The organism is Microbacterium salitolerans, from assembly GCF_019720895.1.
GTDB lineage: Bacteria > Actinomycetota > Actinomycetes > Actinomycetales > Microbacteriaceae > Microbacterium.
This window is the reverse complement of the sequence record NZ_JAHKSH010000006.1, coordinates 108569-163444: the sequence shown is the minus strand read 5'-3', so window position 1 is coordinate 163444 and position 54876 is coordinate 108569. Positions and strand designations below refer to the sequence as shown.

Sequence of the window (54876 nt, the reverse complement as noted above, 5' to 3'; positions counted from 1 at the left end):
ATCTGCTCGTTGAGCTCCGCATCCGGATACCAGTAGAGCCATTCGTCGCTTGTGGGCAGCACCGTGACGACGTCGAGGGGAACCTTCCGCTGGTGCGCAACTCGTGCCGCTTCGAAGAGGACGCCCCTGCTCTGATCGGAGCCGTCGACCGCGACCGCGACCGCATCGGCATGTGCGTCTGAATCGGGTCGCTTTCCGACGACGATGGTCGGGCAGTGCGCGTGGACGGGCAGCGCGTTCGCGACGGAGCCCACAAGGTGACCCGAGAGCCCGCTGTGGCCGCGGGCGCCGAGGACGATGACCTGAGCGGCGACGCTGAGATCCTCGAGGGCTCCGAGCGGATGGCCGGGAACGGCGCGATATTCGACGCGGCCGGAATGACGGGCGAGCTGTGCGCGGGCGCCATCCAGGACGTTCTGTGCGGCGTGCTGCGCTGTGGCCTCGTCGGAGTGCGCAGGGATGGCCGCGAGGGTGGTGTAGACCCTGACCGGCACGGCGTACACGGCGACGACGGTGAGAATCGCGCCTCGGCGCGTGGCCTCCGCCGCCGCATAGTCGAGCGCGAGGTGCGCGTGCTCCGATCCGTCGAACCCGACGACGACCCCCAACTCGCGCTTCGGGGAATCGAACGGGATCGGATCGGTTGTCGAATGGGAAGAATCGGCCATGACATGCCTCTCACAGAGTCGCTCTGGCGTCGGCGAAGAGCGGCTGTGCTCCCGTCGCTCGCAGTCTAGGCAGGCTGGTCGCGCGACGGGAGGGGGAGGCGTCGGATGTTCGCGCTGAGCCCCCCCCGCACGTTCGGGCGAGTCAGTCGGCCGTGCCGTAGAGGCGGTCGCCGGCGTCGCCGAGACCGGGAACGATGTAGCCCTTCTCGTTGAGGCCCTCGTCCATGGCGCCGAGCACGAGGGTGACGTCGCGATCGCCGACGAGGTTCTCGATCGCCTGCACGCCCTCGGGTGTTCCCAGCAGGCAGACGGCCGTGACCTCGGTCGCCCCGCGGTCGAAGAGGTACTTGATCGCCGCGGCGAGGGATCCGCCCGTGGCGAGCATCGGGTCGAGCGCGAAGCACTGACGGTCGCTGAGGTCGTCGGGCAGACGCTCGGCGTACGTCGTGGGCTTGAGGGTCGTCTCGTCGCGCACGATGCCGAGGAAGCCCACCTCGGCCGTCGGGAGGAGCTTCGTCATGCCCTCGAGCATGCCGAGACCGGCGCGGAGGATCGGCACGACGAGCGGCTTCGGATCCGCGATCTTGACGCCCTTGGTCACCGTGACCGGCGTCTGGATCTCGCACTCCTCCACACGCACATTGCGCGTGGCCTCGTAGGCGAGGAGCGTCATCAGCTCCTCGGTCAGCTGGCGGAACACCGGCGACGACGTCGACGCGTCGCGCAGGACGGTCAGCTTGTGAGTGATGAGGGGGTGGTCGGCAATGTGCACGCGCATGGCACACACGTTACTGGGCGCGCCTGGCGGAGAGCCGGAGGCCTCCCCACGGTTCCCTGCTGTTCACAGGGCATGCACGAGTCAGCTGGGTGACGCCAGAGCGTGCGAGGAGGAGAATGGAGACACCTGTCGCCGACGCGGCGGCCGGTGGATGAGAGGAGATCCCCATGAAGGCTCTGCAGTACGTTGCGATCGGTCAGCCGCCCGAGGTGCGCGAAGTCCCCACGCCCGAGCCCGGGCCCGGCCAGGTGCGCGTCAAGGTCACGGCCGCCGGCGCGTGCCACTCCGACTCCTTCGTCATGGGGCTCCCCGAAGAGGACTACGCCGCGGGCTACCCGCTGCCGATGACCCTCGGTCACGAGGGCGCGGGCATCGTCGACGCACTCGGTGAGGGCGTCACCGAGGTGTCGGTGGGCGAATCCGTGGCGGTGTACGGACCCTGGGGCTGCGGGCGCTGCCGTCAGTGCGCCCAGGGCAAGGAGAACTACTGCGAGCGCGCCGCCGAGCTCGGCATCACGCCTCCCGGCCTCGGTCACGACGGATCCATGGCCGAGTACATGATCGTCGACTCGCCGCGCTTCCTCGTCCCGCTCGGCGACCTCGACCCGGTCGACAACGTCGCGCTCACCGATGCCGGCCTCACGCCGTACCACGCGATCAAGGGATCCCTGGCGAAGCTCGGCCCCGGATCCACGGCCGTCGTCATCGGCACGGGCGGGCTCGGGCACGTCGCGATCCAGATCCTCCGCGCCCTCACCCCGGCGACCGTCATCGCGCTCGACGTGAACGAGGAGAAGCTCGCCCTCGCGAAGGACGTCGGCGCGCACCACGCGTTCCTCTCGAACGAGGACGCCGTCGAGGCGATCACGCGGGCCACGGGCCGCGCAACGGTCACGGCTGTGTTCGACTTCGTCGCGATTCAGCCGACCGTCGACCTCGGCTCGGCGCTCAGCGGCGTCGAGACCGACCTCGTGCTGGTGGGCGTCGGAGCGACGAAGGCCGACGTCGGCATGCTCGCACGCCCCTTCGACGCGACGATCCGCTCGCCGTACTGGGGATCCCGCGCAGAGCTCATGGAGGTGCTCGACCTCGCCCGCGCCGGCCTCATCGACGTCGAGACCGAGTCCTTCTCTCTCGACGACGCCCCCGAGGCGTACCACCGCCTGCACGAGGGCACGCTGCGCGGGCGCGCCGTCATCACGCCGTAACCTCGAGGGCATGACACCCGACCCCTCCGACGTCGCCGCCATGCGCCGGGCGATCGCGCTCGCCGCAGACGCCGGCGCGGCGGGGGAGGTGCCCGTCGGCGCCGTCGTCGTGGACGGGGACGGGGCGATCATCGGCGAGGGGCGCAACCGGCGCGAAGAGACGCACGATCCCAGCGCCCATGCCGAGGTCGTCGCGATGCGCGAAGCGGCCGAGCGCAGCGGCTCGTGGAACCTCGACGGCTGCACCCTCGTCGTCACGCTCGAGCCGTGCGTCATGTGCGCCGGCACGCTCCTGCAGGCCCGCATCTCTCGGCTCGTCTTCGGCGCGTGGGACGACAAGGCCGGCGCCGCCGGCTCCCTCTACGACGTCGTGCGCGATCGCCGGCTGCCGTATCGCGCCGAGGTCGTCGGCGGCGTGCTCGAGGCCGAGACCCGCGCCCCGCTCGAGGAGTTCTTCCGCGCGCGTCGGTGAGGGGGCCGCGTCGCGCGCATGCCCGTGATGGCGCAGTCCCCCGGCTCGCAGAGCGAACCTCCCGCCAAACCCGATGCCAGCGCCATCACGGGCATACCCGCGCCGCTCCGCGCCGGGCCCCTGACGAATCATCGAGATCCGCTCGGATCCGTGGTCTTCGTCTGCGGCTCACGGCATCGTCAGCGTCCCAGGACGAGGATCCGCGCGTTCACGCCCCGCGCAGCTGCGGGAGGACCTCCTCGCCGATGAAGGCGACGTGATCGAGGTCGGTCATGTCGATCATCTGGAAGTAGATGCGGCTCGCGCCGTTCTCGATGAGGCGGCCGGCGCGGTCGACGATCTCGTCGGCGGACCCGCAGAACGTGTGGTCGTCGCGGAACGCCGAGACGTCGACACCCGTCGCGGCGGCGCGGCGCGCGACGTCGGCCTCGGTCGCACCGCCGAGCGTCGTCAGCGCGACCGTCAGCGACAGCGTTTCGGGGTCGCGGCCGATCTCCTCGCAGGCCGCGCGTGCGCGACCCCAGCGATCGAACACGACGTCCTCAGGCTGGAAGGGGATGTTGAACTCCGTCGCGTGGCGCGCGGCGAGCATCGGTGTGCGCTTGAGGCCCGCGCCGCCGACGATGACGGGAACGGTGCTCTGGACCGGCTTCGGGAGCGCCGGGGAGTCGGTCAGCTGATAGTGGGATCCGTCGAACGAGTACGTCTCACCCGCGGGCGTCGCCCACAGGCCGGTGACGATCTCGAGCTGCTCCTCGAGGAGATCGAAGCGCTTGGGCGGGAAGGGGATCCCGTACGCGGCGTGTTCGGCGCCGAACCAGCCGGTGCCGAGCCCGAGCTCGATGCGTCCTCCCGACATCTGATCGACCTGCGCGACCTGGATCGCGAGGATCCCCGGTGTGCGGTAGGTGACGGACGAGACGAGGGTGCCGAGGCGCAGCGTCGTCGTCTCGCGCGCGAGACCGGCGAGCGTCGTCCACGCGTCGGTCGGCCCCGGGGACCCGTCGAAGAAGTCGCCCATCTTCAGGTAGTGGTCGGAGCGGAAGAAGCCGTCGAACCCGCTCGTCTCCGCCTGCTGCGCGAAGGAGAGCTGGGTGTCGTAGGTGGCCCCCTGCTGAGGCTCGGTGAAGACGCAGAACTCGGTCATGCGCCCATCCTGGCACCGCTCGGGCGGTGTCAGATGCGCGTTCGGCCGATCAGTCGCTCGAGCGGACGACGAACGCCTCGGTCGGCGGCTCGGCCGTGTCGGGGTCGAGGTAGACCCGCGCGGTGAGGAACATCTCGGCGACCGACGGGACGGCCTGGCGCAGCCGGCCCTCGACGACGTCGATGTCGCGCGCGATGGACGAGAGCGGCTTGTCGAGAGGGACGGCGGCCTCGCCCGCGACGAGCAGCCTGCCGCCTTCGAGGGTGGTCACCGTGAGGCGCAGGAGCTTCTGCACCTCGGGACCGTTCTCGATCGCCTCGATGACCCGCGGGGCCTCGGCGTGGGCTGCGTCGTCGCTCACCAGTGCATCCATGGGCCCAGCGTATAGCGACCCCAGCTGTAGCGTGGAAGGCATGACTGAAGCTCTTCCCTCTGTCGCATTCATCGGTGCCGGTTCGATGGGAGGCGCGATCCTCCGCGGCCTCGTCGCGAGCGGGATCCCCGTCGACGGGGGCATCCACGTCACGAACCGCACCGCCGCCAAGGCCGACGCGCTGGCCGAGCTCGACGGCGTGACGAGCATCGCGCTCGAGAGCACCCCGGACGGCAACGTCCAGGCCGTGCAGGCCGCGCGCGTGATCCTCGTCGGCGTCAAGCCGTACATGATCTCGGACCTGCTCGACGCGATCGGACCGCACCTGCGCGAGGACGCGATCGTCGTGAGCCTCGCGGCGGGCATCACGCTCGCGCAGTTCGAGGAGAAGCTCGGATCGACATCGGTGATCCGCTCGATGCCGAACACGCCGTCGACGGTCGGCAAGGGCGTCACGGGGCTGGCCGCCGGAACGCACGCCTCCGAGGCCGACATGGCGATCGTGAAGCGCCTGTTCGAGACGGTGGGCGACGCCGTCGAGGTCGAGGGCGACGACGGCATCGACGCGATCTCGACGATCTCCGGATCCGGCCCCGCGTACGTCTTCCTGTTCATCGAGAAGCTGATCGAGGCCGCGAAGCACCAGGGCTTCGATGACGAGCGCGCCCGCCTCATCGCCGAGAAGACGTTCATCGGGGCGACGGCGTTCCTCGAGGCGTCCGGGCAGGATCCGGCCGACCTGCGTCGCGGTGTCACGAGCCCCAACGGCACGACGCACGAGGCGGTCGAGACATTCCAGGCCGCCGACCTCGACGCCCTCTTCAAGAAGGCGACCGACGCGGCCTATGCCCGCGCAAAGGAGCTCGCCGCCGAGGGCTGAGCCGCGCCCGGAGCCCACCGGAGGGCCCTCGTCCGCCGCCGCGGCCGGGGGCCCTTTCGCCGTCCGGACGCACCGACTTGCGCGCGCCCCGAAACGGCGTACTGTCATCGTTCGTGAGTCGCATCGTGCGGACCAGGCGCGGCAGGGCCCTTGCTCCCGCACAGGCCATCGTCCTCGGGTTCGGGCTGACGCTCGTCATCGGCACCGCGCTCCTCCTCCTGCCCCTCTCGACGGCGCCCGGCAGCCGCACGACCGTTGTCGACGCGCTGTTCACCGCGACGTCCGCCGTCAGCGTGACAGGGCTCGTGGTGGTCGACACGGGGAGCCACTGGAGCGGGTTCGGCCTGGCGGTGATCCTGCTCCTCATCCAGCTCGGCGGGCTCGGGATCATGGTGGTCGCCACCCTCGTCGGCATCGCGCTCGCGCGCCGGCTGTCGATGCGGGCGCGCATGGCGACGGTCGTCGAGACCAAGACGGCGGTGGCGCCGAACGTCCGTCGGATCGTCGGCGGCATCTTCGTGACGTCGATCTCGATCGAAGCCGTCGTCGCGCTGATCCTCTTCATCCGCATCCTCACGGGATACGGGTACGGCGTCGGCGAGGCCGCGTGGTTCTCGGTCTTCCACGCGGTCTCGGCATTCAACAACGCCGGGTTCGCGCTGCAGGCCGACAGCATGATGGGCTTCGCCTCGGACGGCTGGCTGCTGCTGCCGATGTGCGCCGCGATCATCATCGGCGGCATCGGCTTCCCGGTCCTGCGCGAGCTCCGGCGCGAGATCCGCCACCCGCTGCACTGGTCGATGAACACCCGCATCGTGCTCGCGGCGACGGCCGCGCTGCTCGCGCTCGGCACGATCGCCGTCACGGTCATGGAGTGGTCGAATCCCGCGACGCTCGGATCCGCGGATCCCGGCACACGGATCCTCGGCGGCTTCTTCCACGCCGTCCAGACCCGCACGGCCGGCTTCAACTCCGTCGATATCGGGGCGATGCACGACGAGACGTGGCTCGTCACCGACATCCTCATGTTCATCGGCGGCGGCCCCGCCGGCACGGCGGGCGGCATCAAGGTGACGACGTTCGCCGTGCTGTTCTTCATCCTCTGGACGGAGCTGCGGGGCGGGACGGCCGTCAACATCTTCGGCAAGCGACTCGCGCGCGGCGTCCACCGCCAGGCGATCTCGGTCGTGCTGCTGGCGATCGCCGCGATCGTCGTCGTGACGCTTGCGATCCTCGCGATGACAGACCTCGACCTCGATCAGGTCCTGTTCGAGGTGGTCTCCGCGTTCGGCACCGTCGGCCTGTCGACGGGGATCACCTCGGACCTGCCGGAGCCCGCGCGCGTGCTCATCGTGATGCTCATGTTCATGGGGAGGCTCGGGCCACTCACGCTCGGCACGGCACTGGCGCTGAAGGAGCGCCGCGCCGCGTACGAGCTTCCGAAGGAGCGCCCCGCCATCGGCTGATGGCGGGCGGAGAGGAAAGACCAGAATGGGTTCGTTTCTGTCGTTCGGGGAGACCTCGCGGCGCATCGCCGAGGCCGACTCCGTCGTGGTGATCGGGCTGGGACGCTTCGGCAGATCGCTCGCGCTCGAGCTGATGGAGTCCGGCACGGAGGTGCTCGGCATCGACTCGGACGGCGACGTCGTGCAGGAGCTGAACGGCCAGCTCACGCAGGTCGTCCGCGCCGACGTCACAAAGGACGAGGTGCTGCGGCAGCTCGCTGTCCGCGACTTCGACCGCGCCGTGATCGCGATCAGCGGCGACCTCAAGGCATCGATCCTCGCGGCGTCGATGCTGCTGCAGGAGGGCGGCCCAGCGATCTGGGCGAAGGCGATCGACGAGCAGCACGGTCGGATCCTCGAGCAGCTCGGCGTGCATCACGTCGTGTACCCCGAGCACGACATGGGGCGCCGCGTCGCCCACCTCGTACGCGGCGCGGCGAAGGACTACCTCGAGGTCGACGAGGGCTTCGCGATCGTGAAGGTGTCGCCACCCGAGGAACTCGACGGGATCCCGCTCGGCCAGACCAGGCTGCGCGAGCGCCACGGGGTCACGATCGCGGCGCGCAAGCCCGTCGGCGGAGTGTGGAAGCCGGCCGACGCCGAGACGATCCTGCGTCAGGACGACACCGTGCTCGCCTTCGGCCCGACGAAGCGTGTCGAGTCGTTCGCGCAGCTGCGCTGATCAGCGGTCGAGCGAGGCGAAGCGCTCGACGTCGGCGTTGGTGCCGGAGACGATGATGAGGTCGTGGTTCGTGACGACCGTGTTGGCCTCGGCGTAGCGGAACGGCTTGCCGGGAGCCTTCACACCCACGACCGTGATGTTGTACTTGCTGCGTACCCCTGTGTCGGCGAGAGTCGCGCCGCGGATGAGCTTCGGGGGGAACATCTTCGCGAGGACGAAGTCGTCGTCGAAGCGGATGAAGTCGAGCATGCGCCCGCTCACGAGGTGGGCGACGCGCTCGCCGGCCTCGCGCTCGGGGTAGATGACGTGGTTCGCGCCGACGCGCGAGAGGATCTTGCCGTGCGACTGGCTCGTCGCCTTCGCCCAGATCTGCGGCACCTTGAGATCGACGAGGTTGGCCGTGATGAGCACGGACGCCTCGATCGAGGAGCCGGTCGCGACGACGGCGACCTGGAAGTCCTGCGCGCCGATCTGCTTCAGGGCCTCGAGGTTGCGGGCGTCGGCCTGGACCGTGTGGGTGACGCGCTCCGACCACTTCTGCACGAGCCCGAGGTCTGCGTCGATCGCGAGGACGTCGCGGTCGAGGCGGTCGAGCTCGCCGGCGCAGGCGGCGCCGAATCGGCCCAGGCCGATGACGAGCACGGGCGCGTCGGTGCGGATCTGCTCAACCAACGATGGGCCTTTCGACGGGCAGCGAGTAGTGCTGCGACTTCGAGGTCGCGGCGACGGCCGCGGCGAGTGTGACTGTACCAACGCGCCCCATGAAGATGGCCACCGCCATGACGTAGAGAGCGTGGTCGGGGAGGGACTCGGTGAGACCCGTCGACAGGCCGACCGTGCCGAAGGCCGAGATCACGTCGAAGAGGACCTCGGCGATCGGCGCGTGCGTGATCTGGGCGATGATGATCGTCGCGAGCGCGCAGATCGTCGCGCCCCACGCGAGGACGGCGACGGCGACGCGCTGGACGTCGGAGGGGATGCGGCGTCCGAAGGCCTCGACGGACGTGCGCCCCTTCGCCTCCGACCAGACCGCGAGGGCGAGCACCGCGAGGGTGGTGACCTTGATGCCGCCGGCCGTGGACGCGGATCCGCCGCCGACGAACATGAGCATCGAGCCGACGACCATGCTGGATCCGTAGAGCTCGCCGATGTCGACGACGCTGAAGCCGCCCGAGCGCGCCATCACCGAGACGAAGAATGATTGGAAGATCGTGTCGCCGGCGCTCATGGAGCCGAACGTTCCGGGGTTGCCGTACTCCAGAGCGAGGAAGGACCCCGCGCCGCCGAACAGGAGGATCGTCGTCGTGATGAGCGTGAGCTTGACGTGCAGCGACCAGGTCGAGGGACGGAACAGCTGCGCCTTGTAGGGGTTCAGGATATGCCGCGACAGCGCGTAGATGACGGGGAAGCCGAAGCTGCCGATGAACACGCTGATCATGATCACGGTCATGAAGTAGTAGTCGTGCTCGAACACCCCGATGCCGCCGTCGTTGAGCGTGAAGCCGGTGTTCGTGAAGGACATCGCCGCGTAGACGGGCGAGATCCAGAGCGCGTCGAGCCAGTCGTACTTCACGACGACCGACGGGTAGATGAGCAGCGCGACGGCGAGCTCGATGATGACGGTCGAGAGCGCGACCGTGCGCAGGAGCTGACCGACTTCGCCCAGGCGCACCGCCTGCGACTCGCTGACGGAGCCGCCGTGCGCGCGCAGGGGGTTCGTGTCGCCGGCCGCGATGAGCTTGGCGCGCAGGCCCATGCGCTTCGAGATGATGAGGCCCATCATCGACGCGATCGTGAGGGCGCCCATCCCGCCGATGTTCACGCCGACGAAGATGACGATGTCGCCGAACACGGACCAGTGGGAGGCCATGTCGACGCTCACCAATCCCGTCACGCAGATCGTCGACATCGCCGTGAACAGTGCGTCGGCCAGCGGTGTCGCGCTGTCGTTCGTCGACGCGATCGGCAGGGACAGCAGCGCGGTGAAGACGAGGACGAGGCTCGCGAAGACGAGCAGCGCGAAGCGCGCGGGGGAGTGCGTCGTGATGACGCGGAACCAGTGCCATACGGCGTGTGAGAGACGTCCGAGCACAGACTCGTGCGACGCAGCCCGGCTCCCTGGCATTGACTGATCGCCCCTCGTCTGCGGAATGGTCAGCGGCCATCGTACTCCGGCGCACCCGGTCGCCGTGTCGAATATTCCCGTCATGCCATACGCTGTGCCCTATGGCCGACATCTTCGACGTGATCGCCGACGGCACCCGGCGCGAGATCCTTCAGCTTCTCCTCCGCCGCGACCAGGAATCAGATGGCGGCACGAGCGTGTCGCAGATCGTCAGCGAGCTGAGCGTCAGCCAGCCGACCGTCTCGAAGCACCTCAAGGTCCTGCGCGAGGCGGGCATCGTGACCGTGCGCGAAGAGGGACAGCACCGCTACTACCGCCTCGAGACCGAGCCTCTCGAAGAGGTCGACGACTGGCTCGTTCCGTTCTTCGTCGACGAGGGCGAGCTCGCGGCCGAGGCCGCCCACTCCGTCTATGCTCCTCTGTCCGAGCCCGCGACGAAGTTCGCCGAGTCGCTCGGCCGCACCGCGGCCGTGGTGCAGACCGCGCTCAAGCGCCTCGGCGCATAAGCTGGCACGCCTCACCTGGCCGACCCCGCGGAGGTCGAACGGCGGCACGTGACAACTGTCATGCCGGATCCGTGACACATCGGTCTCGGCGTCGCACACGCCGGCCGCGACACTCGGAGCATGACCACACAGGAGCTCGCGGTATCCCTGACGCGCGTCGTGAAGGAGTTCCGCACCGGCGGATCCTCCTTCCGTGCCGTCGACGGCATCGATCTCGACATCGCCCGCGGTGAGATCGTCGCGCTGCTCGGGCCGAACGGCGCGGGCAAGACGACGCTGCTCGACATGGTGCTCGGCCTGACGAACCCGACGGACGGCGACGTCGCGGTGTTCGGGCGCCCGCCGCGCCAGGCGGTGAGGGACGGGCACGTCTCGGCGGTGCTGCAGTCGGGCGGTCTCCTGCGCGACCTCACGGTGCGCGAGACCGTGCGCCTCATCGCGTCGACGTTCCCGCACGCGCTGCCCGCCGACGACGTGATCGAGCGGGCGGGCATCGCCGAGATCGCGCATCGAAGCGTCTCGAAGTGCTCCGGCGGGGAGCAGCAGCGCCTGCGGTTCGCGCTCGCGCTGCTGTCGGATCCGGATCTCCTCATCCTCGACGAGCCGACGGCCGGAATGGACGTCACGGCGCGCAGCGACTTCTGGGCGACGATGCGGGAGGACGCCCGCGCGGGTCGCACCGTCGTCTTCGCGACGCACTATCTCGAGGAGGCCGACGCGTTCGCTCAGCGGATCGTCATGGTGGCCCGTGGCCGGGTCGTCGCCGACGGCACGACCGCCGAGATCCGCGCGACGGTGTCGGGCCGCCGCCTCCAGGCCTTCGTGGACCCGGCACGCGGAGACGAGGTTGCGCGCACCGTCGCGACGCTCCCGGGCGTGACGGGTGTCTCGCACGACGCGGGTCGCCTGAGCATCCGGGCGACGGACTCGGATGCCGTGGCCCGCACCCTCCTCACGGACCTCGGGGCGCATGACCTCGAGATCACCGCGGGGAGCCTCGACGACGCTTTCCGCACGATCACACAGGAGGAGCGCGCATGAACGCGACCTATCTCGGCATCGAGCTCGTCCGCACGCTGCGCGATCTCGTGTCGATGTTCTTCGTGGCGATCCTGCCGGCGCTCCTCTACATCATCTTCGGCGCGACGCAGGAGTACGGCGACGTCGACCTCGGGGGCGGTAACGTCTCGGCGTACATCATGATCGGCATGGCGGCATACGGCGCCGTGACCGCGACCGTCGGCGTCGGCGGCATGGCGGCTGTCGAGCAGATGCAGGGCTGGGGCCGCCAGCTCGGCCTGACGCCCATGAGCGACGCGCAGCGCGTCGTCACGAAGGCGATGGTGGGGTTCGTCATCGCGATCATCCCCGTCGGGCTCATCTACCTGCTCGGCTGGCTCACCGGTGCCGAGGCGGAGCCGCGCGTCTGGATCCTGAGCGCGATCGTCGTCCTGATCGGCGCGGCCGTGTTCTCCTTCTTCGGCCTCCTCGCGGGCCTCCTGTTCCGCAGCGAAGGCGCGGTCGGCGCGGCGAGCGGATCCCTCGTGATCTTCGGCTTCCTCGGCAATCTCTTCTTCCCGCTGTCGGGCGTGCTGCTCGACATCGCGCGGTTCACGCCGCTGTACGGGTTCGTCGCGCTCGCGCGCTACCCGCTCACGGACGGCGACGCCGTGGCGATGGGGTCGGAGCCGTCGGCCGCGCACGACCCGCTGTGGCTGCCGATCCTCAATCTGAGCGTCTGGGCCGTCGTCTTCGTCGTCGCGACGATCCTCGTCGCGCGGCGCGGACGATCGAGGCAGTGACGAGCGCCGCGCCGCCTGCCACGATGGGGAGCGTGACGACGGGTGAGCAGGGCGAGCCGGCGAGGGATCCGTGGCAGCGCTTCGGGTGGCTCATGGGCGTCGTCTGGATCGTCTTCCTATTCTTCCCGATCTCGTCGGTGATCGAGTCCGAGGCGTCGGCCGGAGCGAAGGTCGCCGCGGTCGCGCTGCTCGCCGCATTCGGCGTCGTCTACATCGCCGGATTCGTCGCGCGACCGAACTTCGACAGCTGGGAGGAGTCGCGCGCGCGAGGGCTCATCACGATCGGCATCCTGCTCGCGCTCATGATCTCTGCGGCGCTGCTGACCGACGTCGGAGCGCTCGGCGCGACCGCGTTCGTGGTCGCGACGGCCATGTTCTCCGGTTCGCTGCGATTCGCGCTGGCGCTCGCGCTGACGCTCACGGCGGCCCTCGTGGTCGTGCTCGTGATCACGGGCGACATCTCGCGCGGCCTGTGGCTGATCCTCCCGCCCCTCATCGTCATCGTGACGACGGGCGTCACGCGGGCGCTGATCGAAGCCGGCGTGCGGCACGACGAGATGGATCGCCAGCTCGGACTCGTCGCGGAGCGCGAGCGCGTCGCCCGCGACGTGCACGACACGCTCGGCCACAGCCTCACGATCGTGACCGTCAAGGCCGAGCTCGCCGAGCGGCTCATCGACCGTGACCCGGATGCCGCCCGGCGCGAGATCGCGCAGATCCGCAGCCTCTCGCGCGAGGCGCTCGCCGAAGTGCGCGCGACCGTCTCGGGACTGCGCGTGGCCCGCCTCGGCGACGAGATCGACTCGGCATGCCGGGCGCTCGAGGGTGCGGGCATCGCGCACGAGGTGCGCGGTGCGGCGGACGACGTCGATCCGCGATACCGGATCATCGTGGCCTGGACGCTGCGCGAGGCGATCACGAACGTCGTCCGTCATGCGCGCGCCCGCCGGTGCACTGTCACGCTCACCGCCGACGGGCTCGTCGTCGAGGACGACGGGGTGGGCATCGCCGACGCGGACGCGGTCGCGGGGCTGCGCGGTGTGCGCGAGCGCGCGGCGGGCGCGGGCGCGACGCTGACGGTGGGCCGCGCCGATCGTGACCAGGGGACGCGCGTGGAGGTGCGCTGGTGATCCGGATCCTGCTGGCAGACGATCAGGCCCTCGTGCGCGGCGCCCTCGCGGCGCTTCTGTCGCTCGAAGAGGACATCGAGGTCGTGGCCGAGGTGGGGAGAGGAGACGAGGTCGTCTCCGCCGCCCGGGCCGCGGACGTCGACGTCTGCCTGCTCGACATCGAGATGCCCGGCATCGACGGCATCGACGCGGCCGGGCAGGTGCGTGCCGAGCTCCCCGGCGTGAGGTCGATCATCGTCACGACGTTCGGGCGACCGGGGTACGTGCGCCGCGCGCTCGAGGCCGGTGCGAGCGGATTCGTGGTCAAGGACACCCCCGCGTCCGAGCTCGCCGAGGCGGTGCGCGCCGTTCACGCGGGCCGCCGGATCGTGGATCCGTCCCTCGCCGCTGACTCGCTGGTGGGCGGCGCGAACCCCCTGACGCCCCGCGAGCGCGAGATCCTGCGAGAGTGCCTCGACGGCGCCCCCGTGCAGGCGGTCGCGGCCCGCGTGCACCTGTCCGGCGGCACCGTGCGCAACTACCTGAGCAGCGCGATCGCCAAGACGGCGACGTCCAACCGGGTCGAGGCCGCGCGCGCCGCTCAGTCCCACGGCTGGCTGTAGGGCGCGTCTCCCGGGGCTCGCAAGACGCGCCCCCGCTCACCGCCGGCGCCGGCGACCGAAGAGCCAGGCGCCCCAGGCGACGGCGACGGCGAGGATCCCCGCGCACCAGCCGAGCGCCCACAGCGGCTCCGTGTCGATGTCGGTTCCGAGCAGCAGGGCGCGGATCGTCTCGACCACGGGGGTGACGGGCTGGTACTCGGCGATCGGCTGCAGCCAGCCGGGCATCGTGTCGATCGGCACGAAGGCACTCGACAGGTAGGGGAGGAACAGCAGGATGAAGCCGTATCCGCTGGCCGCCTCGGCGGACCCCGCGGCCAGTCCGATCGCCGCGAACAGGTACGTGATCGCGAGAATCCAGATGGCGATGACGGCGATCGCGGCGACCCAGTCGACCGCACTCGCGTCGGGGCGGAAACCGATGGCGATCGCGACGGCGATCACGGCGCCCGTCGCGACGAGATTGCGCGCGAGGCTCGCGACCACGTGCCCCGTGAGCACCGCCCCGGCGCGGAGCGGCATCGTGCGGAACCGGTCGATGGACCCGTTCTTCATGTCGTTCGCGACGAACGTCGCCGTGGTCGCGGCGCCGAACCCGGCGCAGGTGAGGATCGTGCCCGGCACGACGTAGTCGACGTAGCCGCCGGTCGGATCGATGGCGCCGCCGAACACCCAGGTGAACATCAGCATGAGCATGACGGGCAGGGCGATCGCCATGAGGAGCGATTCGGCGTCGCGCATCGAGGAGCGCAGGGAGCGGGTGATGAAGACGCGCTCCGCGGTCAGGGCGGTCATGCGGACTCCTTCTGTCGGGCCTCGCCGGTCAGGGCGAGGAAGACGTCGTCGAGGGTGGGGCGCCGCAGCGTGACGGTGCCCGTGTCCTGGAGATCGGCCAGCACGTCGCGCAGGCCGTCGACGGATCCGTCGGTCGGAACCTCGCGGATCACGGAACCGTCGTCGCCGTGGACCTCGAGGGTCGCGCCGCCGACGCGGGCCTTGAGCTCGGACGGCGTGCCGAGGGCGACGATGCGGCCGTCGTGCAGAACGGCGACGCGGTCGGCGAGCTGGTCGGCCTCCTCGAGGTACTGGGTGGTGAGGAAGACGGTCGTCCCCGCGGTCGCGAGCGCGGTGATCTCCTCCCACAGTTCACGGCGGCTGCGAGTGTCGAGACCCGTCGTGGGCTCGTCGAGGAACAGCACCTCGGGGCGCACGACGACGCTCAGGGAGAGATCGAGGCGTCGGCGCATGCCGCCCGAGAACGTGGCGACGCGGCGACCTCCGGCCTCCGTGAGCCCGAACTGCGCCAGCAGCTCGACGGCCCGCTCGTGCGCGGCGCGGGATCCGAGCCCCCACAGGCGCGCGAACATCACGATGTTCTCGCGCGCGGTGAGCGCGTCATCGACCGTCGCGGACTGCCCCGTGAGGCTGATGCGCTGCTGCACGGCGCGGGGCGCGCGCGTGACGTCGTATCCGGCGACCTCGGCCGTGCCGCCGTCAGGCCGCGACAGGGTCGTGAGGATCTCGACGATCGTCGTCTTGCCGGCGCCGTTGGGGCCGAGGAGTGCGAAGATCTCGCCGGGCGCGACCGACAGATCGAGGCCGTCGAGCACGGTGTGGCTGCCGAACCGCTTGCGCAGCCCCCGCACCTGGATGGCGTGGGACATGGGGATCCTTTCTGTGTACGACGGAAACTGTTTATGACGGTAACACACTGTTTATGATGTAAACAGGCCTACGCTGGAGCCTGTGACAGATGACGAGCAGATCGAGCTCCCCCGAGGGATCGCCCTCGCCTGGGGCGTCGCGGCGAACCCCCAGCGCGGGCCCAAGCGCGAGATGAGCGTCGAGCGCATCGTCGAGACCGCCGTCGAGCTCGCCGACGCGGAGGGGATCGGGGCGGTCTCGATGTCGGCGGTCGCCAAGCGCCTCGGCTTCACGCCGATGTCGCTCTACCGCTACGTCACGGCGAAGGACGACCTCCTGCTCCTCATGCAGGAGGAGGCGACCGGAGTGCCGACGACGGCCTATCGCGAGCGGGAGGGGTGGCGCGCGAAGCTGCTCGTGCTCTTCCGTGAGCAGCTCGAGGTCTATGTGCGGCACCCGTGGATCCTGTCCCTCCCCATCAGCGGATCGCCCATCACTCCGAACAGCTCGGAGTGGATGGAAGCGAGTCTCGAAGCGCTCGACGAGACGCCGCTCGACGCCGATGAGCGCATCGCCGTGGTGCTCGCCGTCACGGGGCACGCCCGCTGGAACGGCACGGTGCTCGCTGGGTACACCGAGGAGGCGCGATCGTCCGGGCGCACGGACGACGAGGTCGCAGCCGACGAGAGCGCGCTCTACGACGCCGTCATCTCGGCCGACGCGTACCCGCGGCTGCGCGAGATGATCGACGCCGGTGTGTTCGTCTCGACGCAGGATCCGTTCCGGTTCGGCATCGAGCGCACGCTCGACGGCGTCGCCGCGCATATCGCGTCGCGCGAGAGCGGCGAGGCGCCGGTCGAGACCGTGCTCGCAGGCGTGCTCGACGATGCCGACGTGGCCGACGACAAGCGCTATCGGGCCGCCGCACGCGCGACGCGCGACGCCGAGAAGGCGCTGCGGCAGGCCGAGAAGGTCGTGCGGCAGGCGCGCCGGGCGCAGGGGCAGGTTCTGAAGGAGGCGCGGGCCCGCCGAGACGCGTGATCACACGAGTCACACGGGTTTACACGCGGATCCGCCAGCACCTAGAGTGAACACCAGCCGAACACCGGGGGAGAGTTCAACATGGCCGAGATGCCTGATATGCGGTTCCTGACCGTCGCAGAGGTCGCCGACATCATGCGCGTCTCGAAGATGACGGTCTATCGCCTCGTGCACTCCGGAGAGCTCCCCGCCGTCCGCTTCGGCCGCAGCTATCGCGTTCCCGAGAGCGCTGTCACCCAGGTCGTGCAGCTGCCCGACGAGGGGCAGGCGCAGGCCGGCTGACGCCACGATTTTCCAGACGACGGCGCCCGATCCATCGGATCGGGCGCCGTCGTCTGCGTCGGGTCACCGGCTGACGGGGTCCTCGGCACCGCCCCGGCGCAGCCAGGCGATGTCTGCGGCCGTCGGCGCCGACTCCCAGTCGCCCTCGCCGAGGCACGCGAACGCGCCGCACGCGACGGCCGCGTCGAGTCGGGCGTCGGCGTCGCCGCCGCGCGCCAGCTCGGTCAGCCAGCCCGCGACGAACGCGTCGCCCGCGCCGACGGTGTCGACGGTGTCGACGCGGTGCGCGGCGCGCGTGGTGCGCCGGCCCTCGTCGTCCAGGGCGGTCGCGCCCCGGTCGCCGAGCTTGACGATCGCGTGCGCGGCCCCGAGGGCGCGGATCGCGTCGAGCTGGCGCGTCGCGTCCGTCTCGGACGTCAGCATCTCCGCCTCATCATCCCCCGCGAAGACGATGTCCGCGCGCGCGGCGAGCCCGCGGTACGCCGCACGCGCGTCGGCCTCGTCCGACCAGAGCGCGCGGCGGTGGTTGACATCGAACGACACGAGCGCGCCCGTGGCGCGCGCGTGGTCGATCGCGGCGTGCGCGGCCGCGAGGGGGCTCTCGCCGAGTCCCGCCGAGATGCCCGTGATGTGCAGGATCCGCGCACGTGCGACGACGTCGGGCGAGATGTCGTCGGGGGCGAGGCGGCTGCCCGCCTGGCCCGTCCGGTAGTACGTGATGCGGCTCGTGCCGGGCAGCGGACGCTCCTTCAGCATGAGCGCGGTCGCGGCGTCCTCATCGACGACCGGGTGGGTCTCGACGCCCTCCGCGCGGAGCTCGCGCACGATGAGTTCGCCGATGCCGTCGCCTCCGACCCGTCCGATCCACGCGGCCGCGCCGTCGAGTCGGGAGACCCCGATCGCGACGTTGCCCTCTGCGCCGCCGAAGCCCAGGCGCATTCCGCCGACGTGCGCGAGCCTGCCGGGCCGGTCGGCGACCAGCAGCCCGAGGCTCTCGCCGACGACGAGCACGTCGATGTCGCGGTCGCTCACGAGGCGCTCCGGGCGACCTCGAGCGCGCGGCGCGCGGCCGTGGCGACGGCCTCGGCGCCGTCGCTCGCGTGCTTCGTGATCCAGCTGCCGCTCGCGGCGAACACGAGGGGATGAGCGAGCGTCTCGGCGAGCGTGTCGAGAGAGACGCCGCCCGAGGGCATGAAGCGCACCCCGCGGTAGATGTCGGCGTAGGCGGTCAGGAGATCGAGGCCTCCGACGACGCTCGCGGGGAACAGCTTGAGGCGGTCGAGTCCTGCGCGCAGCGCCTGCTGCACCTCGGTGGGGGTGACGACGCCGGGCACGATCGGCATTCCCGCGGCGCGGACGAGGTCGACCACCTCGCCGTCGAAGCCCGGCGTCACGACGAACTGCGCGCCCGCGTCGATCGCGCGCCGCGCCTGCGCGGGATCCAGCACGGTCCCGGCGCCGACGAGGAGGTCGCCGCGGGCTGCGAGGCGCTCGATCGCGGGCAGGCCGTGCTCGGTGCGCAGGCCGACCTCGACGACGGGCAGGCCGCCCGCGACCAGGCCGTCGCCGATCGCCTCGATGTGATCCGCGCTCTTCACCGACGCGAGCGGGATGACGGGGTGATCGAACAGCGCGTGGCTCATCGACCCATCCAGCCGCCGTCGACGGGAATCGTCACGCCCGAGACGTAGTCCGACGCGCGGCTGGCGAGGAAGACGGCGGCGCCGCCGAGGTCGCTGGCCTGGCCCCAGCGTCCTGCCGGGATCCGCTCCAGGATCGATCGCGAGCGGTCGGCGTCTTCACGCAGGGCCTGCGTGTTGTCGGTCGCGATGTAGCCGGGCGCGATCGCGTTCACGTTCACGCCGCGTCCCGCCCACTCGTTCGCGAGGGCCTTCGTCAGGCCGCCGATCGCCGACTTCGACGACGTGTACCCGGGCACGTTGATGCCGCCCTGGAACGTGAGCAGGCTGGCGGTGAAGATGATCTTCCCGCCGCCGCGCTCGAGCATCGCCGCGCCGACCTTCTGCGACAGGGCGAACTGGCTGCTGAGGTTGACATCGATGACCTCGTCCCACCACTCGAGCGGGTGCTCGGCGGCGGGCGCGCGGCGGATGGTGCCGGCATTGTTCACGAGGATGTCGGCGCGGCCGGCGACCGCGTCTCCGAACGCGACCACCGCGTCGCGGTCGCGGAAGTCGACGGCGTGTCCCTCGAACGAGCGGCCGAGGTCGCGCACGCGGCGGCCGATCTCGCCGCCGTCGGCCTCCTGGCTCGAGGATGCCGCGATGATGTCGGCGCCGGCGGCTGCAAGGGCCTCAGCCATCGCGAAGCCGATGCCGCGGCGCGCTCCCGTGACGACGGCGGTGCGGCCGGTGAGGTCGAAGAGGTCGGTGGTCATAGTCATCTCCTGTGTCAGTTCTGCACGTCGACGAGCACCTTGAGGGCGCGGGCGTCGGCGAGGCGTTCGAAGGCGTCGGCCGTGCGATCCAGCGGCACGACGTCGCTGATGATCTCGTCGCAGGGGAGCGAACCCGAGGCGACGAGGTCGACGGCGCGGTCGAAGTCCTCGCGCTCGTACACGCGGGCGCCGAGAAGCTCGAGCTCGCGCCAGAAGACGCGGTGCAGGTCGATCGGCACGGGCTTCGGGTGGATCGCGACCATGACGAGGCGGCCGCGGGTGCGCGCGTGGTTCGTCGCGTCGAGCGCCGTCGCCGCGAGACCGGCGACCTCGAACACGACGTCGGCACCGGCGCCGCCCGTGCGCTCCTGCACGATCTGCGCGAGATCCTCGTTCAGCGGGTCGACGACGATCGCGCCCTGTCGTGCCGCGAAGGCGCGGCGCTCGGCGTTCGGCTCGGCGACGATCACGTGCGCGCCGGTGCGGGCGGCGACGAGCGCGATCAGCTGGCCGATCGGGCCGCCGCCGATGACGAGGGCCGTCTCGCCCGGCGTCAGGCGAGACCGTCGCACGTCGTGTGCGGCGACCGCGAGGGGCTCGACGAGGGCCGCGTGCGTGAGCGGGGTGCCCTCGGGCAGCGGCACGACGATGGACTCGGGAACGGTCCACAGCTGCTGCATCGCGCCCGTGGTCTCGATGCCGACGAAGTCGAGGTTCTGGCAGATGTGCTGCGTGCCGGACGTGCACGCGGGGCAGTCGCCGCACCAGTCGAGGGGCATGACGGTGACGGGCGCGCCGACCGCGATGCTCTCCACGCCCGCGCCGACAGCCTCGACGGTGCCGCTCATTTCGTGGCCGATCGGCTGCGGCGTGCGAACGCGGTGATCCATCGCGCCGTGGAGGATGTGCAGGTCGGTGCCGCAGATGCCGCAGTAGGCCACGCGGATCTGCACCTGACCCGGACCCGGCGCGGCGGCGGGCGCCTCGGTCATCTCGATCGTTCCATGGCCGGCGTAGGAGGCCTGGCGGCCTCCTCCGGCGTACTGGCTGCGTGCCACAGCGGGCTCCTCTCTGAGCGAGTGGTCGCTCCGGACGGAGAGACATGGAACACAATTCCATAGAAAGGTCCGGCTGGCGAAACTGAGTTCTATCCGGTTACAGTAGGCCCGGTCCCCGACCGGCGCAACGATGACCGGACGGACTCGATGAGGAGGAACACCCATGAATGCTCGACGCATCATCGCCACGTCCGCCGTGGCGGCTCTCGGTCTCGGCCTCGCCGCATGCTCCGGCAGTGCGGCCGGCGGCGGGGAAGGCGGCCAGGCCACGGTCGCGAACCTCGCGTTCAACCAGGGCATCACCCACCCGCAGGCGCAGACGATGACGGAGCTGTCCGACGCGCTCGACGAGGAGACCGACGGCGCTCTGACGCTCGAGATCTTCCCCGACGAGACCCTGGGCGACCAGGCGGCCACGATCGAGCAGGTCCAGTCGGGCGCGCTCCCGTTCGCGATCGTCGCGGGCTCGCTGCTCGAGAACTTCTCGAGCGACTTCTCGGTCGTCAACCTGCCGTACCTCTACGACAGCGCCGAGCAGCAGGTCGAGGTCCTCAACGACGACGAGGTCATGGGCGACCTGTACGACTCGCTGCTCGACAGCGACATCCAGGTGCTCACGGCCTACTACGGCGGCGTGCGCAACGTCTACACGAGCCAGGGGCCGGTCGAGACCCCCGACGATCTCGCCGGGCAGAAGATCCGTGTGATCCCCTCCGACACCAACGTCGAGATGATGGAGCGCATGGGCGGCGTCGGCACGCCGATGGCGCAGGGCGAGGTCTACACCGCGATCCAGTCGGGCGTCATCGACGGCGGCGAGAACAACGCGACGATCTACGCGAACCTCTCGCACGACGAGATCGCGCCCTACTACTCGTACACCGAGCACCTCATGATGCCCGACTACCTCATCGTGAACCCCGACTTCTGGGCCGGCCTCGACGAGGACGTGCGCGCGACGTTCGAGCAGCTCCTCGATGAGAGCCTGCCGCGCGAGGTCGAGCTGTTCCAGGAGGCCGTCGACGCCGCCACCGCCGAGGCCGAAGACGCCGGCGCGCAGTTCAACGAGGTCGACCTCGACGCGTTCCGCGACGCCGTGCGCCCGATGCACGAGGACCTCCTGACCAGCGACGTGCAGCAGAAGGTCTACGACGCCATCCTCGCTGCCGGAGAGTGACCCGACGATGAAGAAGGCCATGACCGCGTTCAGCCGCGGCCTGCACGGCGCGCTGCGGGTGATCTGCGTCGCGCTGTTCGCCCTGCTCGTCGTGCTCGTCGTCTGGCAGGTGTTCACGCGCCTCGTGCTGAACGACCCCGCTCCGTGGACCGAGGAGAGTGCGCGCTTCGCGTTCGTCTGGGTGAGCCTCATCGGCATCGCGATCGCGGTGGGGGAGAAGGCTGACGTGGTCATGGACTTCCTCGTCGCGAAGCTGCCGCGCTCGCTGCAGCGTGGGGCCGACCTCGTCGCTTATCTCGCGTCGATCGCCTTCATCCTCTACGTCCTCGTGTACGGCGGGCTCCAGCAGTCCGAGCGCGCGTGGGCGCAGACGAATCCCGTGCTCCCCTTCACGCAGGGGCAGCTCTACCTCGCGCTCCCGGTGTCGGGGATCCTGCTCACGCTGTTCCTCGTGATGCACATCGTGCGCCTGTTCGGGCGCGACTACACGGGCCACACCCACGACGACACGATGGACGAAGAGGCGGCTGGTATCTGATGGTCGACCCCGGACTCATCGTCGCGATCCTCCTCGGCGGTCTCGTCGCCCTGCTCGCGATCGGCGCACCCGTGTCGATCAGCCTCGGACTCCCGTCGGCGATCTGCATGTTCCTCGCCCTCGGGTTCGACAACGGCGCCGCCACGGCGGCCCAGCAGATGTTCCGCGGGGCGAACTCGTTCGCGCTGCTGGCCATCCCGTTCTTCGTCCTGGCCGGCGTCATCATGAACAACGGCGGCATCGCCGAGCGCCTCATCAACCTCGCCCGCGTGCTCGTCGGCCGCATGCCGGCGCCTTTGACGCAGACGAACGTCATCGCGAACGCGATCTTCGGAGCCGTCTCGGGGTCCGCGGTCGCCACCGCCGCCGCGGTCGGATCGACGATGTCGCCCATGCAGAAGAAGGCGGGCTACGACCCCGCGTTCAGCGCGGCCGCCAACGTCGCCTCGGCACCCGCCGGAATGCTCATCCCGCCGAGCAACACGCTCATCGTGTACTCGCTCGCGGCGGGCGGCACATCGGTCGGCGCGCTGTTCATGGCGGGCTACGTGCCCGGCATCCTGTGGGCGCTCGTGTGCGTGATCATCATCATGTTCCTCGCCCGGGGACGCGCCGAGCTGAAGGCCGACGCGCGCCCGTCACTCGCGACGGTCGCGAAGACGCTGCTGCAGGCGGTGCCGTCGCTGGGTCTCATCATCGTCGCGATCGGCGGCATCGTCGCCGGCTTCTTCACGCCCACCGAGGGATCCGCGATCGCGGTCGTGTACGCGCTGCTGCTGTCGTTCGTCTACCGCACCGTGAAGGCCCGTGACCTCCCGCGGATCCTGTTCGACGCGTGCCGCACGAGTTCGATCGTCATCTTCCTCATCGCGGTGTCGACGATCATGGGCTTCATCATGAGCTACGCGCGCATCCCGCAGCTCATCTCGGACACGCTGTTCGGGTGGACGGACTCGAAGGTCGTCGTCCTGCTCATCATGATGGTCGTGCTGCTGCTGATCGGCATCCCGCTCGATCCCGTGCCCGCGATCCTGATCTTCACGCCGATCTTCCTGCCGATCGCGCAGTCGTTCGGCATCGATCCCGTGCACTTCGGCATCATGATGACCTTCAACCTGTCCCTCGGCGTGATCTCGCCGCCCGCGGCGCCCGTGCTGTTCGTCGGGTCGCAGGTCGCCGGCGTGCGCATCGAGTCGGTCATCGCCCGCATCTGGCCCCTCATGCTCGGCCTCATCGCCCTGCTGTTCGTCATCGTGTTCGTCCCCGATCTGTCGCTCGCACTGCCGCGACTGCTCGGCCTCATCTGATCCGACCTCAACGAAGGAGAGACCATGACTTCCTCCATGCGCGGCCCCGTCGCCGCCGAGCAGATCCCCGCTTTCACCCAGCAGGATCTTCGCGACCGCTTCCTCGTCGAGGACCTCCTCGTCCCGGGCGCCGTGCGGGCCATCCCGACGCACTACGACCGCGTCGTCGCCGTGGGCGCCGTCCCGACCGACGCGCCCCTGGCGCTCGAGGCGATCCCCGAGATCCGCTCAGAGTTCTTCCTCGAGCACCGTGAGATCGGCATCGTCAACGTCGGCGCTGCGGGCACGATCACCGCCGACGGCGTCGAGTACGAGATGCTCCCCGAGGCGGTCCTGTACCTGGGCCGCGGGACGCACGAGGTGACCTTCGCGTCCGTCGACGCCACGGATCCAGCCGCGTTCTACGGCTTCTCGGCGCCGGCGCACACGTCGTTCCCGAACACGCTGGGGACCCCCGACGACGGGACCATCCGGGAGCTCGGCGACCAGGAGACCGCGAACCGTCGCACGCTCCGACAGGTCATCCACGAGAACGGGATCCGCAGCTGCCAGGTCGTCATGGGCGTCACGCGCCTGCACCCCGGCAGCATGTGGAACACGATGCCCGCGCACACGCACGAGCGCCGCACCGAGTTCTACCTCTACTTCGACGTCGCCGAGGACGCGCGCGTCCTGCACCTGATGGGCGAGCCGACCGAGACGCGCCACATCGTCGCGGCCGACCGCGACCTCATCATGTCGCCGTCGTGGTCGATCCATTCGGGCGTCGCGACGAAGGCCTACGCGTTCGTCTGGGCGATGGCGGGCGAGAACCAGTCATTCGACGACATGGACCACGTGCAGGTCACGGAGATGGTGTGATATTTCCATGACGATGGAAACCGAGTCCGGGGCGCCCGGGCGGATCGCGGCCAAGCATGCGCCCGCGGCCGGCGCGAGTCAGAAGACGCTGCGCGTGCTCGAGGCGGCGCTGCTCGAGGAGCGATTCACTGACATCGTCGACCGCGCGCAGCTGCCGAAGTCGACCGTGCACCGGATCCTCGGCTCTCTCGTCGACGAGGGCTTCGTCTCGGGAGATGCGGAGTACGGCTACCGAGCGGGCGAGAGGTTCATGACGCTCGCCGGTCGGGCGCTGTCCCGCGTCGACATCACGGCGATCGCGCAGCCCGTGGTCGACCGGCTCGTGGCGGCCGTCGACTGCACCGTGCACGTCGGGGTCGTCACGGGCGACGAGGTCGTGTACATCATCCGCACCGACTCGTCGAAGCCGTATCGCATGCGCTCCCGCGTCGGGCTCGCCTTCCCCCTGCATTCGACGGGCATGGGCAAGGCCGCGATGGCCTCCTGGACGCCCGACGAGATCGCGCGGTATGCGCAGCGGACAGGGCTCCCGTCGCGCACGGAGGAGACGCTCACCGACGTCGAGGCGCTGCAGGCGGCGCTCGACGGCGTGCACGCGGCGGGCTACGCGCTCGATCTCGGTGAGAACGAGGTCGGCACCCGCTGCGTCGCCGCGCCGATCCGCGACTACAACGGCCGCGTCACGCACTGCCTCTCGATCTCGTCGATCGCCCTCGAGCACCCCGACCGCACGATCGAGCAGCTGGCCCCGCAGGCGGTCGCCGCGGCCGACGAGATCTCGCGGCTGCTCGGCGGGCATCCCGGCACCTGAGAATGCCCGGCCCGGTGATGCGATAAGATTCTCTGAGGCACTTTTTCTGCCGTCCCGTTTCCGGACGCCGGCACCCGTACGTGCCCGGCTTCCGACCCCGAGACATGAGTGAGGTTCCCATGGGATCTGTCATCAAGAAGCGCCGCAAGCGCATGGCGAAGAAGAAGCACCGCAAGCTGCTTCGCAAGACTCGCCACCAGCGCCGCAACAAGAAGTAAGCGGCCACACCACAAACGCCGGCTCCGAATTCTCGGGCCGGCGTTTTGGCGTGTGAGGGAGGCGGCGCAGGGCGGGTCGCGGGGTCAGCGCTCCGCGGGCAGCGCGAGCGTGACGACGAATCCGTCGTCGAGGTTGTCGGCGCCGACCTCCCCGCCGTGCGCCTCGACGATTCCGCGGACGATCGCGAGGCCGAGCCCGGCCCCGGCGTCCTCGGTGTCGCGGGATCCGGATGCGCGCCAGCCGACGTCGAAGATCCGCCCGAGATCCTCGCTGGCGACGCCGGATCCGTGATCCATCACGCTGATGACGAGGCTGTCGCTCACGCCCGCGGAGGGTCGCTGGCGGCTCGGCTCCGAGACGGGCAGCGGATCCGCGGTCTCAGGAGTCGGCTCGCGGCTCGCGGCGTCGATCACGATCTCGGTGTCGGCCGGCGCGTGTCGCACGGCGTTCGCGAGCAGGTTGCCGATCGCGCGGCTGAGCTCGCGCGGGTCCGCCCACAGCATGTGCCCATCGATCCCTGCCGGCACGATGCGGATCCGGCGCGAGGTCGCGATCTCCTGGACGTCGGCGACGGCGTCGGAGACGACATCGAGCAGGGGCACGAGCTCGGGGCGCAGGGTGAGCGTCCCGGTCTCGAGCTTCGACAGGCGGAAGAGGTCGTCGACCATGCGGTCGAGGGTGTCGACCCGGCCGCGGATCAGCTCCGCCGTCGCCGCGGGCTCGGTCGCGAAGCCGTCCTCCCAGGCATCGGCGAGGGCGCGGATCCCGGCGAGCGGCGTGCGCAGGTCGTGCGAGATCCAGGCGAGGAACTGGCGTCGCGCGCCGTCGAGCTTCGCGATCTCATCGCGAGCCGCCGCGAGCTTCTCGCTCGTCTCGGCGAGCTGCGCGGAGACGTCGTCGAATTCGCGCCATCCCGGCCGATCGGCCTCGACGACGGCCCCTTCTCCGACCTGCTGCGCCGAGGCGATGAGCGCGTCGGTGGACGTGCGTGTCATGCGCCGGATGATGAGCCAGGCGGCCGAGAGGCTGACGAGAGCCGAGACGCCCACGACCCAGAGGAACACGGAGAGGTCGTGCGGCGAGACGTACATCTCGACCATGACGGCCGCTGTGGCCGCCACGATCGACAGCACGGCCCCCGCGACGACCAAGGCGAACTGCGATGCGATCGAGCGGCGCCTGTTCCTCCGCAGGGCCAACAGCGTGAGCCCCATCACGAGCGCCGTCGCCAGGAGCGTCGTCGCGACGATGAGCGCGATGTCGAGCGCCCCGAGCATCATGATGTCCATCAGGACCCCTCCGGCGTGAAGCGGTAGCCGCGCCCCCACTCCGTGCGCAGATAGATCGGGAACCGCGGGTCCGGCTCGATCTTCTCGCGCAGGCGGCGCACGTGAACTGTCACGGTGGATCCGTCGCCGACGTCCCACCCCCAGACGGCGCGCAGCAGATCGTCGCGCGTGAGCTCCTCGTCGGGGTGGCGGGCCAGGTGCAGGAGCAGCTCGTATTCGCGCGTCGTCAGCGCGATCTCACGCCCCTCGATCCATGCGCGGCGGTGAGCGGGATCGACGCGGAACCGCCCCGCTTGGAACACGGCCACGGGATCCGCCGCCTGCCGCCGCCGGAGGAGCGCCTGCGCACGCAGCTGCAGCTCGCGCATCGCGAACGGCTTCGGCAGGTAGTCGTCGGCGCCGTGTTCGAGGCCCTCGATGCGCTGCTCCACGGATCCGAGCGCCGTGAGCATGAGGATCGGGATGTCGGATGCGGCCCGCACCGCGCGGCAGAGGTCGTCGCCGCTGACGCCGGGGAGCATGCGGTCGACGACGAGCAGATCGGGGAAGGCCTCGTCGAGCGCCTTCTGCGCCGCGAGCCCGTCGCCGTAGAGCGAGACCGCGAGCCCCGCCGCGCGCAGGTAGTCGCCGACCACCGTGCGCACGGTCGCGTCGTCTTCGACGACCATCACCCGCGGTGCGCTGTCCATGGCTCGACGATAGGCGCACGGCGGGCGGCAGAGGGGATCCCTTACGGACCTGAAAGAAGTGGGGTGCGCGCCGCGCTCGGGTGATTGCGTCGAAGACACGTCGCGAGAGCCGCGACAGGAGAGGACATCATGACCCGCACAGCAGCACTCTCAGCCTCCGCCTTCGTCGGGCTCGCCCTCGTTCTCGCGGGATGCGGGACGGGAGCGGGAGCCGGTGACGACATGGAGGAGCCGGTGGAGACCCCCATGGAGCAGATGACGGAGGAGCCCATGGAGGAGGACATGTCCGAGGACCCGATGGAGTGCCCGTCGGAGGAGGCGATGGCGTCCGAGGAGCCCATGGACTCGGAGGATTCGATGGAGTCCGACGACATGGAATCCGAGGGCATGGACGACGAGAGCATGGACGACGAGATGTCCGAGGAGCCGATGGATGACGAGGCCAAGGCTGACGACTGCGAGATGTGAGCCTCCAACACGATGCAGTCGATTCGTCGGTCGGACGCGTCGGGGCCGCGGGATTCCGCGCGTCCGGTGGCGTCGGCGGCGCGAATCGACTGCGTTGTGTTGCGCTGGGTCGTTGCTGAGCGGCGGTGCTGCGAGATGTGCCGCTCCCACACAATGCAGTCGATGTGGGCGGCAGGGTGGACCGGATCCGCGTGGTTCCCTGGGCCAGCGGCGTCGGGCGGGGCGGATTGACTGCGTTGTGTCGGTGAGGCGCGCCGCGCCAGGGGCCGGTCGGCTGCGAGACAATGGACTCATGCAGGAGATCACGGTCGCCGACCTCAAGGCGCGCGAGAACACCCCTCTCATCGACGTGCGAGAGGAGTGGGAGTTCGCCCAGGGGCGCGTGCCCGGCGCCGTCAACATCCCCCTCTCGCAGCTGGGCGCGCGGCTCGCAGAGCTTCCGCACGAGTTCGACGTCATCTGCAAGCTGGGCGGGCGCTCGGCACAGGCGGCCACCGCGCTCGAGCCCCACGGGTATGACGCGACGAACGTGTCCGGCGGCACCGACGCGTGGATCGAGGCGGGCTACGAGGTCGAGCGGTGACCGACCTCACCCTCATCGGCAAGCCCGACTGCCACCTCTGCGACGTCGCGCGCGAGGTCGTCGATCAGACGCTCGCTGACCTTCCCGACGACATCGCCGACCACGTCGAGGTGACGGAGCGGTCGATCCTCGACGACGCCGTGCTCTATGAGAAGTGGTGGGAGAAGATCCCCGTCGTCCTGATCGACGGCGAGCTCCTCGGGCACTGGCGCATCTCACCCGACCGCCTGCGGCAGGCGCTCACGTGACGGATACGAATCCGCTCGTGCCGACCGCCATCGACCTCATCTGGTCGGGGGCCGCCGTCGTCGTGCTCGGCGTCACGATCCTGGCGCTCGTCTCGCTCGTCCGCACGCGGTTCGACCGTGGGCTCGCGTTCCTCGGATGGTTCGTCCTCGTCGTCGCGCTCCCGCTGCTTGGCCCCTTCCTCTGGTTCTCCTCGGACCGGCGGAAGGCGGCGACGGCGGCGCGTCGCTGACACGGATCCTTTCGCTCTCGTAAGAACTCTGTCGGCCTCGGCTCCCGCGGCCTAACGTCAGGGGCATGGAGCAGAGGATCGGGCGCAGAGCGGCCGCGTGGGCCGGCATCGCATCGGCTGTCGCGGGTGCCGGCGTCGGCGAACTCGTCGCGGTCATGATCGCACCGCGATCGAGCCCGTTCGCGTCGATCGGCCAGGTGCTCATCGACCTCGCGCCGACGTGGGCGAAGGATCTCGCGATCGCGTGGTTCGGCACCGCGGACAAGATCGCGCTGCTCGTCCTCATCGGTGCCGTCATGCTCGGCGTCGCCGCCGTCGCGGGCCTCGTCGAGCGGGTCCGGCCGCCGTGGGGCGCCGTCCTCGCCGGCCTCCTCGGGGTCGCGGGAGCGGCCGCGGCGCTGACGCGGGCGAATGCGGATCCCCTCGCCGTGGTGCCGTCGCTTCTCGCGGGCGCGATCGGCGCGGTCGGCGTGCGTCTCCTCGTCCGCCGACGCACCTCGGAGCAGGACGAGGGGCTGTCGCGGCGCGGGTTCCTCATCGCGAGCATCGCCGGGGCCGCCGTCGGCGTCGGGGCGGCGGCGTGGTCGACGGCCGGGCGCGTGGCGGAGAGCACGGTCAACGCGATCCGCGCCGCCATCCGCCTGCCGAGCGCGCGCACCGCGGCCGAGGTGCCCGAGGGCGCCGAGCTCGGCATCGAGGGCCTGGATCCCGTCATCACCCCGAACCGCGACTTCTATCGCATCGACACGGCGCTCGTCGTGCCCGAGATCGACCCCGCCGACTGGAGCCTCCGGATCCACGGTCTCGTCGAGCGCGAGATCACGCTCACCTGGGGCGAGCTGCTCGCCCTGCCGCTGGAGGAGTCCGTCACCACGCTCGCGTGCGTGTCGAATCAGGTCGGCGGCGACCTCATCGGAAACGCCGTCTGGCTCGGGTATCCGATCCGCGAGCTGCTCGCCGAGGCCGGGCCGCTGCCGGAGGCCGACATGGTGCTGTCGTCGTCGCACGACGGCTTCACAGCGGGAACGCCGCTCGAGGCGCTGACCGACGAGCGCCACGCGATCCTCGCCGTCGGCATGAACGGCGAGCCGCTGCCGCTCGAGCACGGCTTCCCCGTGCGCATGGTCGTCCCGGGACTCTACGGCTACGTGTCGGCGACGAAGTGGGTCGTGGATCTCGAGGTCACGCGCTTCGACCGCTCCCGGGCGTACTGGACGGACCGCGGTTGGTCGGCGCGCGGCCCCATCAAGCTGCAGTCGCGCATCGACGTGCCGCGCGCAACGGAGGTCGCGGCGGGCGAGACGGTCGTCGCGGGCGTCGCGTGGCAGCAGCACGTGGGCGTGGGCGGCGTCGAGGTGCGCGTCGATGGCGGATCCTGGCAGCGCGCGACCCTCGCCCCGGCGATCTCCGACGACACCTGGGTGCAGTGGTCGCTGCCGGTCTCGCTCGACCCCGGCGAGCACACGATCACGTGCCGGGCGCTGAGCCGCCGCGGCGAGACGCAGACGGCCGACGTCGCCCCGCCCGCGCCTGACGGCGCGACCGGACACCACTCGCGCCGCGTCACGGCGATGTGATCACTCGGTCACGCAGCGTCCGCCGTCGGGGCCGAATTCGCACATCTGCGTACCCTCGTGCTGGCTCTGGATTCCGATCAGCACGCCGAGGAACACGACCCACGCGGCAAGCGGGATGAGGCTGATCGTCACCTTCGTGCGCCCACTGAGCGTCGCCATGCGATTCCCTCCTCGCCGGATCCGAATGATCCGTACGATGACAGGATCCCCTGATCCGCAAAGGAGCGCACATGATCCGTCATATCGTGATGTTCGACGTCGATGCCGACAACGCTGAGGACCGCAACGCCAAGATCACCGAGGCCGCGGTGCGTCTCGAGAAGCTCGTCGGAGTCGTGCCGGGCCTGCGCGCGATGACGGTGGGGGCGAACGTCGTCGATCTCGACGGCAACTACGACTTCACGCTCATCGCAGATCTCGACGACGCGGCGGCGCTCGAGGGCTACGCGACCCACCCCGCGCACCTCGAGGTGTCGACGTTCATCGGCACCTTCAAGTCGCGCCGCGCCGCCATCGACATCGAGCTGTAGGCGTCACGGCGACGTGCCCGCGGATCCTGCGGATCCGCGGGCACGTTCCGTGCGCGTCAGCCGGCGAAGAGCGGCGTCACCGAGATCACGGTCTGGACGAGCGCGTAGACGAGCGGCACCCCGACGACGGCCCAGGACACGATGATCCGCAGGGTCTGCGAGGACGACGACGAGGGTGCGTTCTGGTCGTTCACTTCGATACCTCCTGTTTCTCGGCCGCGGGGCCCGCGGGCTCGTGGAATCGCGCGGCGACCGGGCGCACGAGCAGGTTGGCGACGAAGCCGACCGCGAGGAGGCCCACCATCGTGAACAGCGCGGGCCGGTAGTCGGCGGCGACGAGCTCGCCCGGCGTGCCCTGCGCGTCGAGGAACCCGTTGACGATGAGCGGTCCCGCGATGCCGGCGGCCGACCAGGCGGTGAGGAGTCGGCCGTGGATCGCGCCGACCTGGTAGGTGCCGAACAGATCGCGCAGGTATGCGGGGATGGTCGCGAACCCGCCGCCGTAGAACGACAGGATGATCGCGGCGATGAGGACGAACAGCAGCGTGCTCGATGCGCCGATGGTCGACAGGAGCAGGTAGAGCACGATGCCGCCGCCGAGGTAGATCATGTAGATCGGCTTGCGGCCGATGTAGTCGCTCGTCGACGACCACACGAATCGGCCGGCCATATTGAACAGCGACAGCAGTGCGACGAAGCCCGCCGCCGTCGAGCCGACCACCAGCGACGTGTCGCCCTCGCGGAAGAAGTCCTGGATCATCGGGCTCGCCTGCTCGAGGATCCCGATCCCGGCCGTCACGTTGCAGAACAGCACGATCCACAGCAACCAGAACTGTGGCGTCTTCACGGCGTTGGCGGCCGAGACGTTCGCCGTCGTGACGAGGGGCTTCGCCGCGACCGTGCTCGGATCCCAGTGCGCCGGCTTCCAGCCCGGCGCGGGGGTGCGCACGTTGAAGACCCCGAGCATCATCACGAGGAAGTACACGACTCCGAGCGTCGCGAACAGCATCGCGACCGCGGATCCGGAGGCGATGGATCCGGAGTCACCGGGGTCGTACGCGGGGTCGTAGAGGGCCATGAGCTGACGGGAGACGGGGGACGCCACGAGCGCGCCGCCGCCGAACCCCATGATCGCCATGCCTGTCGCGAGGCCGGGGCGGTCGGGGAACCACTTGATGAGCGTCGACACGGGGGAGATGTAGCCGATGCCGAGACCGATTCCGCCCAGGATGCCGTACCCGATGTAGACGAGCCAGAGCTGGGTCGTCGCGATCCCGAGCGCACCGACGAGGAACCCCGACGCCCAGAAGCAGGCCGACGTGAACATCGCTTTGCGCGGACCGACGCGCTCGACCCACGTGCCGAGGACTGCGGCCGAGATGCCGAGCATCACGATCGCGATCGAGAAGATCACGCCGATCGCCGTGAGCGACGCGTCGAAGTGCTCGACGAGGGAGTTCTTGTAGACGCTGGTCGCGTAGACCTGGCCGATGCAGAGGTGGATGGCGAGAGCGGCGGGCGGGATGAGCCAGCGGCTGTACCCGGGCGGAGCGATCGTATGCTGCCGGTCGAGGAATGACACGTCTAGGACCTCCCTGTCCTCGCACCGCGGGATGCGGGCGTGATCCCTCTGACCGTATTGATCTGGAGAGAGTGACCGCAAGAGGTGCGGGTCGCGCCCGCAACGCGAAGTGCCCCGCGGATCTGATCCGCGGGGCACTCGGGCGAGGGGGACTTACGCGTCGTCCTCGTCGGGCTCGTAGTCGACGCCGGCTTCGGCGCGCTGCTCGGGAGTGATGGGGGCCGGAGCCGCCGTCAGGGGGTCGAACCCGTTGCCCGTCTTCGGGAAGGCGATGACCTCCCGGATCGAGTCGGTCTTCGTCAGCAGCTGCAGCACGCGGTCCCAGCCGAGCGCGATGCCGCCGTGGGGCGGGGCGCCGAACTTGAACGCCTCGAGCAGGAAGCCGAACTTCTCATCGGCCTCCGCCTCGTCGAGGCCCATGACCGCGAAGACGCGCTTCTGGATGTCCTCGCGGTGGATGCGGATTGAGCCGCCGCCGAGCTCGACGCCGTTGCAGACGATGTCGTATGCGTAGGCCAGGGCGGATCCGGGATCCGTGTCGAACGTGTCCTCGAACTCGGGCTTGGGGCCCGTGAACGCGTGGTGCACGGCCGTCCACGCACCGGCGCCGACGGCGACGTCGCCCGATGCGACGGCCGACGCGGCCGGCTCGAACATCGGGGCGTCGACGACCCAGCAGAACGCGAACTCGTCGGCGTCGACCTGGCCCGTGCGGTGGGCGATCTCGACGCGGGCGGCGCCGAGCAGCGCGCGCGCCTCGCTCGTCTTTCCGGCGGCGAAGAACACCGCGTCGCCGGGCTGTGCGCCCGTGACCGCGGCGAGGCCCTCGCGCTCGGTGTCGGAGAGGTTCTTCGCGACGGGCCCGGCGAGGGTGCCGTCTTCGGCGAACGTGACGTAGGCGAGGCCCTTCGCGCCGCGCGACTTCGCCCAGTCCTGCCACGCGTCGAACTGGCGGCGGGGCAGCGAAGCGCCGCCCGTCATGACGACGGATCCGACATACTCCTGCTGGAACACGCGGAATGGCGTCTCGGCGAAGTACTCGGCGAGCTCGACGATCTCGTTCCCGAAGCGCAGATCCGGCTTGTCGGATCCGTACAGGCGCATCGCGTCGGCGTAGGTGATGCGCTGGATCGGGGTCGGGACCTCGACATCGATGAGCTTCCACAGTGCGGAGACGAGCTGCTCGCCGAGGGCGATGACGTCCTCCTGGTCGACGAAGCTCATCTCGATGTCGAGCTGCGTGAACTCGGGCTGGCGGTCGGCGCGGAAGTCCTCGTCGCGGTAGCTGCGGGCGAGCTGGTAGTAGCGCTCCATGCCGCCGACCATGAGCAGCTGCTTGAAGAGCTGCGGCGACTGCGGGAGGGCGTACCAGGATCCGGGGCTGAGGCGCGCGGGCACCACGAAGTCGCGGGCGCCCTCGGGCGTCGAGCGGGTGAGCGTCGGCGTCTCGATCTCGACGAACTCGTGCTGGTCGAGCACGGCGCGCGCGGCCTGGTTGGCCTTCGAACGCAAGCGGATCGCCTTCGCGGGCGCGGGGCGGCGCAGGTCGAGGTAGCGGTGCTTGAGACGCGCCTCCTCGCCCACCGTCTCCTGGCCGTCGAGCGCCGTCGACACCTGGAACGGCAGGGGAGCCGACTCGTTGAGCACAACGACGTCGGCCGCGATGACCTCGATCTCGCCGGTCGGCAGGTTGTCGTTGGCGTTGCCGTCGGGACGCTGCGAGACCTCGCCGGTCACCTGGAGGACGAACTCGCTGCGCAGGGGGTGCGCGATCTCCTCATCGCGGATGACCACCTGCGAGATGCCCGAGGCATCGCGCAGATCGATGAAGGCCACTCCTCCGTGATCGCGACGACGATCGACCCAGCCCGTGAGGGTGACGGTCTGACCGATGTGCTCGGCTCGCAGGGAGCCGGCAGTGTGTGTGCGCAGCACGGAGGATCCTCCTGATCGTGAATGGGAACGCGTCGATTCTATGCGTCCCGCGCTCCGCGGATCCTGCGCGGGACGCGCGCGCTCAGCCGCAGACGGGATCCGCCGCGGTGCGGGTGGTCGCATCGACCGTCGTGGGCTCCTCGGCCGGCGCGGGAGCCGGCGCCGTCGTCTCGTCGGGAGCGGGTGCGTCGGCCGGATCGTCGGCCGGCTCCTCCGGCTCTGCGAAGACGATCGGCTCGTCGGCGGCGAGGGCCGACCAGACGATGTCGGCGTCAGGCGAGGCCTCGACGCGGTTCGGGTCTCCCGCGGCGGGCTGCCACGGCATCGTGACGAACGTGATGCGCTCGTCGGGAGCGTCGTTCACACGCAGGGCGAGCCCGGCGAGCTTCGTGACGGAGGACAGTCCCGCATCGACCGTGAGCGATGACGTGATCGCGTCGACGAGCGCATAGAGACGCGTCGGCGACGAGAGCACCTCGCGGTCGGTCGCGCGCTGGACGATCGCCGACATCACCATCTGCTGGTTCTCGAGACGCGAGATGTCGCTGCCGTCGCCGATGACATATCGCACGCGGGCGAGCGCCAGGGCGTCCTCGCCGCCGAGCTCCTGCTGCCCCGCGGGAAGGTCGAGGAGCGAGTGTCCGTCGGAGATCGGCTCCTCGAGGCAGACCTCGATGCCGCCGACCGCATCGACGACCGTCGCGAAGCCGTCGAAGTTCATCGACACCACATGATCGACGTCGACGCCCGTGAGCGCCTCGACAGCCTCGACGGAACAGCCCTCGCCGAAGTTGAAGGCCGCGTTGATCATGCCGCGTCCTCCGGAGAACGCGCCGAAGCCGCGGTCAGTGCACGCGGGGAGATCGAGCACTGTGTCGCGCGGGATCTGCACGGCCTCGATGCGCTCGTTGCCCTCGGCGACGTGCACGAGCATCATCGAGTCGCTGCGGCGCGTGCCGTCGTCTTCTCCGTACGCGCCGTCGCCCGCGTCGCGGCCATCGGAACCCAGCACGAGAATGTTCAGTGGATCCGTCTGCACCTGGGCGCCCGCGGCGGCGCCCGGCCCGATGTCCTCGTCGGGCTCGAGCTGGACGACCGTGAGGTTGCTGTTCAGCTTGCCCACGACGATGGTCGCGAGGATCGCGACGGTCGCGAGGAGCGCGAACAGTGCGAGCACGACGGTGCGCCGTCGACGCAGGCGCGCCAGGTCGGTCGAGGAGTGCTGAGCCGGGGGAGTCGTCACAGTCGACCAGCCCACCGCGGTGTCGCCGGTATCTCAACGCATCCGACGGATTCGCCGGAACTCTCCAGGAATCCGGGCCGGCCGGAGACCATCATCGCCGCCCGTCGAGTCCGGCGAGCAGGGTCGAGAGAAGGTCGGCGAGGCGACGGAGGTCGTCGGCGGGCAGGACCTCGAGGAGGGCCCGCTCGTGTGCGAGCTGCTGCGGCATCACGCGAGAGAGCAGTTCGCGTCCGCGGTCGGTGAGGTGGATCCGTGCCACGCGTGCGTCCTGCGCGTCGGTGCGCCGCTCGATGAGTCCGTGTGAGGCGAGCAGGCGCAGACGCTGCGTGACGGCCGCGCCGGATGCGCTCGTCTCGCGAGCGAGGTCGCCCGCCGTCAGCGGATGCGGGGTGCGCCGCAGGGCGGAGAGCATCTCGTACTCGTGACGCGTGAGGCCGGCGTCCTCCAGCGCGTCGCTCGCCTCCGTGAAGATCGCGGCGAGGCGCGACACGCGTCCGATGATCTCGATCGGGGAGGCATCGAGATCGGGGGCGACATCGCGCCACTGTGCGACGACGCGGTCGACCGCGTCTCGATGTTCGGTCATCGCGGAGCCTCCTCGAGCGCCGCGAGAGCGCGGTGAGCACGGCTCTCGACGGCGACCACCGACGCTTCGTCGACGCTGTGCGCCCACCACTCGCCATCGGCCTGATGGAAGGCCTGCCGCAGTCTCGCGAGCCCCGCGACGAGCCCGCGCCGCGCCGCTTCGACACGCTCGGGAGCGCGCGGTGACGCGGCGGCGATCGCACGCGCGTCATTGGCTCGGCGTGCGAGGTCCTCGGTGAGGTCCTTCGTGCGCCGGCGGGCGTGTCCGTTGCGGATGGCGAATGCCGCGAGAAGACCGCATGCAGCCCCGATCACCGTGTCGAGCAGCCGATCGATCGTGAGCTCCGCCACAGGCTGTACCGCGGCGAACTCGCTGATGAACAGGGCCATCGGCGTGACGAGAGCCTGGCCGAGGAAGTAGTTGCGCGGCAGGACGAACTCGACGATGCCGTTGAGAGCGAGCACGAGGGCGACGAGAAGAAGCGGATGCAGGTGGGCGACCGGCGCCAGCAGGGCGAAGACGCCGACGCCGACGACGGTGCCGAGGGTGCGCTGCGGCGCTCGCCGCCACGTCAGCAGGAGGTTCGGCTGGATGAGCGACGCCGCGGTGACGATCGCCCAGTACGGGCGTCCGACTCCGAGCAGATGGGAGAGCGAGGCCGCGAGGGCGCACCCGATGAGCACGCGGAGGAAGAACGGCGTGGCCGCGGATCCGGGTCGCAGGGCCGCGAGGATGGGGTGCCGGCTGGCGAAGGGCGCCGCGGCGTGCTCCGCGATCCGGACGCCATCGATCTGCGCGCGCTCATCGTCCGTGAGCGGCGAGGGCGGGATGGGACCGGAGGACCTGCGCAGCTGGCGCGCCTGCGCACGTGCCTCCGCGGCGTCTCCGCGCACGCGGGGTGCGGCGAGGACGCGCTCGGCGGCGACGAGGTGCGACTCGAGGTCGCGTCGCGTGTCGAGATCCGCGCCCGACCCGCCGAGGCAGCTCCAGGCATCGTGGATCGCCGCCGCGAGGGCGCCCTGTGCACGTGGTCCGTCGGGATCGTCGTGCAGGTCGGCGGCGGCAGCGAGCGCGGTGGCGACGGCCCGGCGCTCCGGGGCGCAGGGACGCCAGAGGAACGGCGTCATGACGACGACCCACGCGGTCGCGGCGCCGACGGCGACGAGCGCGACGTGGAGCGGGACGTCCGCCCAGGACTGCGGGGCGAACATCAGCCCGGAGAACAGGAAGATCGGGATGACGGCGCCGGGCGGCCCGACGCGTGAGGCTTCGATCGCGACCTTCGTGACGGCGGCGAGGGTGCAGGCGACGGCGATGAGCGCGTACGTGCTGTCGAGCGCGGCGGCCGCGGCGAGCGAGACGGCGGATCCGGTGATCACCGCGAGCGAGAAGAGAGCCAGGGTCCGCGCCCGCTGGCGAGCGGGGTGACCGTGCGTGAACAGCGCGGTCATCGACCCGACGAGCGTGTACGACGCCAGGTCGATCCGCCCGAGGAGGGCGAGAGCCAGGATCGGGAGGGCGCCGGCGATCACGATGCTCGTGCTGCGTTCGAACCAGACGTCGTGCGGCAGGCGCTGGCTGCGCAGAGTCGGAAGGATCTCGAAGCGCGGGCGGATGCGAATGGCTTCTGTGAGGGGGCGTCGGGGCACGACGAACAGGATAGAGATGTTTTATGAGTGAAATATCTCTGCGAGGTGCCCCCCCCACGGCATTTCGGGGGATGTCCACCGTTCGTTTGTCAGGGGTGCGAATTAGGGTTGCGGGTGGCGCGGCTCCGCGTCAGGATCTGCATCACCCCGGGAGACCACCCACATGAGCGACGCCGCAGCCGACGTCCCGGCGCACCGAGCCGTGCACACCCCGCTCAACGCGCTGCGCGGATTCCTCATCGGCATGGCCGAGCTCGTCCCCGGTGTCTCGGGCGGCACGGTCGCCCTGGTCACCGGCATCTACGAGCGCGCTCTGCGCGCCGCGCACCAGCTCGGCGTCGCCGTCAAGACGCTCGTGTTCGGGCCGAACCGCGCGTCGGGATTCCGACGGCAGATGGCGGCGATCGACTGGTGGCTGGTCGGCCCGCTCCTCGTCGGCATGGCCGTCGCGGTGCTGTTCGCCGCGGGCACGGTCGAGCACCTCGTCTCCAGCAACCCCGAGAACGCGCGCGGCCTCTTCTTCGGTCTGGTCGCCGCGAGCCTCATCGTGCCGTTCCAGCTGCTGCCGAAGGGCACGCGCACGGGGGTCTCCGGTGCGGTCGACCTCCTGCTGTTCGTCGTTCCCGCCGCCGTCGCCTTCTTCCTCGTCGGCTTCGCGAGCAACCAGGAGATGACGGATCCGCCGTACTGGTTCGTCTTCGTCGCCGCGGCCGTCGCGGTCTGCGCTCTCGTCGTGCCCGGCGTGTCCGGTTCCTTCTTCCTCCTGGCCATCGGCCTCTACGCGCCCACGCTGCAGGCGGTCGACGATCGCGTCCTCAGCTACATCGCGGTCTTCGGGGCGGGCGCGATCCTCGGGCTCTTCACCGTCGTCAAGTTCATGACCGTCATGCTCGAGCGCCACCGTCGTGGCACGCTGCTGATCATGGCGGGCCTCATGCTCGGCTCGCTGCGCGCGCTGTGGCCCTGGCAGGGCGGCGAGGGCAGCGAGGACGGCCATGGCGCCCTCACGATGCCGACCGACCCCGTTGTGATGCCGATCGTCCTCGCCGTCGTGGGTGCGCTCGTCGTGCTCGCGCTCATCGTCGTCGAGCGCCTCGTCGTGAAGCGCGCGCAGCCGACCGAGTGACGGCGGGCGCGCAGATCGCGATGGCCGCGAGACCTCATCAGGTGATGATGCACGCGGCTCCGTCCGACGACTCCTGGCTCAGCGCCCTCGTGGCGTGGGTCGTCTCTCTCATGGACACGATCGGCCCGGCCGGCGTCGGCCTCGCGATCGCGCTCGAGAGCATCTTCCCGCCGATCCCCAGCGAGGCGATCCTCCCCGCCGCGGGGCTCGCTGCGAGCCGCGGTTCCTTCGGGATCGTCGAGGCGATCGTGTTCGCGACGATCGGATCCCTTGTGGGCGCTCTGGCGCTGTACGGCGTGGGTGCGATCGTGGGCGTCGAACGGCTGCGCCGGCTGTTCGACCGGATCCCCCTCATGAGCGGCGACGACGTCGACCGCACCGTCGGCTGGTTCGAGCGACATGGCGGTCAGGCCGTCTTCTTCGGGCGGTTCCTGCCCGTCTTCCGCAGTCTCATCTCGATCCCGGCAGGCGTCGTGCACATGCCCGTCTGGCGGTTCTCCCTCTACACCGTGCTCGGCAGCCTCATCTGGAACACGACGTTCATCGTGCTCGGGTGGCTGCTCGGCGAGGCGTGGCCCGTCGTCGAGCAGTACATGGGCGTCGTCGAGAACGTCGTGGTCGTCGCCGTGGTGATCGCGGTGCTGTGGTTCGTCGTCGGCCGGGTGCGTGCTCGGCGCCGCTCGACCTGATGAGCGGGTGGTGCTACACGGCGCCGAGGTCGATGCCCGTGCCCGCGGGCTCCGCGTAGGCGACCTCGGCGAAGCCGGTCGGGCCGGTGCCCGGGCGCTCGAAGCTCGTGACGCTCGACAGTGCGCAGCGCCGGGTCGTGGGGGAGTGCGCGAGCTTCTGGCCCGCGATGGCGAGGTGGGCGAGCCAGATGGGCGCCTGGTGCGACACGATCACGACATCGCCGTCGTCCGTCGCATCCCATGCCGCCTCCATGGCCTCGAGGAGTCGGTAGGCGATCTCCGCGAACGGCTCCCCCCAGCTCGGCTTCGAGGGGTCGACGAGGTGTCGCCAGTTGAGAGGGTTCATGACGGCGCGCCTCATGCGCTTGCCGCGGAACGCATTCCACGGTTCGACGACCCGCTCGTCGACGAGGGGCTCGAGGTCGAACCGCTGCGCGAACGGCTCGGCCGACTCCTGCGCGCGCTGCAGGGGAGAGCAGACGAGGCTCGTCACCTGCCGTCCCGACTCGGCGACGTGATCCGCCGCGGCCCGCGCCATCCCGCGCCCGGCGTCGCTGAGGCCGAATCCCTCGATCCGCTCGTAGAGCACACGGGTGGGGTTGTGGACCTCGCCGTGGCGGACGAGGTGGAGGCGGCTGGCAGGCATGGCATCTACGCTACCGGCGTGACTCCTGCGCGCTCGTTCCCCTGGATCCTCGCCCTCGCGATCGACGTCGCGCTTGTCGTGGCGTTCGCCGCGATCGGCATGCGCAGTCATCACGGCGGATTCACTGCGCTCGGCCTGCTCGAGACGGCCTGGCCGTTCCTCGTCGGCGCGCTGCTCGGCTGGCTCGTCGCGCGCGCCTGGCGTCGCCCCGCGCGGCTCGGAACGGGACTCCTCATCTGGTTCGTTGCGGCCGCGGGCGGCATGGCGCTGCGCGTCGCGACCGGCGGAGGCTTCGCGTGGTCGTTCCTCATCGTCACGCTGGTCGTGCTCGCGGCCCTCCTCATCGGCTGGCGGGCGATCGCGGCGCTCGTCGCCCGGATCCGCGCGCGTCCGCGCACCTGACCCGCGCTCAGCCTGCTCTTACTACGGCACGTAGAATTAGCCGGGTGTCCCCCCTCCTCCGTCGCACGCTCGCCGCGCTCGCCGTGACCGCGCTCGCCGCCTCCGTGGCCGCCTGCAGCAACGACCCCGTCGCCGAGCAATACCTCGAGGGCGACAACAAGGGCTACATCGCCGGCGACTTCCGCGTCGATGAGATCCCCGCAGACGAACGCGGCGAGCCCGTCGTCTGGGAGGGCGAGTCCGAGCACGGCGAGACGCTCTCGAGCGAGGGCACGAGGGGCGGCATCACGGTCGTCAACTTCTGGTACGCCGCATGCGGCCCGTGCATCGCCGAGGCTCCCGACCTGCAGCAGGTGTGGGAGGAGTACGAGGGCGACGACGTGCAGTTCGTCGGCGTCAACACGTACGACCAGGCCGACACCGCCCGCTCGTTCGCGACCGACCACGGCATCACCTACCCGAGCGTCATCGACGTCAACACCGGATCCGTGAAGCTCGCCTTCGCCGCGGTCACGCCGATCCAGGCGACGCCCACGACGCTCGTGCTCGATCGCGAGGGGCGCGTCGCGGCCCGCATCATCGGCCAGCTCGAGGGTGCGTCGATCCTCTCGACGCTCGTGCGCGAGACCCTCGAAGAGAACGCGTGACCGTCGAGCAGATCGTCGGAGCCGGCACCCTCTGGGCCGCGCTCCCCATCGCCCTGTTCGCGGGGCTGCTGTCGTTCCTCTCGCCGTGCGTGCTCCCGCTCGTTCCCGGCTATCTCGGCTTCATCTCGGGATCCGTCGCCCCGAACGCGCGCGACGCGCAGGACGCCCCGCGCGGCCGGCTCGTCGGCGGCGTGCTGCTGTTCGTCGCCGGGTTCACGGTCGTGTTCATGGCCGTCAACATCTTCAGCGGCGGACTGGGGCTGTTCTTCCAGCAGTACCAGGACGTCATCACCCGTGTCCTCGGGGCAGTCATCATCCTGATGGGGCTCGTCTTCCTCGGCCTGTTCCGGTTCATGCAGCGCCAGGTGAAGCCGAACTTCAACGCGAACCTCGGGCTCGTGGGCGCGCCGCTTCTCGGCCTCGCGATGGGCATCGGGTGGGCGCCGTGCATCGGCCCGACGCTCGCCGTCATCATGAGCCTGTCCTGGAACACGGGCGACCCCTGGCGGGCGGCGCTCCTCGGCCTCACGTACTCGCTGGGCCTCGGGATCCCGTTCCTCCTCGCCGCGCTCGGGTTCGGCTGGGCGACGCGCACCCTCACATTCTTCCGACGCCACATCCGCATCATCAACATCGTGGGAGGATCCCTGCTGATCCTCCTCGGTCTCGCGATGGTGTCCGGCGTGTGGACCATGTTCATGTCGCGACTTCAGGTGGTGATCGGCGGTGTCGAACTCCCGCTCTGACCTCACGCAGAATTCGAGCGCGGATCCCCAGCGCCCGGATGACCACTTCGATTCAGCGGCGCCGAAGGTGGCGCAGCCGAAGCTCGGCGTCGTCGGATGGCTGCGCTGGGGATGGCGCCAGCTCACGAGCATGCGCACGGCGCTCGTGCTGCTGCTGCTGCTCGCGATCGCCGCGATCCCGGGATCGATCTTCCCGCAGCGCATGGCAAACCCGAACGGCGTCACGCAGTGGGAGACCGAGAACCCCGACCTGTTCCCGATCGTCGACGCACTGCAGCTGTTCGACGTCTACCAGTCGGCGTGGTTCTCGGCGATCTACCTGCTGCTGTTCGTCTCGCTCATCGGCTGCATCCTGCCGCGCACGAAGCACCACCTGAAGGCCCTCCGCTCACGCCCGCCGCGCACGCCCGCGCGCCTCAGTCGCCTCGCCGACTTCCGCGCCGAGTCCCTCGAGGGCGCGGACGCCGAGCGCGCGATCGAGGCCGCCGAGAAGCGCCTGAAGAAGCAGGGCTACCGCGTCGAGCGCTACGACTCCCGCGGATCCTTCTCCGTCTCGGCAGAGCGCGGCTACCTGCGCGAGACGGGCAACCTCGTGTTCCACGCGTCGCTCGTGGGGATCCTCGTCGCGGTCGGACTCGGCGGCCAGTTCGCCTACACGGGGCAGAGCGTCATCACCGAGGGCACCACGTTCGTGAATTCGCTCCTCAACTACTCGTCGATGAACAAGGGCCGCTGGGTCTCCGACGACGCCCTCGACCCGTACGCCATGACGCTCGACTCGTTCGATGTCTCGTACGTCGAGTGGGGCGAGGCCGGATCCGGCCAGGCGGGCGACTTCTCGGCGAACGTCACGATCCGCGAGCCGGACGGATCGACGGAGGAGGGCGCCGTGCGCGTCAATCATCCGCTGCGCGTCCACGGCGACGCGATCTACCTGCTCGGCAACGGCTACGCGCCGACGGTGACGGTGCGCAACGCCGACGACGAGGTCGTCTACCGCGAGGCGGTGCCGTTCCTGCCGCAGGACAGCAACATGACCTCGCTGGGCGTCATCAAGATCCCCGACGGGCTCGAAGAGCAGATGGGCTTCGTCGGCTTCTTCTATCCGACGCAGGCACCGCTCGAGTCGGGGGCGTTCACGTCCGCCTTCGGCGACCTCGTCAACCCCGTGCTCACGCTCAACGCCTACGAGGGCGACCTCGGCATCGACGACGGCACGCCGCGCTCGGTCTACACCCTCGATCCGACGGGGATGGAGCAGCTGACGGGCGGCGACACGGGGCGCGACTCCATCGAGCTGTCGCCGGGGCAGTCTGCCGAGCTGCCCGGCGGACGCGGATCCGTCACCTTCGAGGATATGACGCCGGACGGCGCGGATCCGGAGGAGGTCGGCTACTCCGAGTCGGTCAAGCGCTTCGCGTCGCTCCAGGTGCACCACGACGCGTCGACCGGCTGGGTGCTCGCGTTCGCGATCCTCCTCCTCGTCGGTCTCATGACGGCGCTGTTCGTGCCGCGTCGTCGGCTGTGGGTCAAGGTGACGCCGGAGGGCGACGGGATGCGCGTCGAGTACGCCGGTCTCGCGCGCGGCGAGGACCCGGCGATCGGCCGCGCCGTCGACGAGCTGGCGGAGGGGCACCGAAAGGACCTCTGAGCCTGAGGGCAGGGAGGGCCCTGCCAGGCGGGAGAACTTAGAATGGGCGTCATGCCCGCCGCCGATGCCCTCATGTACGACTCCTGGTCCATCATCATGCTGTGGACCGCGATCGCGGTGTATGTGCTCGCGTTCATCTGCTACGCAGTCGACCTCGCGCAGCGGTCCGAGGCGTCGGTCAAGGCGAAGGACCGCGCGGCGCAGCTCGTGGGCGGCGGATCCGGCGCTGTCGAGGAGCGCTCGACGCCGGGGGCCGGCGGGCGACCCGCGGGCATGATGGCCCGCGTCGGCACGACGCTGACGTGGATCGCCTTCCTGCTCCATCTCGGCGCGACCGTGCTCCGCGGCATCGGCGCCGGCCGTGTGCCGTGGTCGAACATGTACGAGTTCGCGATGACGGCCACCCTGCTGTTCACGGCGGTCTACCTCGGGGTGCTGTTCTGGAAGGATCTGCGCTTCCTCGGTGCGTTCATGACGGGCCTCGTCGCGGTCCTCCTCGGCGCCGCCGCGCTGCCCGCGATCTACGTCGAGATCACGCCGCTGATGGATCCCCTGAAGTCGGCGTGGCTCGTGATCCACGTGTTCGTCGCATCGCTCGCAACGGCGTTCCTGGCCCTCGCCTTCGCGCTCAGCGTCCTCCAGCTGCTGCAGGCCCGTCGGGAGCGCCGCAGCGTCGACGACGAGTCCCTCGCCGAGAAGAAGAGCGTGCTGCGCACCCTGCCGTCGGCCGAGGCGCTGGAGGGGCTCGCCTACCGCTTCGCGATCATCGGCTTCATCTTCTGGACCTTCACGCTCATCGCCGGCGCCATCTGGGCGCAGGACGCGTGGGGGCGCTACTGGGGCTTCGACACGAAGGAAGTCTGGACCTTCATCATCTGGGTGCTCTACGCCGGGTACATCCACGCGCGCGCGACGCGCGGCTGGCGCGGCACCCGATCGGCCTGGCTGTCGATCGTCGGCTTCGTCGCGGTGCTGTTCAACTTCACGATCGTCAACATGTTCTTCGAGGGGCTGCACGCGTACAGCGGGATCGACTGACCCGGGCAGTGCTCTGATGCCCCGGACGGCGCGCCGTCCGGGGCATCTTTCTGCCTTGGGTTCTGTGAACGTGTTGTTTCGTGTTGATTCATGTTGTAATCTCGCTCGTGTCCAAAGGAGGGCGAGATGTATCAGGCGGAGCGGCAGGGCCTCATCGCACGGGCCGTGCGTGAGGCAGGGCGCGTGTCGGTGCGCGACCTCGCCGCGCGATTCGACATCACCACCGAGACGGCGCGACGTGACCTGCAGGCCCTGGAAGAGGGCGGCCAGCTGCGGCGCGTGCACGGCGGCGCCATCGTGCCCGATCGTGCGAGCCTCGTGGAAGAGGGCGTGGGGGAACGCCAGGCGCAGAGGGGTGCGGAGAAGCGGGCGATCGCCGAGCGCGCCCTCGCCGCTGTCCCCGCGGGCTTCGACGGGTCCGTTCTCCTCGACGCGGGGACGACGACGGGCGCGCTCGTGGATCCGCTCGCCCGCAGGCTCGCCGGCGGATCCGCCGAGGTCGTGACGAACGCGGTCGCGCACGCGGCGGGACTGGCGGGGCGCGAGGGCTTCGGCCTGACTGCTCTCGGCGGGCGCGTCCGCTCCGTCACCGGGGCGGCCGTCGGCGTCGACACGGTGCGGGTGATCGAGGGCATGCGTCCTGACGTCGCCTTCATCGGAGCGAACGGGCTGTCGCACGAATTCGGACTCAGCACGCCCGACGCCGAGGAGGCGGCGGTCAAACAGGCGATGGTGCGGCAGGCGCGGCGCGTGATCGCGCTCGTCGACGCGGCCAAGTTCGGCGTCGAGTCGCTCCACCGATTCGCCGGACTCGCTGACATCGATGTGCTCGTCACCGACACGGATCCGCCTCCCGCGCTGGCAGATGCTCTCGCTCGTCACGATGTGGAGGTGTGGAGTGGACCCTGACCGCCTGGCCCCGTCGCCGCACCCGCCCGCCATGACCGGGCTTCTCGCACTCGGAGGTGCACCCGCATGATCGTCACGCTCACGGCGAATCCGTCGCTCGACCGCACGGTCCAGCTCGCCGCGCCGCTCGTCGTCGGCGAGGTCCAGCAGGCCGAATCGCTGCGCGAGGACGCGGGCGGCAAGGGCATCAACGTCGCGCGTGTGCTACACAGCTCCGGCGACGACGTGCGCGGCGTGCTGCCGCTCGCTCCCACGGACCCGTTCGCGGGCGTGCTCGGAAGCGACCTGCCGACCGTCGCCGTTCCCGTCACCGGCCACGCGCGCGCGAACCTCACGGTGACCGACCCGTCGGGCGAGACGACCAAGCTCAATCTGCCGGGGCCCGCGCTCGATGCGCAGACGGCTCAGACGCTCATCGACGCCGTCGTCTCGGTCTGCATGCGGGACGGCGCCGAGTGGCTGGCACTCAGCGGATCCCTCCCGCCCGGCGCCCCCGACGACTTCTACGTGGAGGTCATCCGGGCCGTGCGCTCGCGTGTCGAGAACCCGCCGGCCGTCGCCGTGGACACCTCGGGCGCCGCGCTCGCCGCGGTCGTCGCCGCGGGGCGCCCCGACCTCATCAAGCCGAACGAGCTCGAGCTCGCGGAGCTGGCGGGCATCGCGCTGCCGGAGGGCGTCGCGATCGAGCGCGCGGTCGCCGACATCGCCCGTGCGCTCGTGCCGGCGAAGGTGGGGGCCGCGCTCGTGACGCTCGGCGGCGACGGGGCCGTGCTCGTCGACGCCGGCGGCGCGTGGCACGCGACGATCCCGCCCGACGTCCGCGTGCGCTCGACGGTCGGCGCGGGAGACAGCTCGCTCGCCGGATACCTGCACGCGGCGCTCGCCGGCGGATCCGTAGCCGAGCGTCTCGAGGCCGCGGTGCGCTACGGATCCGCGACGGCCGCGCTCCCCGGCACGCAGCTCGCCGCACCCGCTGATCTCCCGGCCGGCGAGATCTCCCTCACCGACCTCTCCTGAACCATCCCGTCCGAGAAAGGGCACACGATCATGTCCACCATCACATCGGCTCTCGTCAGCCTCGACGAAGAGCTCGGCGCCGACAAGCGGTCGGTGCTGCAGGCGCTGTCCGCCAGGTTCGTCGCAGAAGGACGCGCGAACGACGCAGACGAGCTGTTTGCGGCCGCCTGGGCGCGCGAAGAGAAGGATGCGACCGGCCTGCCCGGCGGCATCGCGATCCCGCACGCGCAGGCCGCCACGGTCTCGCAGGCGTCGCTCGCGTTCGCGCGGCTGAACCCGCCGGTCGACTTCGGATCCTTCGACGGGCCGAGCGACATCGTGTTCATGATCGCGGCGCCCGACACGGCGGCCGAGGAGCACCTCGCCGTGCTGTCGCAGCTCGCGCGTCACCTCATGGACGACGACTTCAACGCGTCGCTGCGCGCCGCGACATCCGCCGACGAGGTCGTCGACCTCGTGCGCGGCGCCATCGGAGAGGTGCCGGCAGCTGCTGCCGAGCCGGATCCCGAGCCGGTCGTCACGGCGCCGGCGTCCGACGCGGGGATCACGGTCGACGGCCGGCCCGCGAAGATCGTCGCCGTCACGGCGTGCGCGACGGGCATCGCCCACACGTACATGGCCGCCGACGCCCTCACGAAGGCTGCGGGGGAGGCGGGTGTCGACTTCGCCGTCGAACCGCAGGGTTCGAGCGGGTTCTCGCCGTTCGACGCGCAGCAGATCGACGACGCCGACGCAGTGATCTTCGCGGTCGACGTCGACGTGCGCGAGCCGGAGCGCTTCGCAGGGAAGCCCGTCGTGCGCCGCTCCGTCAAGGCCGGGATCGAGCACCCGCAGGAGCTCCTGGAGCTCGCGGCGAAGGCGGCGACGGACCCCGCCGCCGCCCGGGTGTCCGGCGACCCCGACGCGGCGTCCGCGCCGTCGTCCGCGCAGAACGAGAGCGTCGGCAAGCGGATCCAGCGGATCCTCATGACGGGCGTCAGCTACATGATCCCGTTCGTCGCCGGCGGTGGTCTGCTGATGGCGCTCGGGTTCCTGCTGGGCGGGTTCGAGATCAACGAGGTCGCGAACGACATCGCCGTGAGCAACGCGCTGTGGAACCTGCCGGACGGCGGGCTCTCGGAGTACCTCGGCGCCCTCGCATTCGCGATCGGAAGCGCGTCGATGGCGTTCCTCGTCCCGGCGCTCGCGGGCTATATCGCCTTCGCGATCGCCGACCGCCCCGGAATCGCGCCCGGCTTCGTCGCCGGATCCATCGCTCTTCTCATGAACGCCGGCTTCCTCGGCGGCATCGTCGGCGGTCTGCTGGCGGGCCTCGCGGCCTGGTGGCTGGGACGCCTCAGCGTTCCGCGCTGGCTGCGCGGCCTCATGCCCGTCGCGATCATCCCGCTGCTCGGGTCGATCTTCGCGTCCGGTCTGCTGCTGCTCGTCCTCGGCGCCCCCATCGCCGCGCTCATGAGCCTGCTGACCGACGGCCTCAACAACCTGGCGGAGTCGGGCCTGCTGCCGGTCGTGGGCATCATCCTCGGGCTGATGATGTGCTTCGATCTGGGCGGACCGATCAACAAGGTCGCGTATGCGTTCGCCGTCGCGTCGCTCGGCGACGCCTCGCTCGACAACCCCGTGCCGTACTACATCATGGCCGCGGTGATGGCGGCCGGCATGGTGCCCCCGCTCGGCATGGCGCTCGCCTCGACGGTGCTCGCTCGCGACCGGTTCTCGCCGGCCGAGCGCGAGAACGGCGTCGCCGCCTGGCTCATGGGTCTGTCGTTCATCTCCGAGGGCGCGATCCCGTTCGCGGCGGCCGACCCGCTGCGCGTGATCCCGGCGTCGATGCTCGGGGGCGCGGTGACGGGATTCCTGTCGATGCTGTTCCTCGTGCAGTCGCAGGCGCCCCACGGCGGAGTGTTCGTGTTCTTCGCGATCAGCCCCCTCTGGGGCTTCCTCGTGGCCCTCGCCGCGGGAACGATCGTCACGGGCGTCGCGGTGTCGCTGCTCAAGTCGATCGGGGCCAAGAAGCGCGAGGCCGTCGCGGCCTGATCGCCCCGATGTGCATCAGCTCTCGTCGAGTCCGCTGCGAATCGCAGCGGACTCGACGAGAGTGGGTGCGGCGCGCCTGCAGCTTCCCTTCTCTGCATCTGCCGCCATCCCTCTGGGTCGCGATCACACGCGCGTGAGTGGAAAGTGCGGTGTCGGCGGCAGCTCGACGTCGATCGTGTCTCCGGCGGCCACGGGCCCGCCGCGGGAGACGATGCCCATGACCCCGGCGAGTCGGACGACGTGGCCCTCATCATCGGTCTTGATCACTCGCTTGAGCAGGCCCGATTGAAAATCGTTGATCTGCTGGCACGGGTTGCGGAGGCCTGTGATCGTCACCACCGCGTCGCCGACGTGCAGTCGAGCGCCGACGGGAAGTGCCAGTAGGTCGATATCCCGAGTGGTGATGTTCTCGCCGAGTTCACCGGGTACGACGCCGTGACCGCTCTCGCGCAGCTCGTCGAACAGCTCTCCATGGATCAGGTGCACCTGTCGCAGGTTGGGCTGTGACGGGTCTGCAGCGACCCGCGAGCGGTGCTGCACGGTCGCGCCGCAGTGTGCATCCCCCTCGACACCGAGCCCTTCGAGGAGAGTGATCGACTCACGCGCCAGCTTGCTGAAGGTGTGCGAGGCGTGGGAATGAACGGCGACGACTCGAGGGGCCATGTCGCCATCGTTCCACGAAAGATCGGGGCCCCGACCGGCCTGCCCTGAGCAACACGCCTGAGGTCGCGGAGCGAGCGGCCTGATCTGCGGGCGTGCAGAACTGTCACCGATGTCCTGCGACATCACATGACTCAGACGGTTCCCCTCTCTCGCACCGCGGGTGCGGCGCCGTGGGAGCTGACCGTCAATGAGGCGCAGAGCGTGGCCGATCTGCTGGACGCGATCGGCACGGTCGAGAAGATGAAGTCGGCGATGGACGCGTTCCTGGCGTTCGCGTATGCCGAGGTGCAGGAGATCGCGTCGACTCAGGCCGCGCGGGCGCGGGCGGATACGAACGATGACGACTTCGCGTATTGGTCGATGGCCGCCGAAATCGCCGTGGCGACGAACGTGTCGCCGAACGCGGCGGCGAAGGCGCTCGCGGATATCGGCATGCGGCTGTCGTCGCAGGATGTCCGCGGCCGGTATGAGCGGCTCGTTCTGGAGCATGCGGCGACGGAGACGGTGTTCCATACCCGGCGGATCGCGAAGGTCATCGCCGCGAAGCCCGAACCCGAAGCTCTCGAGGAGCGGCCTGACGAGCACCGAGAATCTCGGGGCGCTCTGCCGCGCGCATCACCCCCTGAAGCACCAGACGCCGTGGAAGGTGACGCAGCCCTCACCGGCGTGTACGAGTGGACGAGCCCCGCGGGCCAGCAGGCGCGGACGGAACCGCGGAGCCGGGTGAGGTTCCAGGACATCCCGGCGACGCCGAGTCCGCCACCGCCGTCTCGATCGCGACACGTCACCACCGGCGGTGGCGGGCCGTGGCGCGAGCTCACGCCACGCCACGAGAACGGATTCTGACGGGCCGGGCGCGACGCCGATCTCGACGTCAGACGCGCACGAGCATCTTGCCGGTGTTGGCGCCCCGCATCATGTCGAGGAACGCGTCGACCGTGTTCTCGATGCCGTCGACGATGGTCTCGTCGTAGGCGATCTTCCCGGCGGCGAACCAGGCGGTCATCTTCTCCTGGAACTCCGGAGCCAGGTGCAGGTAGCTGCCGAGTGTGAAGCCCTCGAGCTTCAGTCCCCGTGTGATCATGTTCGCCATGTTGTCGGGGCCGGGCGTGCGGTCGGTGGTGTTGTAGCCGGCGATCGCTCCGCAGAGCGCGGCGCGCCCGCCGTCGTTGAACGCGTCGATCGCGGCCTCGAGGTGGTCGCCGCCGACGTTGTCGAAGAACACGTCGATGCCGTCGGGAGCGGCCGCCGCGAGCTGGCCGCGCACGTCGCCGTCCTTGTAGTTGAAGGCGGCGTCGTAGCCGTACTTCTCGGTCAGCAGGGCGACCTTCTCTGCGGACCCGGCGGATCCGATGACGCGACCGGCGCCGAGGAGGCGGGCGATCTGGCCCGCCGCGGTGCCCACGGCGCCGGCGGCGCCCGAGATGAAGACGGTGTCACCCTCCTTCATGCCCGCGATCGCGGTGAGGCCGACATAGGCCGTGAGCCCGGTCATGCCGAGGATGTGCAGGCGCAGCGAGAGGGGCAGGCCCGGCACCTCCGGGACGACGCGGAACGTCTCGGCCTCCGCCTGCACCGTGTCGGACCAGCCGTGCTGGTGCTGGACGATCGCCCCGACGGGGACGTCGTCCGAAGCTGACGCGACGACGTGGCCGATGGCGCCGCCCGCGATCGTGTCGCCGAGGGCGTAGGGGGCGACGTAGCTGCGCGCGTCGCTCATGCGCCCCCGCATGTACGGGTCGACCGAGAGGAACGCGTTGCGCACGCGCACCTCGCCGTCGCGGAGCTCGTCGAGAGCGACCGTCTCGGTGTGGAAGTCGTCGTGCGTCGGCCAGCCCACGGGGCGGGCGGCGAGCTGGATTCGGGTGCTGAGAGTGGCGGACATGCATTCTCCTTCGAGAGGGCGGTTGATCAGAGGGTGAGGCCGATGGTCAGCGCGACGACGCCGAGGGCCGGGAGAATCCCCTGTTTGAGGGCGGCCGAGGTCTTGTCCGGGCTGGACAGCAGCAGGACGAGGGCAGCGGCGGCCATCGAGCCGGCGCCGGCGAACACGAGCGCGGCACCTGCCGCGGTCTGTTCTGCGGCGAACAGGACGATGCCGACGGCCACGACGACCGCGAGGAACAGGTTGTAGAACCCCTGGTTGAACGCCATCTCCTTCGTGGCCGCAGCCTCCTGCTCGGTCGTGCCGAACACCGATCGGGCGCGCGGCGTCGTCCAGACGAGCGACTCCAGAGCGAAGATGACGACGTGCACGAGCGCCGCGACGCCGGCGAGAGCGAGTCCTGCGATGACCATGGTGGGTTCCCCTCATCGCCCGGTGGGCGTGTCGATACTGTAACGACTCTTTCAATATATACTGGACCGAACGTTTCACAAAACGAAGAGGACGAGATGGCTCGCACACAGGCGTTCGATCGGAGCACGGTGGTCCGCGCGGCGCGCACCGTGTTCTGGCGGGCGGGATTCGAGGGCGCGTCGATCCCGGCGCTGGAAGAGGCCACCGGGCTGAGCCGTTCGAGCATCTATAACGCCTTCGCCTCGAAGCGCGGGCTGTTCGATGCGGCCGTGCAGAGCTATCTCGACGAGGTGATTCGCCCCCGACTGCGCCCGCTGTGGGAGGATCCGGTGGATCCGGACGCGGTCATCGTCTATCTGGACGGGCTCCGCGACGCGTTCGCGGATGCCGGCTCGATGGTCGGCCAGGGCGGCTGCCTGCTCGTCAACACCGCGACGGCGCCCCTCGCGCAGGATGCCGAGGTCGCCCGCGTCGTCGCGGACTACCGCGATGAGCTGCGCGACGCGATCGGCAGCGGCGTCGCCGCGTTCGTCGGCGGCGCCGCGGCCGACGACGGGGACGGCCTCGCCGAGACCATCACGGGCCTCACGATCGCGGCGTTCGCCCTGGCGCGCGTTGCGCCCGCCCACGCGGCCGGCATGCTCGACACGGCGCGGCACCTGCTGACGGCGGCTCGCGATCGGATTCCCGCGGCGCGCTGACGAATCGGGCGCCGGACTCCCGTAGGAGCCCGGCGCCTCAACTGCATGAGATCACGCCCCGGCGAGCACTGCCTTCGCCGACGTCGTGCGGCGTGCCTGGACCGCGACGACCGTCGCGACGAGCGCGAGGGCAGCCCACACGACGAGCGCCGTGACGGCGCCGCCGACGGGAGATCCCGTGATGGCGTCGACGAGGGCGTCCAGCGCGGGAGACGTCGGCAGCATGGACGCGAGCGAGGTGAGCACGCCCGGCACGGTCGAGACGATGTTCACCGCGACGGCGAGGGCGCCGACGACCGCGGCGATCCAGCGCCCGGTGCCGCCGAGCACGGCGACGAGTGCCTGGTGGATCGCGGCGAACGCGATGCCGGCGATGGCCGACAGGCCCACGAGCGTCCAGCTGACGGACGCGGAGTACTCGCCCACCCAGACGATGATGGCCGCGACGAGCACGCCCTGCACGGCGCCGATGATCGCACCCGGAAGCAGGGCCCGCGCGGCGAGCGCGAACGACGACCGGCGCGACGTGAGCGCACGGGCGGTGACCGGGCGCAGCGCGACGAACGTCGCGAGCCCGCCGAACCAGAGCACGATCGTCGCGAGCAGCGGCACGGCCGTGTCGCCGAACATCGTCAGCCCGCCGCCACCGGAGGCGACCGGGTCGCTGACGACCGAGGCGAGGTCGGTCGCCTCGTCGTCCGTGAAGCTCGGCAGCTGATCGACCGCCTGGCCCAGCCCGTCGCCGAGCTCGCTGGCGCCGCCGGCCAGCTGGCCGATGCCGTCGCCGAGCTCGCCCGCCCCGCTGGCCAGCTGTTCGGCGCCGTCGGCGAGCTGCGTCGTGCCGCCGCCCGCCTCGCGCGCGCCCTCGCCGAGCTGTGAGATGCCGTTCGACAGCGTGTACGTACCGGCCGCTGCCTGCTCGGCGCCGAGCGCGAGCTCGTCGGCGCCGCCGGCCAGCGCGCTCGCGCCGTCGTCGAGGCCGCGCGCGCCCTCGACGAGCGCGGGAGCACCCGCCGCGAGCTGCGTGGTGCCGTCGGCGAGCTGACGGGCGCCGGGAGCGAGCTGGGCGGATCCATCGGCGAGCTGATGCGCGCCGTCCGCCAGCTGGCGTGCACCGGGCTCGAGCTGCGTGAGTCCGTTCGTGAGTGTGCGCGTGCCGTCGGACACCTGGCGCGCTCCCGGCGCGAGCTGTGAGGCGCCGCCGGCGAGCTGTGTCGCGCCGTCGGCGACCTGGCGGGCGCCGGGAGCGAGCTGGGACGCGGCTCCGCCGAGCTGCTGTGCGCCGGCCGAGGCCTGCTGAGCCCCGTCGTCGACCTGGGAGGCGGCACCAGCGAGCTCCGCGGATCCGTCCGCGACGCCGCGCGCGCCGGGAGCGAGCTGGGCGAGCTGCTCGCAGATCGCGGCGCTGCCGCCCATCGTGGCGCAGTCGGCCGACAGCTGCTCGAGGCCGCCCGCGACCTGCTCCGCGCCGGCCGCGAGGCCCGGCTCGGCATCGGTGCCGCCGAGACCCGTGGCGAGGCCGGCGGTGCCCTCGGCGACCCCGGAGATGCCGCCGACGAGGCCGGGCTGATCCGCAGTGCCGTTGAGTCCCGCGCTCAGTCCCTCCACACCGCCGGCAACCTGCTCCGCGCCGTCCGCGAGGCCCGGCTGCTGGTCGGTGCCGTTCAGCGCGCCGTCGAACTCCTCGACGCCCGACGCGACCTGGTCGGCGCCCGAGACGAGTCCGGGGTTCGCTGCGGTGCCGTCGCCCGCGAGGCCCGCGACGACGTCCGAGATCGCAACGGCGATCTGATCGGCGGCGTCCGCGAGGCCCGGCTGCTGGTCGGTGCCGTTGAGACCCGCATCGATTCCCTCGACGCCGTCGGCGACCTGCGTGGCGCCGCCCGCCAGACCCGGCTGAGCATCGGATCCGTTGAGTCCGATGTCGACCTGCGCGAGGCCGCCCGTGAGCTGTCCCGCGCCATCGGAAAGCTGGGTCGCGCCATTCGACAGCTGGCCGGCGCCCTCGGCGAGCTGCGCCGTGCCGTCTCCGAGCGTGACCGCTCCGGTCGCGGCATCTTCCGCGCCGGACGCGAGCTGCGCGATGCCGTCGCGCAGCGAGACGATGCCGCCGGCGAGCTCACCCGCTCCGTCGGACAGGTCGCCGGCGCCCTCTTCGGCCTCGCCCGCGCCGTCGGCGAGCTGAGTCGCTCCGTCCGACGCATCGCCCAGCTGCTCGCCGAGGTCGGTGAAGCTGAGGAACACGTTCTCGAGGGTCGCCTCCGAGAGCATGCCGCCCATGGTCGACGCGGCCGTGGCGGACACCTGCTGCATGATCGCGCTGTCGACGATGCGCGCATCGGGCGCCGTCTCGACGTCGATCGTCGCCTGGTCGGGGTTTCCCGAGCCCTGCAGCGCCTCACCCGACGACATGGCGGCCTCGCTGAAGTCCTCGGGGATCGTCACGACGGCCTGGTATTCGCCGTCCGCCACGCCCTGCTCGGCA

62 protein-coding genes (2 of these 62 only partly in view) are annotated in these 54876 nt (G+C 70.4%); 36 read left to right on the top strand and 26 right to left on the bottom strand.

All coding sequences use genetic code 11. From position 1 onward, the window contains the following. A protein-coding gene (locus tag KOL93_RS14840; RefSeq protein ID WP_221586177.1) for a universal stress protein crosses the window boundary here: on the bottom strand, window positions 1–668 show its 5' portion. The gene continues 262 nt to the left of window position 1, outside the view; the window shows 668 of its 930 coding nt (coding positions 1–668); its start codon is at window positions 666–668; its stop codon lies off the left edge, out of view. Between the two features lie 142 nt (window positions 669–810). Further along, window positions 811–1446 (bottom strand): uracil phosphoribosyltransferase, encoded by a 636-nt coding sequence (gene upp / locus KOL93_RS14835; protein WP_221586176.1) that lies wholly within the window; start codon window positions 1444–1446, stop codon window positions 811–813. Window positions 1447–1613: 167 nt separating this feature from the next. Here upp and KOL93_RS14830 point away from each other — a divergent pair, with 167 nt between their 5' ends. Both KOL93_RS14830 and tadA read left to right on the top strand, forming a co-directional pair. Continuing rightward, entirely contained in the window at window positions 1614–2654 is a 1041-nt protein-coding gene (locus KOL93_RS14830) for an NAD(P)-dependent alcohol dehydrogenase (RefSeq protein WP_221586175.1), read from the top strand. Window positions 2655–2664: 10 nt separating this feature from the next. Then, window positions 2665–3126 (top strand): tRNA adenosine(34) deaminase TadA, encoded by a 462-nt coding sequence (gene tadA, locus KOL93_RS14825; protein ID WP_221586174.1) that lies wholly within the window; start codon window positions 2665–2667, stop codon window positions 3124–3126. Between the two features lie 208 nt (window positions 3127–3334). Here the strand turns inward: tadA and KOL93_RS14820 are convergent, their stop codons facing one another. Next, window positions 3335–4273 carry an LLM class F420-dependent oxidoreductase gene (locus KOL93_RS14820; protein ID WP_221586173.1) on the bottom strand — a complete coding sequence of 313 codons (939 nt, stop codon included), beginning with the start codon at window positions 4271–4273 and terminating at the stop codon, window positions 3335–3337. A 49-nt stretch (window positions 4274–4322) separates the two neighbouring features. Next, a complete protein-coding gene (locus KOL93_RS14815) occupies window positions 4323–4646 on the bottom strand; it encodes a hypothetical protein (RefSeq protein WP_221586172.1) in 324 nt (107 codons plus the stop codon). Window positions 4647–4686: 40 nt separating this feature from the next. Here KOL93_RS14815 and proC point away from each other — a divergent pair, with 40 nt between their 5' ends. The 3 genes from proC to KOL93_RS14800 all read left to right on the top strand — a co-directional run bounded on the left by proC (window position 4687) and on the right by KOL93_RS14800 (window position 7713). Continuing rightward, window positions 4687–5526: a pyrroline-5-carboxylate reductase gene (proC, locus tag KOL93_RS14810; protein WP_221586171.1), complete on the top strand. Its 840-nt coding sequence runs from the start codon at window positions 4687–4689 to the stop codon at window positions 5524–5526. A 113-nt stretch (window positions 5527–5639) separates the two neighbouring features. Then, on the top strand, window positions 5640–6992 hold the full coding sequence (locus KOL93_RS14805) for a TrkH family potassium uptake protein (RefSeq protein ID WP_221586170.1): 1353 nt from the start codon (window positions 5640–5642) through the stop codon (window positions 6990–6992). Window positions 6993–7017: 25 nt separating this feature from the next. Then, window positions 7018–7713, top strand: coding sequence for a potassium channel family protein (locus KOL93_RS14800; RefSeq protein WP_221586169.1), 696 nt, complete (start codon window positions 7018–7020; stop codon window positions 7711–7713). On the opposite strand, the gene KOL93_RS14795 is transcribed toward KOL93_RS14800, so the two are convergent. Next, on the bottom strand, window positions 7714–8385 hold the full coding sequence (locus tag KOL93_RS14795; RefSeq protein ID WP_221586168.1) for a potassium channel family protein: 672 nt from the start codon (window positions 8383–8385) through the stop codon (window positions 7714–7716). Next, window positions 8378–9805 carry a TrkH family potassium uptake protein gene (locus KOL93_RS14790; RefSeq protein ID WP_308291654.1) on the bottom strand — a complete coding sequence of 476 codons (1428 nt, stop codon included), beginning with the start codon at window positions 9803–9805 and terminating at the stop codon, window positions 8378–8380. The genes KOL93_RS14795 and KOL93_RS14790 overlap by 8 nt, the downstream gene beginning before the upstream one ends. Window positions 9806–9939: 134 nt before the next feature. On the opposite strand from KOL93_RS14790, the gene KOL93_RS14785 reads away from it, so the two are divergent. From KOL93_RS14785 to KOL93_RS14765, 5 genes are all read left to right on the top strand, one after another. After that, window positions 9940–10344, top strand: a complete 405-nt coding sequence (locus tag KOL93_RS14785) for an ArsR/SmtB family transcription factor (RefSeq protein ID WP_221586166.1) — start codon at window positions 9940–9942, stop codon at window positions 10342–10344. 120 nt (window positions 10345–10464) lie between these two features. Next, window positions 10465–11385, top strand: coding sequence for an ABC transporter ATP-binding protein (locus KOL93_RS14780; RefSeq protein ID WP_221586165.1), 921 nt, complete (start codon window positions 10465–10467; stop codon window positions 11383–11385). Next, window positions 11382–12146 (top strand): ABC transporter permease, encoded by a 765-nt coding sequence (locus KOL93_RS14775; protein ID WP_221586164.1) that lies wholly within the window; start codon window positions 11382–11384, stop codon window positions 12144–12146. Before KOL93_RS14780 ends, KOL93_RS14775 begins: the two co-directional genes overlap by 4 nt. Beyond that, entirely contained in the window at window positions 12143–13276 is a 1134-nt protein-coding gene (locus KOL93_RS16400) for a sensor histidine kinase (protein ID WP_221586163.1), read from the top strand. The genes KOL93_RS14775 and KOL93_RS16400 overlap by 4 nt, the downstream gene beginning before the upstream one ends. Next, complete coding sequence (locus KOL93_RS14765; protein ID WP_221586162.1) at window positions 13273–13878, top strand: response regulator transcription factor; 606 nt, start codon at window positions 13273–13275, stop codon at window positions 13876–13878. Before KOL93_RS16400 ends, KOL93_RS14765 begins: the two co-directional genes overlap by 4 nt. 36 nt (window positions 13879–13914) lie before the next feature. On the opposite strand, the gene KOL93_RS14760 is transcribed toward KOL93_RS14765, so the two are convergent. Both KOL93_RS14760 and KOL93_RS14755 read right to left on the bottom strand, forming a co-directional pair. Continuing rightward, entirely contained in the window at window positions 13915–14670 is a 756-nt protein-coding gene (locus tag KOL93_RS14760; protein WP_221586161.1) for an ABC transporter permease, read from the bottom strand. After that, on the bottom strand, window positions 14667–15539 hold the full coding sequence (locus KOL93_RS14755; protein ID WP_221586160.1) for an ATP-binding cassette domain-containing protein: 873 nt from the start codon (window positions 15537–15539) through the stop codon (window positions 14667–14669). Before KOL93_RS14755 ends, KOL93_RS14760 begins: the two co-directional genes overlap by 4 nt. An 82-nt stretch (window positions 15540–15621) precedes the next feature. On the opposite strand from KOL93_RS14755, the gene KOL93_RS14750 reads away from it, so the two are divergent. Both KOL93_RS14750 and KOL93_RS14745 read left to right on the top strand, forming a co-directional pair. Next, complete coding sequence (locus KOL93_RS14750) at window positions 15622–16560, top strand: TetR/AcrR family transcriptional regulator (protein WP_221586159.1); 939 nt, start codon at window positions 15622–15624, stop codon at window positions 16558–16560. 81 nt (window positions 16561–16641) lie between these two features. Then, the gene (locus KOL93_RS14745; protein ID WP_221586158.1) at window positions 16642–16842 is read left to right on the top strand and encodes a helix-turn-helix domain-containing protein; all 201 of its coding nucleotides are present in this window, start codon (window positions 16642–16644) and stop codon (window positions 16840–16842) included. 63 nt (window positions 16843–16905) lie between these two features. Here KOL93_RS14745 and KOL93_RS14740 read toward each other — a convergent pair whose 3' ends face one another. Genes KOL93_RS14740 through KOL93_RS14725 form a run of 4 tightly spaced genes read right to left on the bottom strand, consistent with a single transcriptional unit; the run spans window position 16906 to window position 20298 of the window. Then, entirely contained in the window at window positions 16906–17874 is a 969-nt protein-coding gene (locus tag KOL93_RS14740; protein ID WP_221586157.1) for a sugar kinase, read from the bottom strand. Continuing rightward, the gene (locus KOL93_RS14735; protein WP_221586156.1) at window positions 17871–18485 is read right to left on the bottom strand and encodes a bifunctional 4-hydroxy-2-oxoglutarate aldolase/2-dehydro-3-deoxy-phosphogluconate aldolase; all 615 of its coding nucleotides are present in this window, start codon (window positions 18483–18485) and stop codon (window positions 17871–17873) included. The genes KOL93_RS14740 and KOL93_RS14735 overlap by 4 nt, the downstream gene beginning before the upstream one ends. Beyond that, entirely contained in the window at window positions 18482–19240 is a 759-nt protein-coding gene (locus tag KOL93_RS14730) for an SDR family oxidoreductase (protein WP_221586155.1), read from the bottom strand. Before KOL93_RS14730 ends, KOL93_RS14735 begins: the two co-directional genes overlap by 4 nt. Before the next feature lie 14 nt (window positions 19241–19254). Next, a complete protein-coding gene (locus KOL93_RS14725; protein WP_308291653.1) occupies window positions 19255–20298 on the bottom strand; it encodes a zinc-dependent alcohol dehydrogenase in 1044 nt (347 codons plus the stop codon). A 163-nt stretch (window positions 20299–20461) separates the two neighbouring features. On the opposite strand from KOL93_RS14725, the gene KOL93_RS14720 reads away from it, so the two are divergent. The 6 genes from KOL93_RS14720 to KOL93_RS14695 all read left to right on the top strand — a co-directional run bounded on the left by KOL93_RS14720 (window position 20462) and on the right by KOL93_RS14695 (window position 25210). Beyond that, entirely contained in the window at window positions 20462–21475 is a 1014-nt protein-coding gene (locus KOL93_RS14720) for a TRAP transporter substrate-binding protein (RefSeq protein ID WP_221586154.1), read from the top strand. Window positions 21476–21494: 19 nt separating this feature from the next. Further along, window positions 21495–22013, top strand: coding sequence for a TRAP transporter small permease (locus KOL93_RS14715; protein ID WP_221586153.1), 519 nt, complete (start codon window positions 21495–21497; stop codon window positions 22011–22013). Beyond that, on the top strand, window positions 22013–23320 hold the full coding sequence (locus KOL93_RS14710) for a TRAP transporter large permease (protein WP_221586152.1): 1308 nt from the start codon (window positions 22013–22015) through the stop codon (window positions 23318–23320). Before KOL93_RS14715 ends, KOL93_RS14710 begins: the two co-directional genes overlap by 1 nt. A 24-nt stretch (window positions 23321–23344) precedes the next feature. Continuing rightward, on the top strand, window positions 23345–24181 hold the full coding sequence (gene kduI, locus KOL93_RS14705; protein WP_221586151.1) for a 5-dehydro-4-deoxy-D-glucuronate isomerase: 837 nt from the start codon (window positions 23345–23347) through the stop codon (window positions 24179–24181). Between the two features lie 7 nt (window positions 24182–24188). Further along, complete coding sequence (locus KOL93_RS14700; protein WP_221586150.1) at window positions 24189–24992, top strand: IclR family transcriptional regulator; 804 nt, start codon at window positions 24189–24191, stop codon at window positions 24990–24992. Window positions 24993–25111: 119 nt separating this feature from the next. After that, window positions 25112–25210 carry a 30S ribosomal protein bS22 gene (locus KOL93_RS14695; RefSeq protein WP_003792170.1) on the top strand — a complete coding sequence of 33 codons (99 nt, stop codon included), beginning with the start codon at window positions 25112–25114 and terminating at the stop codon, window positions 25208–25210. A gap of 84 nt (window positions 25211–25294) precedes the next feature. Here the strand turns inward: KOL93_RS14695 and KOL93_RS14690 are convergent, their stop codons facing one another. Beyond that, window positions 25295–26500: a sensor histidine kinase gene (locus tag KOL93_RS14690; RefSeq protein WP_260406609.1), complete on the bottom strand. Its 1206-nt coding sequence runs from the start codon at window positions 26498–26500 to the stop codon at window positions 25295–25297. Then, window positions 26500–27189 (bottom strand): response regulator transcription factor, encoded by a 690-nt coding sequence (locus KOL93_RS14685; RefSeq protein WP_260406608.1) that lies wholly within the window; start codon window positions 27187–27189, stop codon window positions 26500–26502. The genes KOL93_RS14690 and KOL93_RS14685 overlap by 1 nt, the downstream gene beginning before the upstream one ends. Before the next feature lie 129 nt (window positions 27190–27318). Here KOL93_RS14685 and KOL93_RS14680 point away from each other — a divergent pair, with 129 nt between their 5' ends. The 5 genes from KOL93_RS14680 (at window position 27319) to KOL93_RS14660 (ending at window position 30295) form a co-directional block, all read left to right on the top strand. Next, on the top strand, window positions 27319–27657 hold the full coding sequence (locus KOL93_RS14680; RefSeq protein ID WP_221586149.1) for a hypothetical protein: 339 nt from the start codon (window positions 27319–27321) through the stop codon (window positions 27655–27657). Between the two features lie 292 nt (window positions 27658–27949). Next, window positions 27950–28240, top strand: coding sequence for a rhodanese-like domain-containing protein (locus tag KOL93_RS14675; RefSeq protein ID WP_221586148.1), 291 nt, complete (start codon window positions 27950–27952; stop codon window positions 28238–28240). Further along, the gene (locus KOL93_RS14670; protein WP_221586147.1) at window positions 28237–28488 is read left to right on the top strand and encodes a glutaredoxin family protein; all 252 of its coding nucleotides are present in this window, start codon (window positions 28237–28239) and stop codon (window positions 28486–28488) included. The genes KOL93_RS14675 and KOL93_RS14670 overlap by 4 nt, the downstream gene beginning before the upstream one ends. After that, a complete protein-coding gene (locus KOL93_RS16395) occupies window positions 28485–28718 on the top strand; it encodes a PLDc N-terminal domain-containing protein (RefSeq protein ID WP_221586146.1) in 234 nt (77 codons plus the stop codon). Before KOL93_RS14670 ends, KOL93_RS16395 begins: the two co-directional genes overlap by 4 nt. A gap of 65 nt (window positions 28719–28783) precedes the next feature. Next, a complete protein-coding gene (locus KOL93_RS14660) occupies window positions 28784–30295 on the top strand; it encodes a molybdopterin-dependent oxidoreductase (protein ID WP_221586145.1) in 1512 nt (503 codons plus the stop codon). Here the strand turns inward: KOL93_RS14660 and KOL93_RS14655 are convergent, their stop codons facing one another. Then, window positions 30296–30454, bottom strand: a complete 159-nt coding sequence (locus KOL93_RS14655; RefSeq protein ID WP_221586144.1) for a hypothetical protein — start codon at window positions 30452–30454, stop codon at window positions 30296–30298. A gap of 71 nt (window positions 30455–30525) precedes the next feature. Between KOL93_RS14655 and KOL93_RS14650 the strand changes: the two genes are divergently transcribed. Continuing rightward, window positions 30526–30825 carry a Dabb family protein gene (locus KOL93_RS14650; RefSeq protein ID WP_221586143.1) on the top strand — a complete coding sequence of 100 codons (300 nt, stop codon included), beginning with the start codon at window positions 30526–30528 and terminating at the stop codon, window positions 30823–30825. Window positions 30826–30881: 56 nt separating this feature from the next. Here the strand turns inward: KOL93_RS14650 and KOL93_RS14645 are convergent, their stop codons facing one another. The 6 genes from KOL93_RS14645 to KOL93_RS14620 form a co-directional block, all read right to left on the bottom strand. Further along, window positions 30882–31019: an MFS transporter small subunit gene (locus KOL93_RS14645; protein WP_221586142.1), complete on the bottom strand. Its 138-nt coding sequence runs from the start codon at window positions 31017–31019 to the stop codon at window positions 30882–30884. Beyond that, on the bottom strand, window positions 31016–32407 hold the full coding sequence (locus KOL93_RS14640; RefSeq protein ID WP_221586140.1) for an OFA family MFS transporter: 1392 nt from the start codon (window positions 32405–32407) through the stop codon (window positions 31016–31018). The genes KOL93_RS14645 and KOL93_RS14640 overlap by 4 nt, the downstream gene beginning before the upstream one ends. Window positions 32408–32560: 153 nt before the next feature. Next, window positions 32561–34342: an aspartate--tRNA ligase gene (gene aspS / locus KOL93_RS14635; protein ID WP_221586139.1), complete on the bottom strand. Its 1782-nt coding sequence runs from the start codon at window positions 34340–34342 to the stop codon at window positions 32561–32563. An 82-nt stretch (window positions 34343–34424) separates the two neighbouring features. Beyond that, the gene (locus KOL93_RS14630) at window positions 34425–35585 is read right to left on the bottom strand and encodes an LCP family protein (RefSeq protein WP_221586138.1); all 1161 of its coding nucleotides are present in this window, start codon (window positions 35583–35585) and stop codon (window positions 34425–34427) included. 91 nt (window positions 35586–35676) lie between these two features. Then, the gene (locus tag KOL93_RS14625) at window positions 35677–36171 is read right to left on the bottom strand and encodes a MarR family winged helix-turn-helix transcriptional regulator (protein ID WP_221586136.1); all 495 of its coding nucleotides are present in this window, start codon (window positions 36169–36171) and stop codon (window positions 35677–35679) included. Then, the gene (locus KOL93_RS14620; protein WP_221586135.1) at window positions 36168–37820 is read right to left on the bottom strand and encodes an FUSC family protein; all 1653 of its coding nucleotides are present in this window, start codon (window positions 37818–37820) and stop codon (window positions 36168–36170) included. The genes KOL93_RS14625 and KOL93_RS14620 overlap by 4 nt, the downstream gene beginning before the upstream one ends. A gap of 163 nt (window positions 37821–37983) precedes the next feature. On the opposite strand from KOL93_RS14620, the gene KOL93_RS14615 reads away from it, so the two are divergent. Together KOL93_RS14615 and KOL93_RS14610 are read left to right on the top strand one after the other, a co-directional pair. Beyond that, entirely contained in the window at window positions 37984–38946 is a 963-nt protein-coding gene (locus KOL93_RS14615; RefSeq protein WP_221586134.1) for a DUF368 domain-containing protein, read from the top strand. 44 nt (window positions 38947–38990) lie between these two features. After that, window positions 38991–39635, top strand: a complete 645-nt coding sequence (locus KOL93_RS14610; RefSeq protein WP_221586133.1) for a DedA family protein — start codon at window positions 38991–38993, stop codon at window positions 39633–39635. A gap of 13 nt (window positions 39636–39648) precedes the next feature. On the opposite strand, the gene KOL93_RS14605 is transcribed toward KOL93_RS14610, so the two are convergent. Next, on the bottom strand, window positions 39649–40281 hold the full coding sequence (locus tag KOL93_RS14605) for a histidine phosphatase family protein (RefSeq protein WP_221586131.1): 633 nt from the start codon (window positions 40279–40281) through the stop codon (window positions 39649–39651). Between the two features lie 18 nt (window positions 40282–40299). Here KOL93_RS14605 and KOL93_RS14600 point away from each other — a divergent pair, with 18 nt between their 5' ends. The 8 genes from KOL93_RS14600 to KOL93_RS14565 all read left to right on the top strand — a co-directional run bounded on the left by KOL93_RS14600 (window position 40300) and on the right by KOL93_RS14565 (window position 48728). Next, on the top strand, window positions 40300–40683 hold the full coding sequence (locus KOL93_RS14600; protein WP_221586130.1) for a DUF3054 domain-containing protein: 384 nt from the start codon (window positions 40300–40302) through the stop codon (window positions 40681–40683). A 44-nt stretch (window positions 40684–40727) separates the two neighbouring features. Then, complete coding sequence (locus tag KOL93_RS14595) at window positions 40728–41330, top strand: TlpA family protein disulfide reductase (protein ID WP_221586129.1); 603 nt, start codon at window positions 40728–40730, stop codon at window positions 41328–41330. Continuing rightward, window positions 41327–42076 carry a cytochrome c biogenesis CcdA family protein gene (locus tag KOL93_RS14590; protein WP_221586128.1) on the top strand — a complete coding sequence of 250 codons (750 nt, stop codon included), beginning with the start codon at window positions 41327–41329 and terminating at the stop codon, window positions 42074–42076. The genes KOL93_RS14595 and KOL93_RS14590 overlap by 4 nt, the downstream gene beginning before the upstream one ends. After that, window positions 42057–43727 carry a cytochrome c biogenesis protein ResB gene (resB, locus tag KOL93_RS14585; RefSeq protein ID WP_221586127.1) on the top strand — a complete coding sequence of 557 codons (1671 nt, stop codon included), beginning with the start codon at window positions 42057–42059 and terminating at the stop codon, window positions 43725–43727. The genes KOL93_RS14590 and resB overlap by 20 nt, the downstream gene beginning before the upstream one ends. Before the next feature lie 51 nt (window positions 43728–43778). Continuing rightward, window positions 43779–44765, top strand: coding sequence for a c-type cytochrome biogenesis protein CcsB (gene ccsB, locus KOL93_RS14580; RefSeq protein ID WP_221586126.1), 987 nt, complete (start codon window positions 43779–43781; stop codon window positions 44763–44765). Window positions 44766–44891: 126 nt separating this feature from the next. Further along, the gene (locus KOL93_RS14575) at window positions 44892–45674 is read left to right on the top strand and encodes a DeoR/GlpR family DNA-binding transcription regulator (RefSeq protein WP_221586125.1); all 783 of its coding nucleotides are present in this window, start codon (window positions 44892–44894) and stop codon (window positions 45672–45674) included. Between the two features lie 66 nt (window positions 45675–45740). Beyond that, complete coding sequence (locus tag KOL93_RS14570; protein ID WP_221586124.1) at window positions 45741–46691, top strand: 1-phosphofructokinase family hexose kinase; 951 nt, start codon at window positions 45741–45743, stop codon at window positions 46689–46691. A 27-nt stretch (window positions 46692–46718) separates the two neighbouring features. Then, window positions 46719–48728 (top strand): PTS fructose transporter subunit IIABC, encoded by a 2010-nt coding sequence (locus tag KOL93_RS14565; RefSeq protein WP_221586261.1) that lies wholly within the window; start codon window positions 46719–46721, stop codon window positions 48726–48728. 123 nt (window positions 48729–48851) lie between these two features. Here the strand turns inward: KOL93_RS14565 and KOL93_RS14560 are convergent, their stop codons facing one another. Continuing rightward, a complete protein-coding gene (locus tag KOL93_RS14560; protein ID WP_221586123.1) occupies window positions 48852–49391 on the bottom strand; it encodes an MOSC domain-containing protein in 540 nt (179 codons plus the stop codon). A gap of 126 nt (window positions 49392–49517) precedes the next feature. Between KOL93_RS14560 and KOL93_RS14555 the strand changes: the two genes are divergently transcribed. Beyond that, on the top strand, window positions 49518–50237 hold the full coding sequence (locus KOL93_RS14555) for a hypothetical protein (protein WP_221586122.1): 720 nt from the start codon (window positions 49518–49520) through the stop codon (window positions 50235–50237). A gap of 28 nt (window positions 50238–50265) precedes the next feature. Here the strand turns inward: KOL93_RS14555 and KOL93_RS14550 are convergent, their stop codons facing one another. Next, on the bottom strand, window positions 50266–51276 hold the full coding sequence (locus KOL93_RS14550; protein ID WP_221586121.1) for an NADP-dependent oxidoreductase: 1011 nt from the start codon (window positions 51274–51276) through the stop codon (window positions 50266–50268). A 26-nt stretch (window positions 51277–51302) separates the two neighbouring features. After that, complete coding sequence (locus tag KOL93_RS14545; protein ID WP_221586120.1) at window positions 51303–51689, bottom strand: DUF1304 domain-containing protein; 387 nt, start codon at window positions 51687–51689, stop codon at window positions 51303–51305. A gap of 96 nt (window positions 51690–51785) precedes the next feature. On the opposite strand from KOL93_RS14545, the gene KOL93_RS14540 reads away from it, so the two are divergent. Continuing rightward, window positions 51786–52391 carry a TetR/AcrR family transcriptional regulator gene (locus tag KOL93_RS14540; protein ID WP_221586119.1) on the top strand — a complete coding sequence of 202 codons (606 nt, stop codon included), beginning with the start codon at window positions 51786–51788 and terminating at the stop codon, window positions 52389–52391. A 51-nt stretch (window positions 52392–52442) separates the two neighbouring features. Here the strand turns inward: KOL93_RS14540 and KOL93_RS14535 are convergent, their stop codons facing one another. Further along, window positions 52443–54876, bottom strand: the 3' portion of a protein-coding gene (locus KOL93_RS14535; protein WP_221586118.1) for a YhgE/Pip domain-containing protein. 284 nt of this gene lie beyond the right edge of the window; 2434 of the gene's 2718 nt are visible here — the last part of the coding sequence; its start codon lies beyond the right edge, outside the window — the gene reads right to left on this strand; the stop codon is at window positions 52443–52445.

Bases quoted from the DNA above. Each gene is read 5' to 3' on its own strand.
- KOL93_RS14720 (WP_221586154.1), top strand. From the start codon at position 20,462: ATGAATGCTCGACGCATCATCGCCACGTCCGCCGTGGCGGCTCTCGGT.
- KOL93_RS14745 (WP_221586158.1), top strand. From the start codon at position 16,642: ATGGCCGAGATGCCTGATATGCGGTTCCTGACCGTCGCAGAGGTCGCC.
- ccsB (WP_221586126.1), top strand. From the start codon at position 43,779: ATGCCCGCCGCCGATGCCCTCATGTACGACTCCTGGTCCATCATCATG.
- KOL93_RS14695 (WP_003792170.1), top strand. From the start codon at position 25,112: ATGGGATCTGTCATCAAGAAGCGCCGCAAGCGCATGGCGAAGAAGAAG.
- KOL93_RS14570 (WP_221586124.1), top strand. From the start codon at position 45,741: ATGATCGTCACGCTCACGGCGAATCCGTCGCTCGACCGCACGGTCCAG.
- KOL93_RS14775 (WP_221586164.1), top strand. From the start codon at position 11,382: ATGAACGCGACCTATCTCGGCATCGAGCTCGTCCGCACGCTGCGCGAT.
- kduI (WP_221586151.1), top strand. From the start codon at position 23,345: ATGACTTCCTCCATGCGCGGCCCCGTCGCCGCCGAGCAGATCCCCGCT.
- KOL93_RS14715 (WP_221586153.1), top strand. From the start codon at position 21,495: ATGACCGCGTTCAGCCGCGGCCTGCACGGCGCGCTGCGGGTGATCTGC.
- KOL93_RS14650 (WP_221586143.1), top strand. From the start codon at position 30,526: ATGATCCGTCATATCGTGATGTTCGACGTCGATGCCGACAACGCTGAG.
- KOL93_RS14815 (WP_221586172.1), bottom strand. From the start codon at position 4,646: ATGGATGCACTGGTGAGCGACGACGCAGCCCACGCCGAGGCCCCGCGG.
- KOL93_RS14710 (WP_221586152.1), top strand. From the start codon at position 22,013: ATGGTCGACCCCGGACTCATCGTCGCGATCCTCCTCGGCGGTCTCGTC.
- KOL93_RS14780 (WP_221586165.1), top strand. From the start codon at position 10,465: ATGACCACACAGGAGCTCGCGGTATCCCTGACGCGCGTCGTGAAGGAG.
- KOL93_RS14610 (WP_221586133.1), top strand. From the start codon at position 38,991: ATGATGCACGCGGCTCCGTCCGACGACTCCTGGCTCAGCGCCCTCGTG.
- KOL93_RS14690 (WP_260406609.1), bottom strand. From the start codon at position 26,500: ATGGACATCATGATGCTCGGGGCGCTCGACATCGCGCTCATCGTCGCG.
- KOL93_RS14685 (WP_260406608.1), bottom strand. From the start codon at position 27,189: ATGGACAGCGCACCGCGGGTGATGGTCGTCGAAGACGACGCGACCGTG.
- KOL93_RS14545 (WP_221586120.1), bottom strand. From the start codon at position 51,689: ATGGTCATCGCAGGACTCGCTCTCGCCGGCGTCGCGGCGCTCGTGCAC.
- KOL93_RS14615 (WP_221586134.1), top strand. From the start codon at position 37,984: ATGAGCGACGCCGCAGCCGACGTCCCGGCGCACCGAGCCGTGCACACC.
- KOL93_RS14540 (WP_221586119.1), top strand. From the start codon at position 51,786: ATGGCTCGCACACAGGCGTTCGATCGGAGCACGGTGGTCCGCGCGGCG.
- KOL93_RS14560 (WP_221586123.1), bottom strand. From the start codon at position 49,391: ATGGCCCCTCGAGTCGTCGCCGTTCATTCCCACGCCTCGCACACCTTC.
- upp (WP_221586176.1), bottom strand. From the start codon at position 1,446: ATGCGCGTGCACATTGCCGACCACCCCCTCATCACTCACAAGCTGACC.
- KOL93_RS14655 (WP_221586144.1), bottom strand. From the start codon at position 30,454: ATGGCGACGCTCAGTGGGCGCACGAAGGTGACGATCAGCCTCATCCCG.
- KOL93_RS14735 (WP_221586156.1), bottom strand. From the start codon at position 18,485: ATGAGCCACGCGCTGTTCGATCACCCCGTCATCCCGCTCGCGTCGGTG.
- KOL93_RS14800 (WP_221586169.1), top strand. From the start codon at position 7,018: ATGGGTTCGTTTCTGTCGTTCGGGGAGACCTCGCGGCGCATCGCCGAG.
- KOL93_RS14625 (WP_221586136.1), bottom strand. From the start codon at position 36,171: ATGACCGAACATCGAGACGCGGTCGACCGCGTCGTCGCACAGTGGCGC.
- KOL93_RS14660 (WP_221586145.1), top strand. From the start codon at position 28,784: ATGGAGCAGAGGATCGGGCGCAGAGCGGCCGCGTGGGCCGGCATCGCA.
- KOL93_RS14820 (WP_221586173.1), bottom strand. From the start codon at position 4,273: ATGACCGAGTTCTGCGTCTTCACCGAGCCTCAGCAGGGGGCCACCTAC.
- KOL93_RS14675 (WP_221586148.1), top strand. From the start codon at position 27,950: ATGCAGGAGATCACGGTCGCCGACCTCAAGGCGCGCGAGAACACCCCT.
- KOL93_RS14785 (WP_221586166.1), top strand. From the start codon at position 9,940: ATGGCCGACATCTTCGACGTGATCGCCGACGGCACCCGGCGCGAGATC.
- proC (WP_221586171.1), top strand. From the start codon at position 4,687: ATGACTGAAGCTCTTCCCTCTGTCGCATTCATCGGTGCCGGTTCGATG.
- KOL93_RS14555 (WP_221586122.1), top strand. From the start codon at position 49,518: ATGACTCAGACGGTTCCCCTCTCTCGCACCGCGGGTGCGGCGCCGTGG.
- KOL93_RS14700 (WP_221586150.1), top strand. From the start codon at position 24,189: ATGACGATGGAAACCGAGTCCGGGGCGCCCGGGCGGATCGCGGCCAAG.
- KOL93_RS14575 (WP_221586125.1), top strand. From the start codon at position 44,892: ATGTATCAGGCGGAGCGGCAGGGCCTCATCGCACGGGCCGTGCGTGAG.
- KOL93_RS14680 (WP_221586149.1), top strand. From the start codon at position 27,319: ATGACCCGCACAGCAGCACTCTCAGCCTCCGCCTTCGTCGGGCTCGCC.
- KOL93_RS14830 (WP_221586175.1), top strand. From the start codon at position 1,614: ATGAAGGCTCTGCAGTACGTTGCGATCGGTCAGCCGCCCGAGGTGCGC.
- KOL93_RS14730 (WP_221586155.1), bottom strand. From the start codon at position 19,240: ATGACCACCGACCTCTTCGACCTCACCGGCCGCACCGCCGTCGTCACG.
- tadA (WP_221586174.1), top strand. From the start codon at position 2,665: ATGACACCCGACCCCTCCGACGTCGCCGCCATGCGCCGGGCGATCGCG.
- KOL93_RS14550 (WP_221586121.1), bottom strand. From the start codon at position 51,276: ATGTCCGCCACTCTCAGCACCCGAATCCAGCTCGCCGCCCGCCCCGTG.
- KOL93_RS14760 (WP_221586161.1), bottom strand. From the start codon at position 14,670: ATGACCGCCCTGACCGCGGAGCGCGTCTTCATCACCCGCTCCCTGCGC.
- KOL93_RS14605 (WP_221586131.1), bottom strand. From the start codon at position 40,281: ATGCCTGCCAGCCGCCTCCACCTCGTCCGCCACGGCGAGGTCCACAAC.
- KOL93_RS14755 (WP_221586160.1), bottom strand. From the start codon at position 15,539: ATGTCCCACGCCATCCAGGTGCGGGGGCTGCGCAAGCGGTTCGGCAGC.